The 50878-nt window shown below is 71.1% G+C and carries 46 protein-coding genes (1 of these 46 cut by a window edge); 24 read left to right on the top strand and 22 right to left on the bottom strand.

Features of this window, described 5'->3' with window-relative positions:
* Positions 1-294: 294 nt before the first annotated feature.
* The 3 genes from ABIC30_RS12795 to ABIC30_RS12785 all read right to left on the bottom strand — a co-directional run bounded on the left by ABIC30_RS12795 (position 295) and on the right by ABIC30_RS12785 (position 10813).
* Positions 295-1662 (bottom strand): aminotransferase class I/II-fold pyridoxal phosphate-dependent enzyme, encoded by a 1368-nt coding sequence (locus ABIC30_RS12795; protein WP_012317954.1) that lies wholly within the window; start codon positions 1660-1662, stop codon positions 295-297.
* On the bottom strand, positions 1659-9101 hold the full coding sequence (locus ABIC30_RS12790) for an SDR family NAD(P)-dependent oxidoreductase (RefSeq protein WP_354455302.1): 7443 nt from the start codon (positions 9099-9101) through the stop codon (positions 1659-1661). The genes ABIC30_RS12795 and ABIC30_RS12790 overlap by 4 nt, the downstream gene beginning before the upstream one ends.
* A gap of 368 nt (positions 9102-9469) precedes the next feature.
* Positions 9470-10813: a UDP-glucose dehydrogenase family protein gene (locus ABIC30_RS12785; RefSeq protein WP_354455300.1), complete on the bottom strand. Its 1344-nt coding sequence runs from the start codon at positions 10811-10813 to the stop codon at positions 9470-9472.
* 312 nt (positions 10814-11125) lie between these two features.
* Here ABIC30_RS12785 and argB point away from each other — a divergent pair, with 312 nt between their 5' ends.
* The 3 genes from argB (at position 11126) to rplS (ending at position 13595) form a co-directional block, all read left to right on the top strand.
* A complete protein-coding gene (argB, locus tag ABIC30_RS12780; protein WP_020095286.1) occupies positions 11126-12019 on the top strand; it encodes an acetylglutamate kinase in 894 nt (297 codons plus the stop codon).
* 202 nt (positions 12020-12221) lie between these two features.
* The gene (locus ABIC30_RS12775) at positions 12222-12971 is read left to right on the top strand and encodes a pyrimidine 5'-nucleotidase (RefSeq protein WP_020095287.1); all 750 of its coding nucleotides are present in this window, start codon (positions 12222-12224) and stop codon (positions 12969-12971) included.
* 222 nt (positions 12972-13193) lie between these two features.
* The gene (rplS, locus tag ABIC30_RS12770; protein WP_020095288.1) at positions 13194-13595 is read left to right on the top strand and encodes a 50S ribosomal protein L19; all 402 of its coding nucleotides are present in this window, start codon (positions 13194-13196) and stop codon (positions 13593-13595) included.
* A gap of 114 nt (positions 13596-13709) precedes the next feature.
* Here the strand turns inward: rplS and ABIC30_RS12765 are convergent, their stop codons facing one another.
* The 3 genes from ABIC30_RS12765 to ABIC30_RS12755 all read right to left on the bottom strand — a co-directional run bounded on the left by ABIC30_RS12765 (position 13710) and on the right by ABIC30_RS12755 (position 17373).
* The gene (locus ABIC30_RS12765; protein ID WP_020095289.1) at positions 13710-15296 is read right to left on the bottom strand and encodes a methyl-accepting chemotaxis protein; all 1587 of its coding nucleotides are present in this window, start codon (positions 15294-15296) and stop codon (positions 13710-13712) included.
* A gap of 482 nt (positions 15297-15778) precedes the next feature.
* Positions 15779-16162, bottom strand: a complete 384-nt coding sequence (locus ABIC30_RS12760) for a RidA family protein (protein WP_020095290.1) — start codon at positions 16160-16162, stop codon at positions 15779-15781.
* Positions 16159-17373: a lytic murein transglycosylase gene (locus ABIC30_RS12755; RefSeq protein WP_020095291.1), complete on the bottom strand. Its 1215-nt coding sequence runs from the start codon at positions 17371-17373 to the stop codon at positions 16159-16161. The genes ABIC30_RS12760 and ABIC30_RS12755 overlap by 4 nt, the downstream gene beginning before the upstream one ends.
* Positions 17374-17544: 171 nt before the next feature.
* On the opposite strand from ABIC30_RS12755, the gene ABIC30_RS12750 reads away from it, so the two are divergent.
* Positions 17545-17886: a carboxymuconolactone decarboxylase family protein gene (locus tag ABIC30_RS12750; protein ID WP_020095292.1), complete on the top strand. Its 342-nt coding sequence runs from the start codon at positions 17545-17547 to the stop codon at positions 17884-17886.
* A gap of 49 nt (positions 17887-17935) precedes the next feature.
* On the opposite strand, the gene ABIC30_RS12745 is transcribed toward ABIC30_RS12750, so the two are convergent.
* On the bottom strand, positions 17936-18589 hold the full coding sequence (locus ABIC30_RS12745) for a TetR/AcrR family transcriptional regulator (protein ID WP_020095293.1): 654 nt from the start codon (positions 18587-18589) through the stop codon (positions 17936-17938).
* Between the two features lie 94 nt (positions 18590-18683).
* Here ABIC30_RS12745 and ABIC30_RS12740 point away from each other — a divergent pair, with 94 nt between their 5' ends.
* Positions 18684-19355, top strand: coding sequence for an O-methyltransferase (locus ABIC30_RS12740; RefSeq protein ID WP_354455296.1), 672 nt, complete (start codon positions 18684-18686; stop codon positions 19353-19355).
* A 72-nt stretch (positions 19356-19427) separates the two neighbouring features.
* Here the strand turns inward: ABIC30_RS12740 and leuD are convergent, their stop codons facing one another.
* Together leuD and ABIC30_RS12730 are read right to left on the bottom strand one after the other, a co-directional pair.
* Entirely contained in the window at positions 19428-20030 is a 603-nt protein-coding gene (gene leuD, locus ABIC30_RS12735; RefSeq protein ID WP_020095295.1) for a 3-isopropylmalate dehydratase small subunit, read from the bottom strand.
* Between the two features lie 69 nt (positions 20031-20099).
* Positions 20100-20831 carry a HisA/HisF-related TIM barrel protein gene (locus ABIC30_RS12730; RefSeq protein ID WP_091928214.1) on the bottom strand — a complete coding sequence of 244 codons (732 nt, stop codon included), beginning with the start codon at positions 20829-20831 and terminating at the stop codon, positions 20100-20102.
* A gap of 9 nt (positions 20832-20840) precedes the next feature.
* Between ABIC30_RS12730 and ABIC30_RS12725 the strand changes: the two genes are divergently transcribed.
* The 4 genes from ABIC30_RS12725 to ABIC30_RS12710 are packed head-to-tail and all read left to right on the top strand — an operon-like array spanning position 20841 to position 23548.
* Positions 20841-21890 (top strand): hydantoinase/oxoprolinase family protein, encoded by a 1050-nt coding sequence (locus ABIC30_RS12725; RefSeq protein ID WP_354455293.1) that lies wholly within the window; start codon positions 20841-20843, stop codon positions 21888-21890.
* Positions 21887-22087 carry a hypothetical protein gene (locus tag ABIC30_RS12720; protein ID WP_012317969.1) on the top strand — a complete coding sequence of 67 codons (201 nt, stop codon included), beginning with the start codon at positions 21887-21889 and terminating at the stop codon, positions 22085-22087. The genes ABIC30_RS12725 and ABIC30_RS12720 overlap by 4 nt, the downstream gene beginning before the upstream one ends.
* A 23-nt stretch (positions 22088-22110) precedes the next feature.
* Entirely contained in the window at positions 22111-22893 is a 783-nt protein-coding gene (locus ABIC30_RS12715) for a hypothetical protein (RefSeq protein WP_100253238.1), read from the top strand.
* A gap of 34 nt (positions 22894-22927) precedes the next feature.
* Positions 22928-23548, top strand: a complete 621-nt coding sequence (locus ABIC30_RS12710) for a GNAT family N-acetyltransferase (protein WP_020095299.1) — start codon at positions 22928-22930, stop codon at positions 23546-23548.
* Between the two features lie 77 nt (positions 23549-23625).
* Here the strand turns inward: ABIC30_RS12710 and hpnH are convergent, their stop codons facing one another.
* Positions 23626-24789 (bottom strand): adenosyl-hopene transferase HpnH, encoded by a 1164-nt coding sequence (gene hpnH, locus ABIC30_RS12705; protein ID WP_020095300.1) that lies wholly within the window; start codon positions 24787-24789, stop codon positions 23626-23628.
* A gap of 620 nt (positions 24790-25409) precedes the next feature.
* Between hpnH and ABIC30_RS12700 the strand changes: the two genes are divergently transcribed.
* Positions 25410-28076, top strand: a complete 2667-nt coding sequence (locus ABIC30_RS12700) for an MMPL family transporter (RefSeq protein ID WP_354455310.1) — start codon at positions 25410-25412, stop codon at positions 28074-28076.
* 45 nt (positions 28077-28121) lie between these two features.
* Here ABIC30_RS12700 and ABIC30_RS12695 read toward each other — a convergent pair whose 3' ends face one another.
* The 6 genes from ABIC30_RS12695 to ABIC30_RS12670 form a co-directional block, all read right to left on the bottom strand.
* Positions 28122-28997, bottom strand: coding sequence for a bifunctional helix-turn-helix transcriptional regulator/GNAT family N-acetyltransferase (locus ABIC30_RS12695; protein ID WP_354455290.1), 876 nt, complete (start codon positions 28995-28997; stop codon positions 28122-28124).
* Positions 28998-29029: 32 nt separating this feature from the next.
* Complete coding sequence (gene hpnK / locus ABIC30_RS12690; protein ID WP_354455288.1) at positions 29030-29872, bottom strand: hopanoid biosynthesis-associated protein HpnK; 843 nt, start codon at positions 29870-29872, stop codon at positions 29030-29032.
* 121 nt (positions 29873-29993) lie between these two features.
* Entirely contained in the window at positions 29994-31427 is a 1434-nt protein-coding gene (hpnJ, locus tag ABIC30_RS12685) for a hopanoid biosynthesis associated radical SAM protein HpnJ (RefSeq protein WP_020095304.1), read from the bottom strand.
* 57 nt (positions 31428-31484) lie between these two features.
* Positions 31485-32693 carry a bacteriohopanetetrol glucosamine biosynthesis glycosyltransferase HpnI gene (gene hpnI, locus ABIC30_RS12680; protein ID WP_354455286.1) on the bottom strand — a complete coding sequence of 403 codons (1209 nt, stop codon included), beginning with the start codon at positions 32691-32693 and terminating at the stop codon, positions 31485-31487.
* 86 nt (positions 32694-32779) lie between these two features.
* Positions 32780-33403: an MlaC/ttg2D family ABC transporter substrate-binding protein gene (locus ABIC30_RS12675; protein WP_354455284.1), complete on the bottom strand. Its 624-nt coding sequence runs from the start codon at positions 33401-33403 to the stop codon at positions 32780-32782.
* Positions 33394-34506: a flippase-like domain-containing protein gene (locus ABIC30_RS12670; RefSeq protein ID WP_103986061.1), complete on the bottom strand. Its 1113-nt coding sequence runs from the start codon at positions 34504-34506 to the stop codon at positions 33394-33396. Before ABIC30_RS12670 ends, ABIC30_RS12675 begins: the two co-directional genes overlap by 10 nt.
* Before the next feature lie 210 nt (positions 34507-34716).
* Here ABIC30_RS12670 and ABIC30_RS12665 point away from each other — a divergent pair, with 210 nt between their 5' ends.
* Entirely contained in the window at positions 34717-35892 is a 1176-nt protein-coding gene (locus ABIC30_RS12665; RefSeq protein WP_020095308.1) for an amidinotransferase, read from the top strand.
* Positions 35893-35967: 75 nt separating this feature from the next.
* Here ABIC30_RS12665 and ABIC30_RS12660 read toward each other — a convergent pair whose 3' ends face one another.
* A complete protein-coding gene (locus ABIC30_RS12660) occupies positions 35968-36978 on the bottom strand; it encodes an alpha/beta fold hydrolase (RefSeq protein ID WP_354455282.1) in 1011 nt (336 codons plus the stop codon).
* Between the two features lie 181 nt (positions 36979-37159).
* Between ABIC30_RS12660 and ABIC30_RS12655 the strand changes: the two genes are divergently transcribed.
* Both ABIC30_RS12655 and kdsA read left to right on the top strand, forming a co-directional pair.
* The gene (locus ABIC30_RS12655; RefSeq protein WP_354455280.1) at positions 37160-37648 is read left to right on the top strand and encodes a hypothetical protein; all 489 of its coding nucleotides are present in this window, start codon (positions 37160-37162) and stop codon (positions 37646-37648) included.
* Positions 37649-37658: 10 nt separating this feature from the next.
* Positions 37659-38513, top strand: a complete 855-nt coding sequence (gene kdsA, locus ABIC30_RS12650; protein WP_331298558.1) for a 3-deoxy-8-phosphooctulonate synthase — start codon at positions 37659-37661, stop codon at positions 38511-38513.
* Between the two features lie 5 nt (positions 38514-38518).
* Here the strand turns inward: kdsA and ABIC30_RS12645 are convergent, their stop codons facing one another.
* Complete coding sequence (locus ABIC30_RS12645) at positions 38519-39193, bottom strand: class I SAM-dependent methyltransferase (RefSeq protein WP_354455277.1); 675 nt, start codon at positions 39191-39193, stop codon at positions 38519-38521.
* Between the two features lie 316 nt (positions 39194-39509).
* Here ABIC30_RS12645 and ABIC30_RS12640 point away from each other — a divergent pair, with 316 nt between their 5' ends.
* Positions 39510-39848 carry a hypothetical protein gene (locus ABIC30_RS12640; protein ID WP_012317985.1) on the top strand — a complete coding sequence of 113 codons (339 nt, stop codon included), beginning with the start codon at positions 39510-39512 and terminating at the stop codon, positions 39846-39848.
* Between the two features lie 64 nt (positions 39849-39912).
* Here ABIC30_RS12640 and queF read toward each other — a convergent pair whose 3' ends face one another.
* Positions 39913-40365, bottom strand: a complete 453-nt coding sequence (queF, locus tag ABIC30_RS12635) for a preQ(1) synthase (RefSeq protein WP_354455275.1) — start codon at positions 40363-40365, stop codon at positions 39913-39915.
* Positions 40366-40560: 195 nt separating this feature from the next.
* On the opposite strand from queF, the gene eno reads away from it, so the two are divergent.
* On the top strand, positions 40561-41850 hold the full coding sequence (eno, locus tag ABIC30_RS12630; RefSeq protein WP_012317987.1) for a phosphopyruvate hydratase: 1290 nt from the start codon (positions 40561-40563) through the stop codon (positions 41848-41850).
* The gene (locus tag ABIC30_RS12625; RefSeq protein ID WP_091683225.1) at positions 41847-42251 is read left to right on the top strand and encodes a DUF3574 domain-containing protein; all 405 of its coding nucleotides are present in this window, start codon (positions 41847-41849) and stop codon (positions 42249-42251) included. Before eno ends, ABIC30_RS12625 begins: the two co-directional genes overlap by 4 nt.
* A gap of 69 nt (positions 42252-42320) precedes the next feature.
* Here the strand turns inward: ABIC30_RS12625 and ABIC30_RS12620 are convergent, their stop codons facing one another.
* On the bottom strand, positions 42321-43523 hold the full coding sequence (locus ABIC30_RS12620) for an adenylate/guanylate cyclase domain-containing protein (protein ID WP_354455273.1): 1203 nt from the start codon (positions 43521-43523) through the stop codon (positions 42321-42323).
* 112 nt (positions 43524-43635) lie between these two features.
* Here ABIC30_RS12620 and ABIC30_RS12615 point away from each other — a divergent pair, with 112 nt between their 5' ends.
* From ABIC30_RS12615 to lpdA, 8 genes are all read left to right on the top strand, one after another.
* Positions 43636-43947 (top strand): FtsB family cell division protein, encoded by a 312-nt coding sequence (locus ABIC30_RS12615; protein ID WP_012317989.1) that lies wholly within the window; start codon positions 43636-43638, stop codon positions 43945-43947.
* A 171-nt stretch (positions 43948-44118) separates the two neighbouring features.
* Positions 44119-45204, top strand: a complete 1086-nt coding sequence (pdhA, locus tag ABIC30_RS12610) for a pyruvate dehydrogenase (acetyl-transferring) E1 component subunit alpha (RefSeq protein WP_020095317.1) — start codon at positions 44119-44121, stop codon at positions 45202-45204.
* A 55-nt stretch (positions 45205-45259) separates the two neighbouring features.
* A complete protein-coding gene (locus ABIC30_RS12605; RefSeq protein ID WP_020095318.1) occupies positions 45260-46702 on the top strand; it encodes a pyruvate dehydrogenase complex E1 component subunit beta in 1443 nt (480 codons plus the stop codon).
* 59 nt (positions 46703-46761) lie between these two features.
* Positions 46762-47049, top strand: coding sequence for a DUF5076 domain-containing protein (locus ABIC30_RS12600; protein ID WP_020095319.1), 288 nt, complete (start codon positions 46762-46764; stop codon positions 47047-47049).
* 15 nt (positions 47050-47064) lie between these two features.
* Entirely contained in the window at positions 47065-47253 is a 189-nt protein-coding gene (locus tag ABIC30_RS12595) for a hypothetical protein (protein WP_020095320.1), read from the top strand.
* A 4-nt stretch (positions 47254-47257) separates the two neighbouring features.
* Positions 47258-48682: a pyruvate dehydrogenase complex dihydrolipoamide acetyltransferase gene (locus tag ABIC30_RS12590; RefSeq protein WP_354455270.1), complete on the top strand. Its 1425-nt coding sequence runs from the start codon at positions 47258-47260 to the stop codon at positions 48680-48682.
* A 45-nt stretch (positions 48683-48727) separates the two neighbouring features.
* Positions 48728-48976 carry a hypothetical protein gene (locus ABIC30_RS12585; protein ID WP_244492059.1) on the top strand — a complete coding sequence of 83 codons (249 nt, stop codon included), beginning with the start codon at positions 48728-48730 and terminating at the stop codon, positions 48974-48976.
* Between the two features lie 55 nt (positions 48977-49031).
* Positions 49032-50471 carry a dihydrolipoyl dehydrogenase gene (gene lpdA, locus ABIC30_RS12580; protein ID WP_020095323.1) on the top strand — a complete coding sequence of 480 codons (1440 nt, stop codon included), beginning with the start codon at positions 49032-49034 and terminating at the stop codon, positions 50469-50471.
* 60 nt (positions 50472-50531) lie between these two features.
* On the opposite strand, the gene ABIC30_RS12575 is transcribed toward lpdA, so the two are convergent.
* Both ABIC30_RS12575 and ABIC30_RS12570 read right to left on the bottom strand, forming a co-directional pair.
* Entirely contained in the window at positions 50532-50735 is a 204-nt protein-coding gene (locus ABIC30_RS12575; RefSeq protein ID WP_091928197.1) for a hypothetical protein, read from the bottom strand.
* Positions 50736-50857: 122 nt separating this feature from the next.
* A protein-coding gene (locus tag ABIC30_RS12570; RefSeq protein ID WP_020095325.1) for a hypothetical protein crosses the window boundary here: on the bottom strand, positions 50858-50878 show its final stretch. 198 nt of this gene lie beyond the right edge of the window; only the last 21 of its 219 coding nucleotides appear in the window; its start codon lies beyond the right edge, outside the window — the gene reads right to left on this strand; its stop codon occupies positions 50858-50860.

Below are 50878 nucleotides of genomic sequence, written 5' to 3'. Positions count from 1 at the left end.
GCCCCCTTCACCGAGGTCCAGAAGGTCCTCACCGCCTTCAGCGGCGTCACGGGACCCGTCTCCTCGGCCGCATTGGCCTATTCCTACGCCAAGTAAGGCGGCGCACCGCGACGCGGGCACCCACCCCACCGCGCGACGGATGCCGGGTTCGCGTCGCGCCGATCCGGCCGATGCGCGCATCCGACCGAGACCGCGGAGACCGGTCGCCCGAATGCCGAAGGGGGCGCGGATGTGATCCGCGCCCCCTTCTTCGTAACGCTCTCGGGGACCCGGGGCTCCCGGCCCCGGCCGGGCTCAGACGCGCTTCGCCAGCAGTTGCTCGATCAGCGAGCCGCCCTTGTCGATGGCGGCGAGCTCCTCCGCCACCGCGTTCACGGTGTCGCGGATCTGGTCGGGGGTGTGCTCGGAGGTGAGGAAGAAGCGCAGGCGCGAGGCCCGCTCCGGCACGGCCGGGTGGATGATCGGCTGCACGTTGATGCCCCGGCGGAACAGCCGGTCCGACAGCGTCACCGCCTTCAGCGAGTCGCCGACGATGATCGGCACGACCGCGAGGCCGAGGCTGAAGCCGGTGTCGAGGCCGAGCTTCTTGGCGGTGGCCAGGAACAGGGTGCCGTTCTGGCGCAGGCGCTCGACCCGCTCCGGCTCGGCGTGCATCACGGCCAGCGCCGCCTCGGCGGCGGCCGCGAGCGGCGGCGACATGCCGACGCTGTACACGAAGCCGCCGGCGGTGTGCTTCAGGTACTCGATCAGCGCGATCGGGCCGCAGATGTAGCCGCCGCAGGTGGACAGCGTCTTCGACAGGGTGCCCATCCAGATGTCGACCTCGCGGGGGTCGACACCGCAATGCTCGAACAGGCCGGCGCCGGTGCGGCCGGTGACGCCGAGGCCGTGCGCCTCGTCGACCATCAGCCACGCGTCGTAGCGCTTCTTGAGGGCCACGAGCCCGGCGAGGTCCGGCGCGTCGCCGTCCATGCTGTAGAGGCCCTCGACCACGATCAGCGCCCGGCGATGCTCGTGGCGGGTCGACTGGAGCAGGGTCTCCAGGGCGTCGAGGTCGTTATGCGCGAAGGAGCGGCGCTGGGCGCCCGACAGCTGCGCGCCGGTGACGATGCTGTTGTGGGACAGCGCGTCGTGGAAGATCACGTCGCCGGCTTCCAGCAGGGCGCCGATGGTCGTGACGTTGGTGGCGTGGCCGCTCACCATCACGATGCAGCCCTCGGACTGGTAGTGCTTGGCCAGCGCCTGCTCGAGGCTGATGTGTCCGGGCCGCTCGCCCGCCACCACGCGGCTCGCCGACGCGGAGGTGCCGTAGGCCTCGATCGCCTCCCGGGCGGCGTTGCTCACCCGCGGATGACCGTTCAGGCCGAGGTAATCGTAGGACGAGAAGTTGGTGAAGCTCTTCTGGTCGATCCGCGTCGTGGCCCCGGCCTTGGCGTCGTGGACGCGGAAGAACGGGTTGCCCAGACCGATCAGGTCGGCCGCCTGGCGCTGGAGCTTCAGCTCGCGGTAGCCCGGCAGGTTCTCGAAGTTCTGCGCCGCCGACTTGCCGGCGGGAGAGGCCGTCTTGACGGGGGCCGGGCGCGGCGTCGCGCGCCCGAGCCGGTTGGTCACGAAGCCGGCGAGCGCCGCGCGCCCGCCGTCCGGCCGTGCCGTGTCGGTCATGAGTTGGTCTCTTTGATCTCGCTGGACGTCTGCTCGATGAGTTCCTTGAGAGGCGCGAGGATCTGCGCATCGACCTCACCGCCGACATGCTTCGAGACGAGGCTCATCGCGACGCCGGCCGTCTCGTCCATGGGCGCGGAAACCGCCTGAATTAAGGACTCCGACAGCTCGTTGACGGTCATGCCCGACGAAAGTCCGGCGGGCGGCGCGTCGAGGGCGAAGCGCTCCTGCAGGCTGGCGCCGAGCTCGACGCCCATCAGCGAGTCGAGGCCGATCTCCGAGAGCTGGCGCACGCGGCTGATGTCGTCCTTCGGCAGCCGCAGGATGCGGGCGATGTCCTCGACGATCGCGTCCGACACGGTCTTGCGGACCGCGTCGAGGTCGCCGCCCTTGAGCAGCGACGCGATGTTGATCGCCTGGACGCCGCCGGCCTCGGCCTGCTGGTCCGAGCCGAGTTCGGCGTAGCTCGGCGAGCGCATGGTGGCGAGACGCTCGCGCGCCTTGCCCCAGTGCATCGCCGCGATGGCGATGACCGCCTCGTCGGGGGACGTGCCCTGGCTGCCCAGCGCCTCGGCCATCAGGTCGAGGCAGCGGCGGGCCTCCATCGGCGTGACGCCGACGCGGCCGGCGAGGCCTTCCATGACCGCCTTGTTGCGGGCGAGCATGCCGACATCGCCGATGGCGCCCCAGGCCACGGCCAGCGCGGGCAGGCCGCGGCGGCGGCGCTGGCGCGCGAGTCCCTCCATGAAGCCGTTGGCGGCCACGTAGGACCCCTGGCCCGGGTTGCCGATGAAGGTCGTCGCCGAGGAGAACAGGACGAAGTAGTCGAGGCTCCGGTCGCGGGTGGCGGCGTCCAGGTGCTGGGCGCCGATCACCTTGGGGCCGATCACCGCGTCGAGCGCCGCGGCGTCGATGTTGGAGATCAGGCCGTCCTGGAGAACCGCCGCGGCGTGCAGCACGCCCGCGAGTTTCCTGCCGCCCTGCTCGATCCCGGCGATGAGCCGATCCACCGAGGCGCGGCTCGTGATGTCGACGGCCTTCGCCTCGACGGTCACGCCCCTCGCCGTGAGCTCTGCGACGATGGCCTTGGCCTCGTCGGTGGCCGCGCCCTTGCGGCCCGCGAGCACGAGGTGCTTGGCACCCCGGTCGATCAGCCAGCGCGCCGCCTCCAGGCCGAAGCCGCCGAGGCCGCCGGTCAGCAGGTGGACACCCTCGGCCGAGACCGTGAACGGCCGGGCCGTGTCCTTCATGATCGTGCCGGCCTTCGGCGGGCTGATCACGATCTTCCCGATATGGCCGGACTGCTGCATCAGCCGGAACGCGTCCGAGGTCTCGGCCGCCGTGAAGGGCTGATAGGGCAGGGGCTTGAGGCCGCCGTCGTTGAACAGGGCCATGACCTCGCGGAACATTCGCGCGCCGTCGTCGCCCTGGTGCTGGATCACCTGGTCGAGGTCGACGCCGAAGTAGCTGAGGTTCCGCCGGAACGGGCGCAGGCCGATATGGGTGTTGGCGACGTAGTCGCGCTTGCCCAGCTCGACGAAGCGGCCGAACGGCCGGAGGGCGTTGAGCGAGCGCTCCATCGCCTCGCCGAACAGGCTGTTCAGCACGATGTCGACGCCGTCGCCGGTGATCGCTCGGACCTCGTCCACGAAGGCCAGGGAGCGGGAATCGAGCACGTGCTCGGCGCCCAGCGCCTTCACGAGGGCCCGCTTCTCGCGGGAGCCGGCCGTGGCTATGACCCGCGCGCCCTTGAGCTTGGCGATCTGCAAGGCAGCGAGTCCGACGCCGCCCGCGCCGCCGTGGACCAGCACCCACTCGCCGCGCCGCATCCGGGCACAGGAGACGAGGCCGTAATAGGCGGTGAGGAAGGCCACGGGCACGGTGGCGGCCGCCATCGGGTCGAGGCCGTGCGGCATCGGCGCGACGACGAGGTCCGGCACAACGATGTGCGTGGCGAAGCCCGACTGGGCGAAGGCGACGACCGGATCGCCGACCTTGAAGCCCTTCACGCCCGGGCCGACGGCGGTGACGCGACCGGCACACTCGAGGCCGAGGCGGGGGCCGGCGAAGCCGTCCTCGAGGATCTCCTCGGGGAGCATCGAGAGCGCCCAGAGAACGTCGCGGAAGTTGAGGCCGGTGGCCTCGACCGCGATCTCCATCTCGCCCTTGCCGGGAGCGCGGCGCTCGGCCGGCCCCCAGACCATCTCGCTGAGGCCGCCGGTGTTGCTGCGCTCCAGGCGCGCGGCCTCGGCCGGGACGGCGTCGGCCGGATCCCGGTGCTGCGGCCGGCCGGCATGGAAGCGCACGACCTGGGTCCGCTCGTCGTCCAGCACGATCTCGGTCTCCGGGGTGCCGGAGAGGATGAGGTCGCGCAGGCGCTCGGAGGCGCGCTTCGACGACATCTCGGGGGAGAGGTCGATGCGGCGGACGTCGAGGTTCGGGGCTTCGTTGGCGAGCGTGCGGGAGAAGGCCCACACGCCGGCCTCGATGTTGGTGGTCTGGCCGCCGCGGTCGCGGGTCGCGCCAGGCGCCACGACCCAGAGCTTGGTCTGGCGGGATCCCAGATGCTCGGTGCAACGCTTCAGGCTGAGGCAGCGGTCGCGCAGCCGCTCGGACGCCTCGCCGCCGCGGGTGAAGGCGCCGGCCAGGAACACCACCGTGTCGGGGGTCTCCTTCTCCAGCTCCATCAGGGAGGTCTCGGAGTCGAGGATGATCGAGACGTGCACGCCGCCCGCGACCAGCAGGGTCGCCAGGGAGGAGGCGGTCTCGGCCGCGAACTCGTCGTCCGAGCCGATGATGAAGGCGAAGCTCTGCGCCGGGGCCGGGCCCGGACGCACCGGCGCCTCGGCCGTCAGCAGCAGGTCGTCGCCGTTGGCGGAGGCGGCCCGCTCGACCTCGACCTTGACCAGGCCGTGGGCGCTCAGGATGCGCTGCCAGCCCTCGATGTCCTCGAGCCGGCCCACGGGCAGGCCGCCCGCAGCCTCCTCGAACCAGCCGGCCGTCAGTCCGAACACGAGGTCGCGGAACAGAGAGGCGCCCGGCTCCACGGCCACCAGCAGGCCGCCGGTGGCGAGCGCCCCGGCGAGCTGGCCCGGAAGGGCCCGTTCGCCGCGATGCAGGCTGCCCGACGCCAGGATCAGGTCGAAGCTGCCGGGCGCGAGCTCCTCGGCGGTCTCGACCACGGCGGCGGCACGGCCGAGCGACAGGCGGGCGCGCTCGGCGAGCCGGCGGTCGGTCTCGAAGACGGTGAGCCGGGCCTCGGCGGCAGACGCGAAGGTCGCGGTCTGGGCCGAGAGCGGGCCGAAACCGACCTGCAGGACGCGGAGCGCCCGCTCCTTGGGGAGCTGCGCGCGGCTGCGCTCGATCAGGTCGGCGACCACGTCGGCGCCGTGGCGCGCGGTGGCCGAGCGCAGCACGAAGGCGTCGATCGCCCCCTGCGGCAGGGCCGGCGCGTCGGTGAGCGTGCCGGCGAGCAGCCGGTCGACCAGGGCGCCGACATCGGCGATCAGCACCAGCTCGGCCGAGAGGTCCGGATGGTCGCCGGCGATCCAGCGCATGATCTCGTCGGGCGCCGGCAGGGCGGAGCCGTCGCCCAGCGTCCAGTTCTGGCCCGCGCGCTCGGCGAGGCCGCTGCTCTCCAGGGCGTAGAGGGCGTTCAGCAGCCAGGGGCGCAGGGCCTCCGGCACACGGCTGTCAGTGACCGAGACGGTCTCCCCCTGCGCCAGCCCGGAGGCGAGGCGGTAGGCGAGCGAGGTCGCCCAGCCCTCCAGCAGGAGGTGGCCCGGCGACAGGGCGGCGTCGGACGGCCCCTTCGACTCGGCGGCGAGCGGGCGCAGACGCGCGGCCACGCTCGGGCGGCGCTCCATCGGGATCGCGGTCGGCTCGGTGGCGAGCTCCGGCACCTGCGAGATCGCGAAGGTCGAGAGGTCGCCGCCGTTCTTGGCGCGCAGGGCCTGGAACCGGCCCTCGCGGATCGTGGCGATGACCGCGCCCTCGGCGTCGAGGAGCGTGAAGTCGGCCAGGATCGAGCGCTCGTTGCAGCGGCGGGTGCGGATGATCGAGCGGGCGATCACCGCGCCGGGGCGCAGCATCCGGACCTCGCCGAAGCGCACCGGGATGTAGGCCTTGCCGCCGTTCTCGCCGAGCAGGTCGGCGAACAGCAGGATCAGCCCGTGGAAGCACGCGTCGAGCCGGTTCGGCACCAGGCCGTAGCGGGTGTCGGGCTCGGCCGGCAGCAGGTCGGAGACGATCGTGGCGTCGTCGAGCCGCGCGCTCATCGCCACCTGCTGGAAGCTCGGGCCGAAGCCGAGCCCGGAGGCGAGGGCCTTGGCGTAGAGCGCGTCGCCGGTGAGCACGTGGTCGCCCGCGGTCTCGAAGCTGAAGCCGTCGAGATCCGGTGTCTTCGGGGCCGAGAAGGTGCCCTCGACGATCTTGGCCTGGGCGTGCAGCTGCCAGGGGGTCTGGGTCAGGCGGGGCCGGCTCAGCACCTGGATGCCGTTGCCGGAGCCCGACAGGCGCACCGCGACCTCGCGCAGGGCGTCCTCGGCGAACACCATCGGCGCCACGATCTCGAAGTCGGCCAGCACGACCTCGTCGTCGCGCAGGGCCTCGCGAACGCAGGCCAGGGCCATCTCGACGAAGCCGGCGCCCGGCATGATCACCTGGCCGTCGACCTTGTGATCCTCCAGTTCCGGCACGGTCACCGGGTCGACGAAGCCGTTCCACTCCAGCCCGTCGAAGGTCGTGCGCGACCCGATCAGCGGGTGATAGGGGCGGGGGCTCATCGCGCCGACGCCCTCGGTGGTGTCGGCGAGGCGGAACGGGCGGCGCTGCCACGGGTAGGAGGGCAGGCGGACGTCGCCCTTCGGGGCGTCGCCGAACAGCAGCGTCTCGTCGACCTGCGCGCCCTGGACGAGGGCAGCGCTGACCGCCTTGGCGATCGGGTCGCCGCCGGAAGCCTTGCGGTGCATCACGCCGACCGTGGCGGTCTCGATGCCCAGCGGCTCGACCGCGTCGCCGACGTGCGACATCAGGGTCGCGCGCGGGCCGACCTCCACGAACACGCGGGCGCCGCGGCGGGTGGCGTCCTGCACGGCCTCGCAGAAGCGCACGGGCTCGCGGATGTTGCGCCACCAGTAGCCGGCGCCGAAATTCTCGCCGCCCAGCACCGAGCCGGTCACGGTCGAGACCATCGCGGTGGTGCCGGTCCGCGACTTGAGGCCCGCGAGGTCGCGCAGCAGCGGCTTCTCGGTCGGGTCCATCAGCCGTCCGTGGAAGGCGTAGGCGAGGTCGAGCTTGCGGCCGCGGCGGCGCTTGCGCGACAGGGCCTTGATGGCGGCGTCGATGTCGGCCACCGGCCCGGCGACCGTGACGGCCTTGGGGCTGTTGTAGGCGGCGATGTCGAGGGTCGGGTAATCCTTGAGGAAGGTCTCGACCTCCTCGGCCGGCATCAGCAGCACCGCCATGGTGCCCTGGCCGTGCGTCGTCTCCTGGTGGTGGCTGCGGTAGAAGATGACCCGGACCGCGTCCTCCAGGCTGAGGATCCCGGCGGCCTCGGCGGCCGCGATCTCGCCCACGGAGTGGCCGAGGACGTAGGACGGGATCAGGCCCTTCGCCTTGAGCGCGGCCGTCGAGGCGCTCTCGATGGCGAAGATCAGCGGCTGCGAGACGCTGGTCAGCGCGAGGCGCTCGTCGAGGTCGTCGGCGTAGAGCGCGTCCTTCAGCGACCAGTTCGAGTAGGCCCGGAACAGGGTGTCGATCCGGTCGAAGGTCGCGCGGAAGGTCGCGTTCTCCTCGTAGGCCTCGCGGCCCATCCCGGCCCACTGGCTGCCGTTGCCGGAATAGATGAACGCCACCTCGGCGACGCGGTCGACCGCGGTGCCGGTGAAGGCGTCCTGCGTGTCCTCGCCCTCGCCGACGGCGCGCAGCGCCGCGGCGACGTCGGTCTTGCCGTCGAGCGCGACGGCGAGGCGGGCGGGCATGCGCTCGCGGCGATGCGCCACCGCGGCCGCAACGGTCGCGACCTGCTCGGGGGCGGCCTCGAGGCGCTCGGCGTAGTCGAGGGCGAGCTCGTTCAGCGCCGCCCGGCTCTGGGCCGAGAGCAGCAGCACCTGGGCCTGGGGCTCCGCGGTCGCGGCGGCGGGCTTCGCCCAGGCGGGCGCGTCGGTGATGACGACGTGGGCGTTGGTGCCGCCGAAGCCGAAGGAGTTGACGCCGGCGAAGCGCTCGCGCGAGCCGCGGCCGATCTTCAGCGGCGCGCGCACGACGTCCAGGTTGAGCTCGCCGAAGGGGATCTCGGGATTGAGCTCGGCCGCGTGCAGCGACGGCGGGACGAGATCGTGCTCGAGCGCCAGCGTCGCCTTCATCAGGCCGGCGAGGCCGGAGACCGGCTCGGTGTGGCCGATATTGGTCTTGATCGAGCCGATCGGCAGCGGCGCCTGCCGGCCGCGGCCGAGCTTCGAGCCGATGGCCGAGGCCTCGATCGGGTCGCCCACCGGCGTGCCGGTGCCGTGCGCCTCCATGAAGGCGAGGTCGTCGAGGCGGATCTCGGCCTCGCGGTAGACCTTCTCCAGCAGGGCGCCCTGGGCGTAGCCCGAGGGGAGGGAGATGCCGGTGGTCCGGCCGTCGGAGTTGATGCCGGAGGCGGCGACGACCGCGCGCACGGTGGCGCCGTTGCGCCGCGCGGCCTCGGCCGACTGCAGCACGAACACCACGCCGCCCTCGGAGCGCACGTAGCCGTCCGCGTTCTTGGAGAACGCCTGGCACAGGCCGGTGCGCGAGAGCATCTGCGCGGTGGAGAAGCAGATGAAGTTGAACGGGCTCGCCAGCACGTTCACGCCGGCGACGACCGCGGTGTCCACGCGGCCGGACCGGATCGCCTGCACGGCGTTGTCGAAGGCGACGAGCGAGGACGAGCAGGCCGTGTCGACCGTGAAGCTCGGGCCCTTGAGGTCGAAGATGTAGGAGATGCGGTTCGAGATGATCGAGAGCGTGTTGCCGGTCGCCGCGTAGGCGTCGCCCGACGGCGCGTCGAGGATGCGCAGGTTGCCGTAATCGAGCGACGAAGCGCCGACGAACACGCCGATATTGCTGCCGGCGACGCTCGACGGGCGCAGGCCCGCGTCCTCGAGGGCTTCCCAGGTCAGCTCGAGCAGCATCCGCTGCTGCGGATCCATCTGCTCGGCCTCGCGGGGCGAGATGCCGAAGACCGACGGGTCGAACGACCAGACGTCGTCGATGACACCGGCTGCCCAGGTGTAGCTCTTGCCGCGCTCATGGGCGCGCGGATGGGCGAACCGCTCCAGGGAGAACCGGTCGGCCGGCACCTTGCTGACGGCGCAGCGCCCTTCGGACAGGAGTGACCAGAGCCCATCCACGCTGGGGGCCCCGGGCAGTCGGCATGCGCGTCCGACGATCGCAATGTCTGTACGTTGTGTCACGTTCGGTTCGCACACGCTCGTTATCGGAAGTCGGCTCGGCTCTCGACGAGTGAGTACCCTCTCACCCCTTACTGTGGCACCATTGCGGTGTCCAACCAGCCCTAACGCGAGGTCATCCCCGCGTGGCAAAATTGCCAGAGGCTGTGACATGTATTCATCAGAAGCTTATCCAATTCCTACGGTCAAAACGCCAAGTTTGAACCGCCGGACCGGCTGCCGAGACGCGGGCTCGATCACGAGAAAGCCACAGTTGCGCCTCCGCGGACGCCGCCCGTCTAGCGGCATCGATGCCGATTCCGGAAGAAATCTTCGCGATGTCGCGCAGGTCCCGCACAGAAATCCGGGCTCGAAGGCCGGCGCGGTGATGATCAAGACCCGATCCGGGCGACGCTCTCCTTGGTTCGTCCGACGCCGCAATAGGTGAAACCGTGGCGCGCGGCGCTCGCGGGGTCGTAGATGTTGCGCAGGTCGATCAGCACGGGAGCCGCCTCACCGGACGACATGGCCTGACGCAGTCGGTCGAGGTCGAGGGCCCGGAACGCGTTCCACTCGGTGACGATCACCACCGCGTCGGCGCCCTCGGCGCAGGCGTAGGCGTTCTCGGCGTAATCCACAGCCGGCATCAGGATCCGAGCCTGCTCCATGCCCTCGGGATCGTAGGCGCGGATTACAGCGCCGGCGTCCTGCAGACCCGCCACGATCGCCAGCGCGGGCGCGTCGCGCATGTCGTCGGTGTTCGGCTTGAAGGTCAGGCCCAGCAGCGCCACCGTCCGGCCGCGCACCGACCCGCCGCAGGCCTTGATCACCTTGCGCGCCATCGCGCGCTTGCGCTGGTCGTTGACCGCCACCACCGTCTCGACCAGCCGCAGCGGCGTGCCCGCATCCTGCGCGGTCTTGACCAGGGCCAGCGTATCCTTGGGGAAGCACGAGCCGCCGTAGCCCGGCCCGGCATGCAGGAACTTCGACCCGATCCGGTTGTCCAGGCCGATGCCGCGCGCCACCGCCTGCACGTCCGCGCCCACCGCCTCGCACAGGTCCGCCACTTCGTTGATGAACGTGATCTTCGCCGCGAGGAACGCGTTCGCCGCGTACTTGGTCAGCTCGGCCGTCCGGCGCGAGGTGACCATGATCGGCGACTGGTTGAGGTAGAGCGGCCGGTAGACCTCGCGCATCACAGCCTCGGCCCGGGCCTCCTCGGCGCCGACGACGATGCGGTCGGGGCGCTTGAAGTCGGCGATGGCCGCGCCCTCGCGCAGGAACTCGGGATTCGAGGCGACCGCGAACTGCGCCTCGGGGTTGGTCTCGCGGATGATGCGCTCGACCTCGTCGCCCGTGCCCACCGGAACGGTCGACTTGGTCACAACCACGGTGAAGCCGGACAGGGACCCGGCGATCTCCCGGGCGGCATCGAACACGTAGCTCAGGTCGGCGAAGCCGTCGCCGCGGCGGGAGGGCGTGCCCACCGCGATGAAGACCGCGTCCGCCTCGGCCACGGCGTCCCGCATGGTCGCGCGGAAGGCGAGCCGGCCCTGGCGGACGTTCTCGGCGACCAGGACGTCGAGGCCCGGCTCGTAGATCGGCATGCGGCCGGCGTTCAGGCTGGCGATCTTGTCGGGATCCCGGTCGATGCACACGACCGTGTGGCCGAAATCGGCCAGGCAGGCGCCGGAGACCAGGCCGACATATCCGGCCCCAATCATCGCAATCCGCATCGGGCCCTCCCGGCAGCTCGCCCTCGGCTTGCTGCGATGCAACATGATCCGGGCCGCGTGAGGATGCAACCCGGGCCAGCCTGGATCTGCTCCAGTTTGTCACGGGAATGCAACACCCGCGAAGGATGACTGTAGTTTGACAGCGGGTCCCGGAGCGCCCCGCATCGGCCGCCGATCCGCGCGGCGCGCCTCCGCGACGGCGCGCGGGGCGGCTTCGCAGCGCGGGCGGCTTCCTGTAGAAGCGCCCCCGCCCGACGGGGAGGCCCGGATCCGCCCCCGAGGACCCGACCCAAGGATCGGCGAAGGACCGCGATGACCGAATTGCCCAACGTGCACGTGCGTGCCGAGGTCCTGGCCCAGGCGCTGCCCCACATGCAGCGCTACGACCAGGAGATCGTCGTCATCAAGTACGGCGGCCACGCCATGGGCGACCGGGCCGCGGCCGAGGACTTCGCCGAGGACATCGTCCTGCTGGAGCAGTCCGGCCTGAAGCCGATCGTCGTGCACGGCGGCGGACCGCAGATCGGCAAGATGCTCGACCGGCTCGGCATCCAGTCCGAGTTCCGCGGCGGCCTGCGCGTCACCGACGAGGCCACCGTCGAGGTGGTCGAGATGGTCCTGGCCGGCCTGATCAACAAGCAGATCGTCGGCTGGATCTCGGCCGAGGGCGGCCGGGCGGTCGGCCTGTGCGGCAAGGACGGCAACATGGTCCGGGCCAAGCGGGCGATGAAGACCGTCGTCGATCCCGAGAGCCGCGTGGAGCAGACCGTCGATCTGGGCCTCGTCGGCGAGCCGGACCACGTCGAGCGCGGCGTCCTCGACGCGGTGCTCAAGGCCGAGCTGATCCCGGTCCTGGCGCCGGTCGCCTACGGGGCGGACGGGCAGACCTACAACGTGAACGCCGACACCTTCGCGGGGGCGATCGCCGGGGCGCTCCGGGCCAAGCGCCTGCTGCTGCTCACCGACGTGCCGGGCGTCCTCGACAAGGACAAGAAGCTGATCCCGGAACTCACCGTGGAGGATTGCCGGCGCCTGATCGCCGACGGCACCATCACGGGCGGGATGATCCCGAAGATCGAGACCTGCATGTACGCGATCGAGCGCGGCGTCGAGGCGGTCGTCATCCTCGACGGCAAGGTCAACCACGCCGTGCTGCTCGAGCTGTTCACCGATTACGGTGCCGGCACCCTGATCCGTCGCGGCTGAGATCCGGACCGCCCGCGCACCGTGCCGGATCCCGGCGCGGCGCGCGGGCGCAACCTCCGCGCGCCCAGCGCATTGTCGTACCCCGCCCGCCCCGGAGGGGCCGGCCCCAGCAAGGTCCGGGCAAGGTACCGGCAAGCACCGAACTTGCGAGCTTGACCGTTCCAGTCCAGATTCCGGGGCAACAGCAACCTGAGGGGTTCCGGTGCACCACCCCGACAAGGCCCAGTTCACCACGCCCGCGGCGCGCGGCTTCGCCGATGTCGACACCTGGGTGTTCGACCTCGACAACACGCTATACCCGAGCGACGCGGCGGTCTGGCCGAAGGTCGACGAGCGCATCACCCTGTACGTGATGCAGCTCTACGGGCTCGACGGGATCTCGGCCCGCGCCCTGCAGAAGTACTTCTACCACCGCTACGGCACGACGCTGTCGGCGCTGATGGTCGAGTCGCGGGTCGATCCCCACGACTTCCTCGATTTCGCGCACGACATCGACCATTCGTCGATCAAGCTCGACAAGAGCCTCGGCGACGCGATCGAGCGGCTGCCCGGGCGCAAGCTGATCCTGACCAACGGGTCGCGCCGGCACGCCGAGAACGTCGCCGCCAAGCTCGGCATCCTCGACCATTTCGAGGACGTGTTCGACATCGCCGCCGCCGACTTCGTGCCGAAGCCGGAGCGCACGACCTACGAGCGGTTCCTGGAGAAGCACGCCGTCGAACCGACCCGCGCGGCCCTGTTCGAGGACATCGCCCGCAACCTCGCGGTGCCGCACGACCTCGGCATGGCGACCGTGCTGGTGGTGCCGAAGGTCACCGATCCCTACCGCGAGGCCTTCGAGCAGGAGGCGGTGCGCGAGCCGCATATCGACCACATCACGGACGATCTCGCCGCCTTCCTCTCTGCCTGCGTGCTGCCCGAAGTACGACCCGCCTCCGGGGAGCGCCGCTGACGCGAGGCCGGGGCGCTTCACGGGCGGCGCGCATCGGGCCCTGATCCCAAGTCGACCGACGATCCGCCGCGCCGGCAGCAGCGCGGACGGATCGCGGCGGCAACCCAATCGACAAGCCGGCGCCGATCCTGTAGAGAGCCGCCCAACTCACAACAGGATCGCCGAAATCCTGGCGCCGATCGCCCATGAGGGGCGGAACGGCGCGACGGCCGGAGCTATGCCATGAACATCATCGAGCAGCTGGAGCGCGAGGAAGTCGCGCGCCTCGCCAAGACCATCCCGGATTTCGAGCCGGGCGATACGCTCATCGTCAACGTCCGCGTGAAGGAAGGCGAGCGCACCCGCGTCCAGGCCTACGAGGGCGTCTGCATCGCCCGCTCGGGCGGCGGCCTCAACGAGAGCTTCACGGTCCGCAAGATCTCCTACGGTGAGGGCGTGGAGCGCGTCTTCCCGGTCCATTCGCCGATGATCGACTCGATCAAGGTGGCCCGCCGCGGCAAGGTGCGCCGCGCCAAGCTGTACTACCTGCGCGACCGGCGCGGTAAGTCGGCCCGCATCGTCGAGCGCACCGACCGCTACAAGGCCAAGGACACTCCGGCCCCGGCGCCCGCCGCCGCCGAGTAAGCTGTCCGATTCGCTCCGCAGGCCGGAGCGATCGCCTAGTTTCAGACCGGTCCAGCTCAGCCGGGCCGGTTTTTTCGTGGCCGACAGGTCCGTCCAGTCGGCCGATAGCGCTCCTCAGGCAGCCCGGATCCCGTCAAGGAGCCAGTGGATCTCGGCGGAGAGCTGATCGGACCTGCGCGACAGGTCGATCGCGGCGCCGAGCACCTGCTCGGCCGCCTCGCCCGTCGCCTCGGCGCCCTGCGAGACCTCGGCGATGTTGCCGGTGACGGCCTCCGTGCCGGCCGCCGCGCGCGCGACGCTGCGCACGATCTCCTCGGTGGTCGCGCCCTGCTGCTCGATCGCGGCCGCGACGGACGCGGCGAGCGTGCTGACCTCGCCCACACTGCGGCCGATCCCGTTGATCGCCTCCACGGCCTGCCGGGTCGAGGCCTGGACCGCGCCGATCCGCGCGGCGATCTCCTCGGTCGCGGCCGCGGTCTGCTCGGCCAGCGCCTTGACCTCCCCCGCCACGATGGCGAAGCCCCGGCCCGACTCGCCGGCCCGCGCCGCCTCGATCGTGGCGTTGAGGGCGAGGAGGTTGGTCTGACGGGCGATGCCCGCGATCATGCTGGCGACGGCCCCGATCCGCTCGGCCCCGTCGGCGAGATCGCCCACGAGGGCGTCCGTGCGCCGCGCCTCGGTGGCCACCCGCGCGGTCTTGGCCGAGGATTGCGCCATCCGTCCGGAGATCTCCTGGATGGTGATCGCCATCTCCTCGGTGGCCGCGGCGACGCTCTGCACGCTCCCGGCGGTCTCCTGCGCGGCCCCGGCGACGCGCGTCGCTCGGGCACTCGTGCGCGACGCCGTCCGCGCCATCGCCTCGGCGGTCGCCTGCATCTCGGTGGCGGCCGCGGAGACGCCCGTCATCAGCGCCCCGGCCCGGGCCTCGAACGCCCGGGTGAGCGCGTCGAGGGTCTGCGCATGCCGGACCTTGGCCTCAGCTTCGCGCGCGACCGCCCGGTCCGTCTCGGCCTTGGCGACCAGCGCCTGCCGGAACACTTCGACGGTCCGGGCCATCTGACCGATCTCGTCCGTCCGCTCGAGTCCCGGTATCGGCTCCGCGCCGTCGCCCCGGGCGAGCGCCTGCATCCGGCGACCGAGGCGGTCGAGCGGGCGCGTGATGCCGCGCCCGATCAGGACGGAGCCGATCACCCCGAGCGCGCCGACCCCGAGCAGAAGGCCGGTCGCCGCGAGGGCGAGCGTCTGGAAGGCGGCCCTGATGTCGTCGGTGTAGGTCCCCGCCGCGATCATGATGTCCCAGGGCTCGAACCTGACGGCGAGCGTCGTCTTCGGAGACAGGCCTTCGTGCCCTGGCCGGGGGTAGAGATAGCTCAGCGTCGCCGTGTCGGAGGTCTTCAGCCGTCCGATCAGCGTTCCGGCCGCGCGAACGCCGTTGACCCGAGTCTCCAGCTGGTTGCTGCCGACGAGACGGCGGTCGGGGACCGCCAGGACCGTGCCGTCCATCGTGTAGATGGCGACGTAGTTGGTGCCGTTATCGAATCGCATGGCCATGGCGGTCTCGGCCAGCTCCGCCAGGGCCGCCTCACGGGACAGGGCGCCGCTCCTGACCCGGCTCTCGAGACTTTGCGCATAGGTGGTGAACAACTCCGTGACCGTGCGCAGGGACTGCAGCCGCCCCGACAGCATTTCCTGGTAATACATGCGCAGTCCGATGACACCGATGACCGATATAAGTAGACCTATCAAGGCAATCTGCGTCATCATCCTACGCGATAGATTTTTACTCAAAAATATCTTTATCATAATACGTTCCGCGAGATCGACAAACTCGTCGATGCTGCGGTGTGGCCTGATAAATCTGAGCCCGCATGTCAACGTAATCTCGCAGATCTGGATCGAGATCTGAAAGACACGCGGTTCAGGCGCGCAGGGCGGGCGAGGAAGCGGTCACCCGCGACGCGGTCTGCGCCGGCTGCAGGAGCGGGCCGTCAGTCGGCGAGCAGAACCTGAGATCGTGCCCGTGGCGCGGGGCCACGCCCGACCAGCCCGAATGACCGGGATCGAGTCGCTCCCTTGCACGCAGAGCTCGGGCACGATGGGGATGACGTCATCTGCGGATCGGAGTGGCGCCGCGGCCCGACGGAACGGCGCGGAGACGGCGCGATCGGGAGCGGGACAGGCGTCTAGCCGATCCGCGCGGTCACCTCGATCTCGACGCGCATCTCGGGGCGCAGGAGGCCCGCCACGACCACGATCGTGGCGGCGGGCCGGACGTCCGCCAGCACCCGCCCGCAGACGGCCAGCACGGCCTCGGCATCGTCCCGGTCGGTGACGTAGTAGGTGGCGCGCAGGACGCCGCCGAGGCCGGTTCCTGCCTCGGCGAGGACCGAACGGATCGTGCGCCAGCAGGCCTCGGCCTGCGCGGCGGCCCCGTCGGGCATCGTCATCGTGGCGTAGTCGTAGCCGGTCGTCCCGGACAGGTAGACGGTGTCGCCGTCGACCACCGCCCGGGAGTAGCCGTAATCCCGCTCGAACGGGGACCCCGACGTGATCAGCCGCCGGCTCATCCGCCGCGCAGGGCCTCCAGAACCTTGCCGCCGGCGCGGCCCGTGGGTGTCATGCCGAGCCGGCGCTCGACGTCCTTGATGGCGTCGCGCGTCTTCTGGCCGACCTTACCGTCCGGCTCGCCGACGTCGTAGCCGCGGGCGGCCAGCCGGGTCTGGAGGTCGCGGCGCTCGGCCCGCGACAGGGGCGGGTCGTCGGTCGGCCAGGCTGCCTGGACGCCGGGCCGGCCGCGCAGCCGGTCGGACAGGACCGCGATGGCGAGGCCGTAGGATTCGGCGGCGTTGTACGAGTAGATCGCGTCGAAGTTCCGGGTCACCAGGAAGGCCGGTCCGTCGATGCCGGCCGGCGCCAGGATCCCGGCCGGGCCCTCGCCCGAGAGCGGGCGCCCGTCCGCGCGGGTGACGCCGAGCGACGCCCAGTGGGCGACCGGCTTCTTGTTCTTGCGCCCGGCGGCGCCGACGTTGAAGCCGCGGGGCAGCTTCACCTCGTAGCCCCAGACCTGACCGTTCTGCCACTTGGCGACGCGCAGGAAGTTGGCGGTGGAGGCGACGGCGTCGGCCACGGAGTCGACCACGTCGCGCCGGCCGTCGCCGTCGCCGTCCACGGCGAGTCGCTGATAGGTCGTCGGCATGAACTGGGTCTGGCCGAAGGCGCCCGCCCAGGAGCCGGTCAGCCGCTCCGGCGCGATGTCGCCGCGCTCGATGATCCGCAGGGTGGCGATCAGCTCGCCGCGGAAGAAGTCCCGACGGCGGTTGTTCGAGCAGGCGAGCGTCGCCAGCGACTGCACCAGCGGCATCTTGCCGAGATTCTTGCCGAAATTCGACTCGACGCCCCAGACCGCCGCGATCGTGTAGCGGTCGACCCCGTAGCGCGACTCGGCCTGGGCGAGCGCCGCCGCGTTCTGGCGCATGGCCGCGCGCCCGTCCTCGACCCGCTCGTCGTCGACGAGCGCCGCCATGTAGTCCCAGATCGGCGTCTTGAACTCGGGCTGCGCCTGGGACAGCTCGATCACCTTGTCGTCGTAGCCGATGCCGCTCGTGGCGGCCCGGAAGGTCTGCGCCGAGACGCCCGCCGCCGCCGCCTGCGACTGGATGCCGGCGAGGCAGCTGTCGAAATCGGCCCGCGCCGGCAGGCTCGCCAGGGGCAGGACCGCGATGCCGGCGAGCAGCCCGAGCGCGCGCGCCGTCCTCGGTCCCGTCGGGTGCTTCGGCATGCTGACGATCCTCACGATGCGGAACGGAGTCTGGGCGCGGATTCAGGCGACATGTGGGTTAACGAACGGTGAGGAAACCCGCCTCGTCTTGACCCTGCGGCCTACCAACCGGTAGGTTGGCACCGTACTGGCGCATCGCCGGTCGGGTCAACGAACAGGGAGACGGGACGCATGATGAAGGACTGGAATCAGTACGGCGCCGAGCTCGTCAGCACGCTCGGGCGCATCGGTGCGGTGAGCCCGGACCTCCTCAAGGCCCACGACCAGCTCGCCGCGGCGGCCCCGACCGAGCGCAAGCTGGACGCGAAGACCCGCGAGTTGATCGCCCTCGCGGTCGCGGTCACGACCCGGTGCGACGGCTGCATCGCGGTGCATTCCGACGCCGCCCGCAAGGCCGGCGCGAGCAAGGAGGAGGTCGTGGAGGCGCTGGGCGTGGCGGTGGCACTGAACGCCGGCGCCGCCCTGGTCTACACCGCCCGCGCCTTCGAGGCGTTCACCGGCGAGTCCGGCTGAGCCGACCGGGATAGGGCCATGTCCGGTTCGCCGGGTCCGGGGCTCGTCTTCAGGACGGCGTGCCGGCCCGGTCTCGGCTGCCCAGGCGGTCCAGATAGGCGCAGAGCATGTCGGCCAGGGCGTCCGCGAAGGTCGCCATGGCCGCCTCGGTCCGGACCATCTCCGAGATGCGCTCGCCGACCTCGCCGAGCGTCATCGCGATGATCTCGCCCGCGACCGCCAGGTCCGTCTCGGGCGCCGCGGGAAGTGCCGCGCGCAGGAAGTCGCGGAACGCCTGCGAGCCGGCCAGCTGCGGCTCCGCGGCCTCGGGCGCGTCGCGATAGGCCGGGGCGGCCGCGTCGAGGGCCCGGCGCATCGCGGCCTCCGCGCATTCCGAGCGCACGAAGGCGTGGACGGCGGCGCGCAGGCGCTCGCCGGGCGCGCAAGTGGGATCCGTCAGGAGGCCGGCGAGGAGGGCGCTCGTGTCCCGCCACTCGTCGCTCTGGAGCTGGAACAGGATCGCCGCCTTGTTGGGGAAGTACTGGTAGAGCGAGCCGATGCTGACGCCGGCGCGCTCGGCGACCCGCGCCGTCGTGAAGCGCGCCGCGCCGACCTCCGCCAGAACCTGAGCGGCGGCCTCCAGAACGGCCGCGACGAGGTCGCTGGAGCGCGCCTGCCGGGGCTGCTTTCGCCTGGCGATTCCGAGACTTGGCCGGTCGGGCATGGGGCGGGGCTCGGAACGCGAATAGGCGCGGGCAGGGGGCGCCGGTACTCTGCGTCGTGTTCAGTTGAACGCGCAAGACGGAAAGCAACGCGCCATGTCACTCTCAGCATCCACACTCGCCGAACCGCGTATCGCGTCGCTGTTGGACAGTCTCTTCGCGCAGGCGGAGGCCTCCTCACCCTTGAGCGCCATCGGCGATCTCTCGGCGGACGAGCGGGCGCGCCTCATGGGCAGCCGCACCGGCTACCGGGACTTCTACAGCCGGCTCAAGGATATGCCCCTCGCGGTCTCTCGGGAGACCGGCCGGCTGCTCTACATGCTCGCGCGAACCCGCCGGGCGCGGACGATCGTCGAGTTCGGCACGTCCTTCGGTCTCTCGACCCTGCACCTCGCCGCGGCCCTGCGCGACAACGGCGGCGGCCGGCTGATCACCTGCGAGTTCGAGCCGTCCAAGGTGGTGCGGGCGCGGGCGAACCTGATGGAGGCCGGGCTGGCGGACCTCGTCGAGTTCCGCGAGGGCGACGCCCTCCAGACCCTCGGCCTCGACCTGCCCGACTCGGTCGACCTGCTGCTCCTCGACGGGGCGAAGGGGCTCTATCCGGAGGTTCTGAGCCTCGTGGAGAGTCGCCTCGGACCGGGGGCCCTGGTGGTCGCCGACAACGCGGAACACAGCCCGGACTACCTGCAGCGGGTGCGCGCGCCGAGCCGCGGCTACCTGTCGGTGCCGTTCGCCGAGGACGTGGAGCTGTCCATGCGGCTCGGGTGAGGCGGGCCCTGGCCTCGGACCGGCGGTCGCGTCAGCGCGGCGCGACCGCCGTCGGGACGCGGGTCCGGTCGCTCAGGCCCACTCGCGCTGGGCGAGCTTCTGCTCGTAGGCGTCGATGGAGGAGACGCGCTCCAGCGTCAGCCCGATCTCGTCCAGGCCGTTCAGCAGGTTGTGCTTGCGGCCCTCGTCGACGTCGAAATGCAGGGTGCCGCCGTCCGGTCCCCGGATCGTCTGCGCCGCCAGGTCGACCGTCAGGGTGGCGTTCGCGCCGCGCTCGGCGTCCTCGAAGAGCTTCTCCAGATCCTCGGGCGACACGACGATCGCCAGGATACCGTTCTTCGCGCAGTTGTTGAAGAAGATGTCGGCGAAGCTCGTGGAGATCACGCAGCGGATGCCGAAATCGGCCAGCGCCCAGGGCGCGTGCTCCCGGGACGAGCCGCAGCCGAAATTATCCCCGCACACCAGGATCTTGCTGTTCCGGTAGGCGGGCTGGTTGAGGATGAAGTCCGGATTCTCGGAGCCGTCCTCGCGGTAGCGCATCTCGGCGAACAGGCTCTTGCCGAGGCCGGTCCGCCGGATCGTCTTCAGGTACTTCGCCGGGATGATCCGGTCGGTATCGACGTTGATCGTCCGCAGGGGCGCCGCGACGCCCTCCAGGGTGGTGAACTTTTCCATCGTCTGACGGCTCGTGTCGGTGGTCTCTCTGTCGCGCGGTTTAGCAGCCGCGGGCCCGGGCCGGAAGCGTCAGGCGAGGTCGGGCGCCGTCGCCCGGGACAGGGTGCCGTCGTGGAGGGCCGAGGCGACCAGCGCCCCGGCGATCCCGGCCGCCCGGAGCGCCCGCAGGTCGTCCGGGCCGCGCACGCCGCCCGCCGCGTAGAGGCGGCGATCCGGCGCCCGCGCGCGCAGGGCTCCCAGGGCCGCGAGGTCCGGGCCGGCCCCGGCGCCGACCTGCGCCAGCGTCATGGCGATCACCTCCGGCGGCCAGAGCGCCGGATCGTCGTGGAGGGCCGCCGGGCCGAGCCGCTCCGCGCCGCGCGTGTCGAGGGAGAACACCGCCCGGTCGCCGAGCCGCGTCACGAGGTCGGCATCCGCCTGGCTCTCGCTGCCGATCACCGGTCGCCCGAGCCCGGCCTCCAGGAACGCCGCGACGCCCTCCGGCTCGGCGAAGCCGGCATCGACCCACAGGGCGATCCCCGGGCAGGCGCGGGCGATCGCCTCCAGGGCGCGGAGATCGGGCGCGGCGCGGTCGATGATCGCGTCGAGATCGGCGACGTAGAGGATCGCGGCGGGCCACGCGTCGACCAGCCCGCGGGCCACCGCGTCCGGCGCCGAGCCCTTTGCCAAGGGCGTCTCGATCGGGGCATAGGAGGAGCGCTCGCCCCGGCGCGCCCGCACCACGCGGCCGCCCCGGAGATCGAGCACCGGGATCACCGCGAAGCCGGGGCGCCCGATCCTGTGGTCCATCGAGGCGCTCATCGCGGTCCCATGCGCTCATCAAACCCAACGACCATCGGGTGGGACCTCGGCGGGGTCCACGTCAAGGTCGCCCTGGTCGAGGACGGCCGGGTCGCGGCCGCCGCCCAGGTGCCGTGCCCGCTCTGGCAGGGCCTGCCGGCCCTCGACCGGGCGCTGGAGGCCGCCCCCGACTGGGCCCGCGGCGCGGCCCTGCACGCCGTGACCATGACGGGCGAGCTGACCGACTGCTTCGCCGACCGGCGCGACGGCGTCGCGGCGCTCGCCGGATGGGCCGGGTCGCACCTCGCCGGGACTGTGCGCATCTACGCCGGCCGCTCCGGCCTCGTCGCCCCTGAGGCGGCCGCGTCCCTGTCGGCGGACGTGGCCTCGGCCAACTGGCACGCCACCGCGGCGCTCGCCGGCCGGCACCTCCCGGACGCGCTGCTGGTCGATATCGGCTCGACCACCGCCGACCTGATTCCCGTTGTGGGCGGGCAGGCGGCCGCGACCGGCTACAGCGACGCCGAGCGGCTGGAGACCGGCGAGCTCGTCTATACCGGCGCGGTGCGCACGCCGGTGATCGCTCTGTCCCACCACGCCCCCTTCGCGGGCCGCCGGACCCGGCTGATGACCGAGACCTTCGCCCACATGGCGGACGTCTACCGCATCCTCGGCCAGCTCCCCGAGGGCGCCGACCAGCAGCCGAGCGGCGACCGCAAGGGCAAGACGGTCGCCGAGAGCGAGACCCGGCTCGCCCGGATCGTCGGGCGGGACCGGGCGGAGGCGCCCGGAGCGGCCTGGACGGCGCTCGCCGCCCATTTCGCCGAGGCGCAGCTGCGCCTGCTGCACGACGCGGCGGCGGAGATCCTCAGCCGGCCTGACATCGGCGCGGACGCGCCCCTCGTCCTGTGCGGCGCCGGCGCCTTCGTGGGCGCCCGCCTCGCCGAGCGTCTCGGCCGGCCCTCGAGACCGCTCGTGACGCTGCTGGCGGACCGGATCGGCGGCGCGCGCGACGGCATCTCGACCTGTGGACCGGCGGTGGCGGTCGGCCTCATCGCCGCGGAGGAGGCACTCGCATGAGCGCAATCAAGATCCTGGCCCGGATCCTGACGGCCCGGGTCGGGCCGCATATCGAGCTGGCCGTCGAGACGGAGACCGGAGAGGTTCTGAAGGTGCTCGCCACCGAGGACCAGGTCGACCGGCTGGTCGACGAGCTCGAGGACATCCTCAACTCGCCCGCCGACCCGGAGGATGACGGGCCGCCCCAGGCGGCCTGAGGCCCCGGGACCCGCCGGTCGCCATGAGTCTGATCGCCGCCAAGATCGTCGTCACGCCGACCCTGATGTGGGCCGTGTCGGCGGCCGCGCGCCGGTGGGGCAGCCTCGTCGGCGGCCTGCTCTCGGGCCTCCCGCTGACCTCGGCGCCGATCTCGATCTACCTCGCCGCCGAGCAGGGCGAGCGCTTCGCCGCCGACGCGGCGATCGGCTCGGTGGAGGGGCTCGGCGCGGTCACCGTCAGCTACCTCGTCTACGCCGTCGCCGCGCCGCGGACGGGGGGCCTCGCGGCCGCGCTACTCGCCCTCGCGGGCTTCGTCCTCGGCGGCGCGCTGCTGCACGGGGTGATCCAGCCCGGCCTGTGGCTCGCCACGGCGATCGACCTGCCGGCGATGGTCCTGGTGGTCGCCCTGTGCCGGCCGGCCGCGGGGACCGAATCGCCGGCCCGCCGGGCGCGCCCGCCGCGCTGGGACATGCCGGCCCGGCTCGCGGCCGCCACCGTCCTGGTCCTGCTGGTCTCGGGGCTGGCGCCGCATCTCGGCTCCGGCCTGAGCGGCGTCCTGGCGCCGATCCCGATCATCTCCTGGCCGCTCATCGTCTTCGCCCGGGCGCAGGACGGCGTCGGCGCCGCCCTGGAGGTGGTGCGCGGCAGCGCCCAGGGCGCGTTCGGCGTGCTGGCCTTCTATGTCTGCGTGCACCTGCTCCTCGGTCGGATCGACCCGGTCGCGGCCTACGCCGCCGCGATCGCGGTGTCGGCGGCCTGCGTGCTGCCGTGGCTGGTCGCGCGGCGGCGCCCGCTTTCCGCCTGACCGGGCCGCGCCGAGGCGACCGCGGAGGGGATCGATGCTGCCGGAGACCGGAATCCCGACCCTCACACCGGGCTACGCGGCGGTGCCGCCCGGCCATCTCGCCACGATCGTCACCAGCCTGGAGATGCTGCGCCCGCCGCCCCCGCGGCCCGGACGGCCGTTCCCGCCCGGGCTCGCCCTCGAGCCCCTGGAACGCACCGACCCGGAGACCTACCGGAGCCTGTTCCGGGCGGTGGGCGCCGACTGGCTCTGGTTCTCGCGCCTCACCCTGGCCGACGAAGCGCTGGCGGCGATTTTGGCCGATCGGGATGTCGAGATTCTCGCGCTGCGGCGGGACGGGCGGAACGTCGGCATGCTGGAACTGGATTTCCGCCGGCCCGGCACCTGCGAGCTGGTCTTCCTCGGACTGACCGGGGACGCGGTCGGGACCGGGATCGGCCGCACGCTGATGAACGCGGCGATCGGCCGGGCCTGGGCGCGCCCGATCGCGCGGTTCTGGGTGCATACCTGCACGCTGGACCATCCCGGCGCGCTCGCCTTCTACCGGCGCTCCGGCTTCGTTCCTTTCGCGATCCACGTCGAGGTCGCGCCCGATCCGCGGCTCGACGGGACCCTGCCGCGCGACTGCGCCCCGCACGTGCCGCGGCTCGGCTGAGGCGCCGCGGGGTCTGGACACGAAGAGACCCGCGGCCTCGCGGCCGCGGGTCTCGTGTCGTCAGTCGCGCACGCCGGTCAGGCGGCGGTGCGCTTGCGGGCTTCCTGCTTCGTGTCGACGCCGGCCGCTTTGATCTCGGACAGCTTCTGCGCGACGTTGCGCGAGAACACGAACTCGGCCGGGCGCTGGTTCTCCAGGCTGACCTCGGGGGCCATCTCGCCCTCGGTCTTGATGCCGCGGATCGCGTGCACCAGCGGCTTCCAGGGCTTGCGGACCGAATCGACCACCGAGGAGGCCTCGTAGCCCGAGTGGACCATGCAGTCGGCGCACTTCTCGTAGTTGCCGGTGCCGTAGGCGTCCCAGTCGGTGGTCTCCATCAGCTCCTTGAAGGTCGCCGCGTAGCCCTCGCCGAGCAGGTAGCAGGGCTTCTGCCAGCCGAACACGGTGCGGGTCGGGTTGCCCCACGGGGTGCAGTGGTAGGTCTGGTTGCCGGCCAGGAAGTCGAGGAACAGGCCCGACTGCTGGAAGGTCCACTTCTCGCGGCCCTTCTCCTTGCCGTGCCGGAACACGCCGCGGAACAGGTCCTTCGTCGCCTTGCGGTTCAGGAAGTGCTTCTGGTCGGGGGCGCGCTCGTAGGCGTAGCCGGGGGAGACGGTGATGCCGTCGATGCCCATCCGGGTCACGCTGTCGAAGAAGTCGGCGATCTTCTCCGGCTGGGAATTGTTGAAGAAGGTGCAGTTGATGGTGACCCGGAAGCCCATCTCCTTGGCCTTCGCGATCGCCGCCACGGCCTTGTCGTAGACGCCGCGCTGGCACACCGACTGGTCGTGCATCTCCTTGTCGCCGTCCAGATGGATCGACCACGTGAAGTACGGGCTCGGCTTGTACTCCTTGATCTTCTTCTCGAGGAGCAGCGCGTTCGTGCAGACGATCGCGAACTTCTTCTGGGCGATGATGCCCTCGACGATCTGCGGCAGGTCCTTGTGGAGGAGCGGCTCGCCGCCGGCGATCACCACCACCGGGGCGCCGCACTCGCGCACCGATTCGAGCGCGTCGGCGACCGGGAGGCGCTTGTTCAGGATCTCGTCCGGGTAGTCGATCTTGCCGCAGCCGGCGCAGGCCAGGTTACAGCGAAACAGCGGCTCCATCATCATCACAAGCGGGTAACGCTTGCGGCCCGTGAGGTGCTGCTTCAGGATGTAGCCGCCGATCTTCGCGACGTACCGGAGGGGGATACCCAAGATTGCGGCTCCTTACTTCGTCGGCCCCGGGACATCGGGGTGCTTAACGCGAAAAAATCTCGAATTCCAGCCATCTAGCTTGGAACTAATCTGAAATGACCCCGTTTCAGCGGGGCGATGACATCTTATTCCGTGCCTGACGCAACGGCGCCACATGGACCGCGCTTGCGGAGCCCGTGGGCGGACGCGCCCGATCGTTGAGGACAGCACGTGCATTGCGTCGGCAATACGACCGGAATCCCACGATTCGGGTGGCCGCGCCAGAAACGCCGTGCGCTAGCGCACACGGGCGGGCGCGGGATGCGCGCCACGGCGGCCGCGTTGCAATCTGGCATCGCCCTCTTTACTGAGCCTCGTGGCCGCGATGCAAGTCCCGGCCCGCGGCGGGTGTCCCGACCGCGGACCGCATCGGGCGCAATCAGTCAGGTGCCGGGCGCGCGCGGCGCGCTCGGATCGGGCGGTGTGGCGTTCCTCGAACCCGATGCGCACCCGGCCGAATCGCGGAGCGTCGCGCGGCGGAGCCCTGAGCCCGCCCGTGTCGGTGGCCCGGGTTCGAACCGGACAGATGGCAGGAGCCGGTCGCGCACGGGGCGCGTCCGATGCGAACAGGCAGGGTGCTCGTGATCGAAAGTCTCGTCGCGTTCTCGGTGCGGTATCGGTGGATCGTGATCGCCTTCACGGCGTTCCTCACGGTCGCGAGCCTCGGAGTCGCGGCGCACCTGTTCCGAATCAACACCGACGTCGAGCGGCTGATCGACCCGAAGGAGCCGTGGCGGCAGGACGAGATCAATTTCGAGAAGGCGTTCCCGCAGCGCAGCAACACCATCGTCGCGGTCATCAACGGCGAGACGCCGGAGGAGACCGAGGAGGCGGCCGCCAACCTCGCCAAGGCGCTCACGGCGCACAAGAACCTGATCGAGACGGTCTACCGGCCCGACGGCGGCCCGTTCTTCAACAAGAACGGCCTGCTGCTGATGTCGCAGGCGGACCTCGACAAGACCCTGGAGGCGCTGACCCAGCAGCAGGGTCTGCTCGGGCCGCTCGCCGCCGACCCGTCGCTGCGGGGCATCATGCGGGTGCTGACGCTCGGCGCGCGCGGCGTGAAGAGCGGCGAGGCCAAGATCGAGGACCTCGAGAAGCCCATGGGGCAGATCGACGCCACCCTGCAGAAGGTGCTGGCGGGTCAGCGGGCGCGCCTGTCCTGGCAGGAACTCCTGTCGGGGGGTGAGACCAGCGTCACCGACAAGATGAAGTTCGTGGTGATCCAGCCGGTCCTCGACTTCAACGCCCTGGAGCCCGGCTACCAGGCGACCAAGCTGATCCGCAACGTCGCCAAGGATCTCGGGATCGACGCCCAGAACGGCCTGCGGATGCGCCTGACCGGCACGGTGGCGGTGGCGGACGAGGAGTTCGCGACGCTGTCGGAGGATGCCGGCCTCAACAACAGCATCATCGTCGGCGCGATCGTGCTGTTCCTGTGGCTGGCCCTGCGCTCGGGCAAGCTCGTCGGCGCGGTGATCATCACCACCTTCGCGGGCCTCGTGGTCACGGCCGCCCTGGGCCTCATCATGGTCAAGGAGCTGAACCCGATCTCGGTGGCCTTCGCGGCCCTGTTCGTCGGGCTCGGCATCGATTTCGGCATCCAGTTCTCGGTGCGCTACCGGGCCGACCGCTACGAGCAGCCGACCCTGGAGAGCGCGATCCGCGCCGCCGCCCGGGGCGTCGGCTGGTCGCTGACGCTCGCCGCGGTGTCGCTGGTGGCGGGCTTCTTCGCCTTCCTGCCCACGGCCTTCCGCGGCGTGTCGGAGCTGGGCCTGATCGCCGGCGTCGGCATGATCGTGGCCTTCCTGTTCTCGCTGATCCTGCTGCCGGCCCTGATCGCGGTGTTCAAGCCGGTGGGCGAGAAGGCCGCGGTCCAGACCGAGTGGCTCGTCGGCGTCGACCCCTGGATCATCCGGCACCGCAAGCCGATCCTGATCGGCGTCGGCCTCGTGACCCTGGCCGGCGCGCCGCTGCTCTGGCACCTGCCGTTCGACTCGAACCCGATGCACCTGCGCAGCGCCAAGACGCAGTCCATCGCGACCTACCTGGACCTGATCAAGAATCCCGAGACCAGCCCGAACTTCATCGACGTGCTGGCGCCCAGAGTCGCGGAGGTCCCGTCGCTGTCGAAGACGCTCCTGGCCCTGCCGGTCACCGCCTCGGTCAACAGCATCGACACCTTCGTGCCGCGGGATCAGGACAAGAAGCTGGCCCAGATCGCCGACACGGCCCAGCTGCTCGACCCGGTGCTCAATCCCGGCCGCCGGCCGCCGCCGCCGACCGACGCCGACAACGTGAAGGCGCTCAAGGACGCGGCCGCGGCGCTCAACGGCCTCTCGGCCGACGCCAAGGGCGACGCGAAGGGCGCCCAGGAGGCCAAGCAGCTCGCCGGCACCCTGGACAAGCTCGCCGCCGGACCGGTGCAGATGCGCGAGGCGGCCTCGGTGGCGCTCACCAAGGATCTGGTGCCGCTGCTCGCCCGCCTGCGCGACCTGCTGCATCCCGAGAAGATCACGCTGGACAACCTGCCGCCGCAGTTGAAGGCCGACTGGGTGGCGGCGGACGGACGGGCGCGCATCGAGGTTCACCCGAAGGGCGACTCGAACGACGACACCGTGCTCCGCCGGTTCTCGGACGAGGTCCTGAAGGTCGCCCCGCACGCGACCGGCGCGCCGGTGGCCACCACGCAGTCGAGCTACACGATCCTGGGCGCCTTCGTGCAGGCGGCAGTAACGGCCTTCGTGCTGATCTTCGTCATCCTGTCGGTCGCCCTGCGCAAGCCGTGGGACGTGGCGATGACCCTCGGCCCGCTGGTGATCGCGACGCTCTGGACGCTGATGGCGATGCGCATCGTCGGCATGCCGCTGAACTTCGCCAACATCATCGCCCTGCCGCTGATGCTCGCGGTCGGCGTGGCGTTCCACATCTACTACGTGATCGCGTGGCGGGCGGGCGTGACCGACATGCTCGCCTCCAGCCTCACCCGGGCGATCTTCTTCTCGGCGCTCACCACGGGCAGCGCCTTCGGGTCGCTGGTCCTGTCGAGCCATCCGGGCACGGCCAGCATGGGCAAGCTGCTGGCGCTGTCGCTGTTCTTCACCCTGGTGGCGGCGTTCTTCGTGGTTCCGGCGACCCTCGGCGAGCCGCCGGAGCAGCCCGACGAGGATCGTCCGGAAGCCGAGAAGGCGGCCGGCGCGGCCCTGCGCAAATCCGCCCCGCACCAGGATCCGGTGCCCGCCAAGTAGAAGCCGAGCAGCGCCGGCCGGTCGCGGCCGGCGCTTCGGAGGGCCTCAAAGGGCCTTCTGGAAGAAGTGGTCCGGATAGGGATCGTCGTTGAAGCGGTCGATCTCCTCCCAGCCCGACCGCCGGTAGAGCGCCAGGGCCTCGGGCAGGGCGCTGCTGGTGTCGAGCCGCAGCGTCCGGATCCCGAGGTCGCGGGCGGCGGCCTCGGCCTCCCGCATCAGCCGCTTGGCGAGGCCCAGCCCGCGCGCCGCGGGATCGACCCAGAGCCGCTTGATCTCCGCGACCGCGCCGCCGCCCCCCTTGAGCCCGACGCATCCGACCGGCAGCCCGTCGGCGCTCGCGAGCAGGAACACGCCGCGCGGCCGCACCATGGTGGCGGCCTCCGGGTCGCACGACAGGGCGACGTCGAACCCGCCGGCAAACCGGGTCGCGAGCTCGGCGTAGTAGGCGGCGAGGCAGGCGCGGGCGCCCGCGCCGGTCGGGTCGGCCTCCCGGATCGCGATGGCGTCGCGTCCGAGGGCCAGGGCGACCCGGTCCATGGCGTGCAACAGCGCGTCCACCTGCGGTGCGCGCTCCAGCAGGGCGACGGCGCGGGCATCCGACAGCGCCTCGTAGGCCGCGAACTCGCGCCGCCCGGCCTCGGTCAGGGAGGCGACCCGACGGCGGGCATCCGCGGGATGCGGCGCGGTCGCCACCAGCCCCTCCTCCTCCAGGCTCCGCAGGAGACGGCTCATCAGGCCGGAATCGAGACCTTGATAGGCGCGGATCTCGCCGATCTCCGCGCGGCCCGCGCCGATGGCGTTCAGGACCCGCGCCGCGCCCAGGGGACGGCCGCGACCGAGGAACGAGGAATCGAGCGCGCCGACCTCGGCGGTGACCGCGCGGGCGAAGCGGCGGACGCGGGCGATCTCGGCAGGCTCCATGTTATCTGACTAAAGTCAGATAACGACCTGGGTCAACCGAGGAAGTCGGAGAACCCACCGCGGACGGCACCCGACGCGTCGGCGGCCGACCGGGATGCGGGGGCGGTCAGGGCGTCGCGCTCGTCGGCGTAGCGGTAGCCCGGCGCCTCGCCGGGGAAGCCGCCGGCGGTGGCCGGATGGGTGTAGAGCTCGGTCAGGCCGTCCGGAAGTTCGGCCAGCAGGGCCGCGACACGGGCGGGCGTCATGGCGCCGGACCACGCGAGGCCGAGGGTGCGGTCGGGGATCAGCAGCCCGGCCTGCCGGGCGCGGACGGCGAGCAGCGCCGCCCAGGGCGCGATGTCGAGGGCGGCTCGCGGCCGCGCGCCGGGCTCGGCGCGGCGCAGGATCTCGCGCGGCTCCCGCGGCACCCGCAGGGCGCGCATCCCGAAGTCGCGGCCGACGCGCAGCACCGCCCCGGCGATCAGCGGGTGGACGTGGAAGTGCTTGTGGGCGTTGACGTGGTCCAGCGGCAGGCCGGTGGCCCGGTAGGCCTCGAACTGCGCCCGGATCTCGGCCGCGAGCTGGCGCCGGGCCGCCGGCCTGCGGGCGAAGTCGAGGCCGAGGCGGGCCATGTCGGCCCGCAACAGGCCGGCCTCGTCCGTCAGGTCGGGAAGCTGTTCCGCCGGCAGGGTCGGCCACGCCTCCACGAGGACGAGGTGCAGCCCGACCCGCAGGGACGGCATCCGCCGGGCCCGCGCCACGGCGTCGGCGGCGGCCGGCGCCGAGACCATCAGGCTCGCCGCCGTGAGGATCCCGTCGCGATGGGCCTGCTCGACGGCCTCGTTGACCTCGGGGCTCAGCCCGAAATCATCCGCGGTGACGACCAGACGCTTCACGGTAACCTCGTAACGGGTGTCGAGAGGGCTCGCCCTCTCGCGGGTCCAGGGCGGAGCCCTGGAAGAGGGGCGGGGCTCCGCCCCGCTCCCCGCCGGGGCCGCAGGCCCCGGACCCCTGACCTCAGGCCGCCTTGGCGGTGCCCTGACGCTCCTTGAGGAAGCGGTAGAACTCGACGCCCTCGCGAAGGCGGCGCTTCATCATGTCGGGCGAGCGCACCATCTCGCTGACGATCGAGGCGATCTTCGGCGCCCGGAAATAGAACTTCTTGTAGAACTCCTCGACCGAGGTGAAGATCTCGGTGTGCGAGAGGTGCGGGTAGTGCAGCGGCGCGACCTGCACGCCGTTCTCGTCGACGAGCTCAGCGTTCTCGATGTCGAGCCAGCCGTTCTCCACCGCCTGCTTGTACAGGAAGGTGCCCGGGTAGGGCGCCGCCAGCGAGACCTGGATCGTGTGCGGGTTGATCCGCTTGGCGAAGTTGATCGTCTCCTGGATCGTCTCCTTCGTCTCGCCCGGCAGGCCGAGGATGAAGGTGCCGTGGATGGCGATGCCCAGGTCGTGGCAATCCTTGGTGAACTTCTCGGCGACCTCGACCCGCATGCCCTTCTTGATGTTGTGCAGGATCTGCTGGTTGCCGGACTCGTAGCCGACCAGCAGCAGGCGCAGGCCGTTCTCCTTGAGCACCTTCAGGGTCTCGCGCGGCACGTTCGCCTTGGCGTTGCACGACCACGTGACGCCGAGCTTGCCGAGCTCGCGGGCGATCTCCTCCGCGCGCGGCAGGTTGTCGGTGAAGGTGTCGTCGTCGAAGAAGAACTCCTTGGTCTGCGGGAACTCCTTCAGGCAGTACTTGATCTCCTCGATCACGTGCGCGACCGAGCGGGTGCGGTAGGTGTGGCCGCCGACCGTCTGCGGCCAGAGGCAGAAGGTGCAGCGGCTCTTGCAGCCCCGGCCCGAGTAGAACGAGATGTAGGGGTGCTTCAGGTACCCGATGAAGTACTTCTCCATCTCCAGGTCGCGCTTGTAGACGCTGGTGACGAAGGGCAGCTGGTCCATGTCGGTCATGATCTCGCGGTCCTCGTTGTGGACCACGACACCGTTGGCGTCGCGATAGGACAGCCCCTTGATCTCCGACATCGGGACGCCGTCGGCGACCTCCTTGACGGTGAAGTCGAACTCGTTGCGGGCGCAGAAATCGACCACCGGGGCCTGGGCCATCGCGCCGGCGGCGTCGACCGCGACCTTGGCGCCGATCAGGCCGGCGATGAGCTTCGGGTTGGCGGCCTTGAGCGCCTCGATCGTCTTCACGTCGGACTTGAACGACGGCACCGAGGTGTGGAGCACGACGAGGTCGAAGTCGTTGGCCTGGGCCACGATCTCGGCGAGCTTGATGTTGTGCGGCGGCGCGTCGATCAGCTTCGAGTTCGGCACCAGGGCGGCCGGCTGGGCCAGCCAGGTCGGGTACCAGAACGACTTGATCTCACGCTTGGCCTGGTAACGGGAGCCGGCACCGCCGTCGAAACCGTCGAAGGTGGGGGCCTGGAGGAAGAGCGTGCGCATGGGGTTCAAGGCCTCAGGGCAATGCCGGGGGGAGGGCGGAGGACGAGGGAGCCGGGTTCAGCGGAGCGGCGCGCCGGCATCGCGGCCGAGTTCGGCGTCCGGGATCAGGGTGCCATCCGCAACCACGTGATAATCGTGACCTTTCCATGTCACCGCCCCCGACACGAAGGCCCAGGAGAAGTTCAGGAAGGAGAGGATGTCGCGGATCGGCAACAGTCCGTAGGGGTGCGGGGCGAGGCCGAAGGCCCGCTCCAGCTGCCGGCAGAGCAGCACGCGGCTCGCCAGCGCCGCGGCGGCGACCCAGAGGGCGCCGGTGCCGGCGCCGGGCAGGAGCGCGCCCAGCAGCGCGAGCGGGAAGGCGTGGGTGACGATCGAGCCGGCGTAGCCCGCCGGGTCGACGGTGCGGATCGTCCGGTTCCAGCGCAGCTCGTGCCGCCACAGGCCGGAGAGATCGGTGTCGACGCTGGTGTGGCCGATCGTGAAGCTCGGGATCACCACCCGGCCGCCGAGGCCGCGCAGGGCGGCGCCGATGGCGTAATCGTCCGCCAGATCGTTGCGGAAGGTGCGGAAGCCGCCGACCGCCTCCAGGCTCGCCCGGGTGAAGGCCACGGTGGAGCCGAAGCAGGGCTTCGCCAGCCCGAGGCTCAGCCCCATCACGACGTTGGGCAGGAAGTGGGTGTCGATCGCGAGCGTCGAGAGCTGGTCGTACAGGCCCCGGAAGGCCGGGACCCCGTGGTACAGGCAGGTGACGCCGGTGACGCCGTCCTGGGACAGCTCCGCGACGAGGCGCTCGAGGTAGTCGGCCCCCACCACCATGTCGCTGTCGGCCAGCACCACCACGTCGTGGGCGATGGCCTCGGCCATGTTGATCAGGTTCGAGACCTTGCGGTTCGATCCGTGCTGCCGGCCGTCGATCACGAGGTCGATGCGGGCCTCGGGATAGGCCTGCTGCAGGCGCTCGACCACGCCGATCGCGGGATCGGTGGGCTTCTGGACGCCGAACAGGACCTGGACCGGCCCGGCGTAGTCCTGGCGCAGCACGGTCTCGAGATTCGCGTAGAGATTGGGCTCGAGGCCGCAGAGCGGCTTCAGCACGGTCACGGAGGGCCGCGTCGCGCCGGCGGGCAGCACCGGCGGGCGGCGGCCCGCGTAGCGGCCCGCGCACATGGCGGCGGCCAGCCCGTAGACGCAGCCCGCCGCCGCCAGGATCAGGCAGAGCAGCGAGAGCCACGAGAGGCCGAGCAGCGCCAGGGAGGAGACATCCATCCGGTCGGATCCGTGCGATCGTCCGGCCGCCGAGGCGGCGATGGCCGCGAACGGCCGGTTCAGGTCGGCGCAGGCGCCGGCGCCGCTCAGGGCGTCGGCTTGGCCGCGAGCATGCCGTCGGCCCGCGCCCGGAGGAACTTCACGACGCCGTCGGCGCCCCCGGACTTCAGCGGCGCCGACAGGGCGTTCCGCTGCGCGGCGATCTCGCTGACGTCGCCGTTGAGCAGGACGTCCTGGATGCGGTTGTCGGCGTTGACGACGAAATCCACGGCGGAATCGTCGCCGTCCGCGGCGGTGACGCGGGTCGGCACCACGCGCTGGGTGCCCCGCTCCTCGACCTTCGGGGTCACGTCGAACTTGCCGCCGGCGGCGCGTGCCAGCCGGTTCGCGTAGGTGACGGTCAGGCTGCGCTTGAAGGCGTCGATGACCGCCGCCTGCTGCTCCGGAGTGAAGCTCGACCATTTCGAGCCCACCGCGACGCGGGTCATGGCGGGGAAATCGAACGCCTTGTCGAGCGCCGGGCCGACGGCCTCGACCCGGGCCGGCAGGGGGCCGGGCCCGTCCTTCAGCGCGGCCGAGAAGGCGGCGTAGAGGTCGCGCACGGTCTGAACGGCCGGATCGTCCGCGGCCCGTGACGGGGCCGGGACGAGCAGGGTCAGGGCCAGGGGTGCGGCGATGAGGGCGGCCGCGAGCCGGCGGGTCAGGCGCACTTCTTCAACTCCTCGCCGTCGCCGAGCCGCGCCCCCATGCGCGGCGGAGCGTAGCTGTAGAACGGGCCGAGGGTGGCGGGCTGCGCGACCCTCTTGGCCTTGCGCCCGGCCTCCGGCGCAGGCTCGCGCTCCTCTTCCTCCGGCGTCTCGGACCGGAGCCTGGACTCGATCCGGTGCCAGAGCAGGAGGCTCGGGAGCCCGACGCCGAGATCGGCGAAGCGCTTGACCAGCGACAGGGCGAGCGCCGCCTCGGCCGGGATATTGAACAGGCCGCACAGGGCGATCAGTCCGCCCTCCTGCGCGCCCAGGGCGCCGGGCACCGCGAAGGCCGCGCCGCGCACGGCCTGGGCGAGGCTCTCGATCATGAGCGCCTGCGCGAAGTCGATCGGGTAGCCCATGAACCGCAGGCAGACATAGACCTCGAGCGTGCCGATCACCCAGCCGGCGAGGTGGACCACGAGGGCCAACGCGAAGCGACCGTGGTTGCCGTAGAGCCGGCGCAGGCTGTCGTAGAGCTGGTCGATGGCGCCGAAGGCCCGCCACTCGCGCCCTGAGGCGAAGCGGCTGAGCAGCGCCTGGATCAGGCGGTGACCGGCCTTGCGCTGGATCAGGTAGAAGGCGCCGAGCGCCGGGACCGCCAGGGCCAGCCCGCCCTCGACCGTGTGGGCGATCGGTCCGTCGCCGGAGATCAGGACCAGCAGGGCGAGGCCGGCCACCGTGAACAGGAGCTGCGTCAGCGCCTGGGTCATCAGGTCGACGAACATGCTGGCGCCCGCGAGCGCGCCCGGAACGTTGCGCTTCGACAGGAGGCGGGCGCCGACGAAGTCACCGCCGACGGTGGCGACGGGCAGCAGCGTGTTGATGCCCTCGCGGACGAAGCGGAGCGAGATGCAGTCGGCGAGCTTGGTCGCGCCGGCGGGGAACACGACGTACCAGCCGAGCCCCGCCCAGGCGACGGCCACGAAGCGCGCGAGCACCACCAGGGCGGCGCCCCAGCCGGCGCTCACGACGGCGGCCGACACATCCTCCAGGCCGGAGGACATGAACAGGCCGACGACCGTGCACAGACCGGCGATCGAGGCCAAGGTCGTCAGGCGCTTCATTGTCGTCTTTCAAGCTCGCGTAAGGCTTGATGCGGGAAATCGGTCACGGTCGCGGCAGAAATAGGTCCATCGGCCCGGGAACGTTTCTGTCACGTTGCAGCACGGATTAGCGGTGTCTATCACCCGTTTGACACACCGAGGGCCAAAGCGGCGGCGGGGCTGAGAAGCCCGCGCAGAAGGCCGCGGCACGTCGCAGAAGGGGCACACGTCATGGAGCGCGAATCACCGATCACGGCCCTGGAGGCCGTGACCGACGACACGCATGCGGGCGGCTTTCCGGGCGGGACCGGACCGGGCGTGCCGGCTCCCCAGTCGCCGGTGATGGCCTGGAACGAGTGGGATCCGCTGGAGGAGGTCATCGTCGGCTCGCTCGACGGCGCCACGATCCCGACTCACCACCTGACGGTGATCTTCAACCTGCCGCGCGCCGCGCAGCCGTTCTACCGGCTGGCGAGCGGCTGGAAGTATCCGAAGTTCATGAAGAAGCTCGCCCAGGCCGAGCTCGACAACTTCATCACCATCCTGGCCGGCGAGGGCGTGAAGGTCCGCCGCCCCGACGCGGTGGATTTCTCGAAGAAGTTCAAGGCGCCGCGCTGGTCCTCCCGCGGCTTCTGCGTCGCCTGCCCGCGCGATCCGTACCTCGTGATCGGCGACGAGATCATCGAGAGCCCGATGTGCTGGCGCTCGCGCTACTTCGAGGGCGACGCCTACCGGTCGCTGTTCAAGGAGTACTTCCGCGCCGGCGCCCGCTGGACCTCCGCGCCGCGACCCCAGCTGACCGACGACCTCTACAACTACGATTACCGGGTGCCGAACCTGAAGGCCGGCGAGCCCATGCAGTTCACGGTCAACGAGTTCGAGCCGGTCTTCGACGCCGCCGACTTCGTCCGCTGCGGCCGCGACCTGTTCGTGACCCGCTCCAACGTGACGAACCTGATGGGCATCGAGTGGCTGCGCCGCCACCTCGGCCCGGGCTTCCGCATCCACGAGATCGAGAGCCGCTGCCCGCAGCCGATGCACATCGACTCGTCGTTCATGCCGCTCGCCCCCGGCAAGGTTCTGGTGAACCCGGACTACGTCGACGTCGAGAAGCTCCCGGCCGTGCTCAAGAAGTGGGACGTGCTGGTCGCTCCGCGCCCCGACCCGGTCGAGGGCTTCATGAGCAAGATCTCGATGTGCTCGCCCTGGACCTCGATCAACGTCCTGGCGATCACCGAGAAGAAGATCGTCGTCGACCAGAGCCAGCCGACGCTGATCAAGGCGCTGAAAGACTGGGGCTTCGACCCGATCCCGGCGCCGTTCCTCAGCTACGGCCCGTTCGGCGGCTCGTTCCACTGCGCGACCCTCGACGTCCGCCGCCGGGGCGTGCTGAAGTCCTACTTCTAGGATCAAGGCGCCGGGCACGCCGTCGTCCCGGGGCGCCGCGAGCGCCCCGGGACGACGGAGGACGGCGCGCGGTGCCTACCGCGCCGCGATCCCGGCGATCAGCGCCGCATTGAACCCCTCCGGATCCGACATCTGCGGCGCGTGGCCGAGATCCGGGAACTCGACGAGCCGCGCGCCCGGGATGGCCCTGGCGGCCGCCTTGCCGAGCTCGGGATAGTTGCCGAGGCTCGCCCGCACCTCCGGCGGCGCGAGGTCCTTGCCGATCGCCGTGTTGTCCTTCTGACCGATCAGGAGCAGCGTCGGCACCGCGATCTGCGGGAACCGGTAGACCACCGGCTGGGTGAGGATCATGTCGTAGAGCAGGGCCGAGTCCCAGGCGACCGCCTCCTTGCCGGGGCCGTTGTTGAGGCCCGCGAGCATCGTGACCCAGGGCTCGTAGCGGGGCTCCCAGGCGCCGGCGTAGTAGGTCGCCGTCTCGTAGGCCCGGATCGAGGCCGCCGTCACCTTCAGCTCGCGCTGGTACCACTGCTCCACCGAGGTCGGCGGCACGCCCTTGGCGGCCCAGTCCTCCAGGCCGATCGGGTTGACCAGCACGAGCTGCGCCACCGCCTTGGGGTAGAGCAGGGCGTAGTGGGCCGCCAGCATGCCGCCCGTCGAGTGGCCGACCAGGATCGGCCGCTCGATCCCGAGCTTGTCCAGGAGCGCGCGGGTGTTCTCGGCGAGCTGCCGGAAGGTGAACTGGTAGGCCGCCGGCTTGCTCGACTTGCAGAAGCCGATCTGGTCCGGCGCGATGACCCGGTACCCGGCGGCGCTGAGCGCCCGGATCTGGCTCTCCCAGGTGGCGGCGCAGAAGTTCTTGCCGTGCAGCAGAACGGCGGTCCGGCCGTTCGGCGTCGCCGGCCGGACGTCGAGATAGGCCATCTGCAGCGGCTGGTGCTGCGACGTGAACGGGAACCGCTCCACCGGGAACGGGTAGGCGAAGCCCTCGAGTTCGGGCCCGTAGGTTGGCTGCTGCGGCGGCTCCGCGGAAGCGGGTCCCGGCGGAAGCAGGGCCAGCAGGACGGAGGCGAGGAGGGTTCGAAGCATGGCCGCGTCGGAGCCTGATCTGCGAGCGGCGTGCGGCGCCGCGCCGCTCGCTCAGATCGGTCATCCGGCTGTTCCTGTCCACGTCCCGCGGAGCGGCGCGGCTTCGCGCCCGCCGCAGGGCGCGCTATCTCCCGGGCGCGCTATATGCCGGGCGCGACCGTCTCCCGCCGCGGATGTCCCGATGCTGCGCCTCACCACCCTGACCGCCCTCGCCGGCGCGCTCCTCCTCGGGCCGGCCCCGGCCCGGGCGGCGGATGCCTGCGACGTCCTCGCCGCGCGGGTGATCCGCACCACCGGCGCCTCCCTGGCCGGCCGGGCCGGCCCCGTCGCGGTGTTCCGTGCGCAGGATGCCGAGCGGCTGAGCCTCGATTGTCGCGCCCCCGCTCGGATCACCGTGGCCTCCCGCGAGCGCGAGCCGGCGCCGGCCTATTTCGTCCTGATCGGCCGCGCCGCGCATGCGCTCGCCGGGGCGGACGCCGCCGCGGTCGAGGTGCTGGCGCTCAACCTCCACCAGGCCAGCCTGCTGGCCGATGCCCCGCGCCGGGGTGGCGCCGGCCGGATCCTGATGCTGTGCGAGACCGGCCCGCGCGCGGACGCCCTCCGAGACGACCGCACGGTCTGTCGGGTCGCGCCCCGGCCCGGGCTTTCGCGGATCCGCCGCGCGGGCTAGACCGGCCGGCATGTCGAAGATCGAGACACCCGGCCCCGTCGTCCAAGTCGGCGACGCGCGCTTCGCCAACCACCTGCCGCTGACGCTGATCGCCGGCCCGTGCCAGCTCGAGGGGCGCCAGCACGCCCTGGAGATCGCCGCCGCCCTCAAGGAGATGGCCGCGGGTCTGGGCGTCGGCCTCGTGTTCAAGACCTCCTTCGACAAGGCCAACCGCACCTCGGGCAGCGCCGCCCGGGGCATCGGCCTCGACGGGGCGCTCCCGGTCTTCGCCGAGATCCGCGAGACCCTCGGGCTGCCGGTGCTGACCGACGTGCACGCCGCCGAGCAGTGCGCCCCCGCCGCCGAGGCGGTGGACGTGCTCCAGATCCCCGCCTTCCTGTGCCGCCAGACCGACCTGCTGCTGGCCGCCGCCGCCACCGGCCGGGCGGTCAACATCAAGAAGGGCCAGTTCCTGGCGCCCTGGGACATGAAGCACGTCGCCGCCAAGGTGACGGAGGCGGGCAATCCCAACGTCATCGTCACCGAGCGCGGCGCCTCGTTCGGCTACAACACGCTGGTGTCGGACATGCGCAGCCTGCCGATCATGGCGCAGGTCACGCAGGGCGCGCCGGTGGTGTTCGACGCCACCCACTCGGTGCAGCAGCCCGGCGGGCAGGGGGCGAGTTCCGGCGGACAGCGGGAATTTGTCGCCGTCCTCGCTCGCGCCGCCGTGGCGGTGGGCGTGGCGGGCGTGTTCATCGAGACCCATCCCGACCCCGACCGGGCGCCCTCCGACGGCCCCAACATGGTGGCGCTGAGGGACATGCCGGCCCTGCTCGAGGAACTCCTCGCCTTCGACCGCCTCGCCAAGAACCGGGCCGCCTGATCGGCTCAGGCGGCCGCCGGCTCCAGGACGTGGATCCGCAGCGGCTGGACGAGGCCGAACTGCCCGTCGGCCTCGCGCGCGGCGGCCTTGAGGAAGGCCTCCTCGACCACGGAGCGCCGGTCCCGGATGGTCGCCTCGCGGGCCGGGTCCACGGCGCTGACGCGGGCGAGGAAGGCGTCGAGGGAGTCGAAGCGCTCCCGCCGCGCGATCGTCGCGTCGCGGCGGCACGCGTAGGCGCCGCGGGCGAGGGCGGCCGCGATGGCGTCCTGGGCGGCGGCGCGGATCGCGGTCTCGTCCTCGATCGGCCGCAGGGCGTCGAAGAAGCTGCCCTCCGCCAGGGGCTCCACCACGACGAGCAGCCCGCCCGGGGCCAGGACGCGGGCCGCCTCGGCGAGGGCCGCCGCCGGGTCCGGGACGTGGTGGAGGGAATTCAGCATCACGGCGCCGTCGAAGCTGGCGTCCGGGAAGGGCAGGGCCTCGCCGGTCGCGGCCTCGAAGCGCGCCTCCGGCACGGCGGCCCGCGCCCGGGCGAGCGCCGCGGCGCCGGGATCGATCCCGGTGACACGCGCGCCCGCGTCGACCAGCCGCCGCGCGAGCGTCCCGGCGCCGCACCCGATATCGACGACCCGCTTGCCGGCCAGCGGCGCGAGGCTCTCGCGGATCAGGGTCAGGGCATCCATCGTCGGTCCTCCCGGCAGATCCGTAGCACGCCCGACCCGCGGCGGGGCGGATTTCCATCTCCGGGACCGGTCGTCCGCCGCGCCGGCCCGCCGCGGCGTTTCAGGTGCTCCCGAAGACTCGCCGCAAGAGTTCGAGCGGTTCCGGAAGAGCCGCACCCAAGCTTGACCGCACTCATCGAAGCGGCGGCCACGCTGAACAACGGTTCATAATCCCGACTGGGTGCGGATCCGCACGCAAGTCCGGCGTGAAATCTGGAACTGTCCGGATGCGGCCACGTTATTGGGCATGTTCGATCAGGGATCGAGAAGGAACACTATGCGCAAGATCGGTATCATCGCCACTGCCGCCGCCATGGCTCTCGGCAGTGTTGCCGTCACCACGAGCGCCGAGGCGCGGCCTTACGGCTACCACGGCGGCTACGGCGGCTACGGTCACGGCTACTACCGCGGCCGTCGCGGCATCGGCACCGGCGCCGCCATCGGCCTCGGCATCGCCGGCCTCGCGGCCGGTGCGATCGCCGCGGGCGCGGCCCGCGACAGCTACTACGGCGGCGGCTACGGCTACGCCCCGTCCTACGGCTACGGCTACGCCCCGGTCTACGGCGGCTACGGCTACGCAGCTCCGGGCTACGGCTACTACGGCTACGGCTACTGAGATCGGAGATCCGGGAGGATCGGGGGCGACCGGCGCGAGCCGGTCGCCCTTTTCGTTGGTTCGGTCAGCGTCCGCGGTAGGGCGGCACGCCCGGGTCCGGCAGCCACGCGTTCTTCGGCAAGTCGCCCGTCTGCCAGAAGACGTCGATCGGGATTCCGCCGCGGGGATACCAGAACCCGCCGATTCGCAGGTAGCGCGGTTCAAGCAGGTCGCGGAGCCGCTTGCCGATCGCCACCGTGCAATCCTCGTGGAATGCTCCGTGGTTGCGGAACGCCCCCAGGTAGAGCTTCAGTGACTTCGACTCCACCAGCCAGTCACCGGGCACGTAGTCGATCACCAAGATCGCGAAATCCGGCTGCCCGGTGACCGGGCAGATCGAGGTGAATTCCGGCGCGGTGAACCGGGCGACGTAGTCGGTGTCCGCGTGCGGGTTCGGGACCCGGTCGAGCCGCGCCTCCTCGGGCGAGGTGGGAAGGGGCGTCGGCTGGCCGAGCTGGAGATCGTCGGGAGAGGTCATGGCCGGCCATATAGAGCCTGCCGGCGCCGCGCGCATCCGCCTGATCCGCGACGCTTTCCCGGCAGGACCCGGCTGTGCGCCGTCCGTCCCGGCGCTTGCCGCCGGCCGCGGCTTGACGGATAAGCCGCCGCGATGCGCCGCACCCTCCGATTGGGGCGCGGCCGCCGACCCGCGGCCCCCGCGAGAGGACGTTCCATGACCGCGATCACCAATATCAGCGCCCGCGAGATCCTCGACAGCCGCGGCAACCCCACGGTCGAGGTCGACGTCATCCTGGAGGACGGCTCCTTCGGCCGCGCCGCGGTGCCGTCGGGAGCCTCCACGGGCGCCCACGAGGCGGTGGAGCTGCGCGACGGCGACAAGAATCGCTTCCTCGGCAAGGGCGTGCTGAAGGCGGTCGAGGCGGCCCAGACCGAGATCCTCGACGCGATCGGCGGCATGGAGGCCGAGGACCAGGTCGCGGTCGACGAGGCGATGATCGAGCTCGACGGCACGCCCAACAAGGCCCGCCTCGGCGCCAACGCGATCCTCGGCGTGTCGCTGGCGGTGGCCAAGGCCGCGGCCGAGGCCTCGGGCCTGCCGCTCTACCGCTACGTCGGCGGCGTGCAGGGCCGGGTCCTGCCGGTGCCGATGATGAACATCATCAACGGCGGCGCGCACGCCGACAACCCGATCGACTTCCAGGAATTCATGATCATGCCGGTGGGCGCCGATTCGCTCGCCGAGGCCGTGCGCATGGGCTCCGAGGTGTTCCACACCCTCAAGGGCAAGCTGAAGAAGGCCGGTCACAACACCAACGTCGGCGACGAGGGCGGTTTCGCCCCGAACCTGCCGTCCGCCGAGGCCGCCCTCGATTTCGTGATGGACGCGATCAGCGCCGCCGGCTTCAAGCCGGGCCAGGACATGGCGCTGGCCCTCGACTGCGCCGCCACCGAGTTCTTCAAGGACGGCGCCTACGCGTACGAGGGCGAGGGCAAGACCCGCACCATCGAGGCGCAGGTCGACTACCTCGCGCAGCTCGTCGCCACCTACCCGATCGTCTCGATCGAGGACGGCATGTCGGAGGATGACTGGGCCGGCTGGAAGCTCCTCACCGACAAGATCGGCGACCGCTGCCAGCTCGTGGGCGACGACCTGTTCGTCACCAACGTCGAGCGCCTGTCCCGCGGCATCGCCGAGGGGACGGCCAACTCGATCCTGATCAAGGTCAACCAGATCGGCTCGCTCACCGAGACCCTGGCGGCGGTCGATATGGCCCAGCGCGCCGGCTACACCGCGGTGATGTCGCACCGCTCGGGCGAGACCGAGGACTCGACCATCGCGGATCTCGCGGTCGCGACCAATTGCGGGCAGATCAAGACCGGCTCGCTCGCCCGCTCGGACAGACTGGCCAAGTACAACCAGCTGATCCGCATCGAGGAGGGCCTGGGCCCGCAGGCACTCTACGCCGGCCCGTCGGCGCTCAAGCAGCTCGCCCGCCGCTGATCGGTAAGATCCTGCTGGCCGGCCTGCTCGGTGTCGGGGCGGCCGGCCCGGCCCGCGCGGACCCGCTCTGCGACGGTGCCCGCCCAACGCTCAGCGCGCAGCTGCTGTTCGGCCTGTCGCGGCCGGACGGCGGCCGCGTCTCGGGGGCGGCCTTCGACCGGTTCCTGGCCGAGTGGATCACCCCGCGGTTCCCGGACGGGCTGACCGTGTTCGCCGGCCGGGGCCAGTGGCGCGGGCCGGACGGACGCATCGTCCGCGAGGCCGCCCGCATCGTCCTGATCGTCACCGAACCGACGCCCGAGGCGGTCGCGGCCCTGCGTGAGATCCGGGAGGCCTACCGGCGCCGCTTCGTGCAGGGCGCGGTCGGGCTGGTGCTCCAGCGGAGCTGCGCGCTGTTCTGACGACGTCGGCGCGGCGCCTCCCACTTTGTTCCGGGGCGCCGCAGGCGAGTCCGGAAGACGGCGCTCGCCTCAGGTCATCGCCGCACCGGACGACTCCCCCGGCACGGTCCAGACCCGCATCGGCCGCGACAGGCCCCGCAACTCGATCGTCCCGACCGGCTCCAGCCGCCGGGCGCACCGCTCGGCGAAGGAGTCCGAAACGAGGAGGTCGTGGCCGAGGGCGGCGCACTGGCTCTCGATCCGGCTCGCCTCGTTGACCGCCCGTCCGATGATCGTGAAGTCGAGGCGCCGCTCGGTCCCGACATTGCCGTACATCACCGTCCCGAAATGCACGACGCCCTCGGCCGGCAGCTCCGGCAGCCCCTCGGCGCGGCGGCGGGCGTTGAGCGCCGCGTTGGCGGCGAGGCCCTCGATCGCGGCGTCGAGCGCCGCACCGCAGACCGGGCAGGGGAGGGTGTCGGCGTCCGGGACCGGGAAGATCGCCAGGAAGCCGTCGCCGAGGAACTTCAGGATCTCGCCGCCGTGCCGCGCCACCGGGTCGCCGAGGGCGTCGAAATGCTCGTTGAGCCACGTGACCATGTCGGCCGGATCCACCCGGTCGGCCAGGGCCGTGAAGCCGCGCAGGTCGGTCAGCAGGATCGCCGCCGGCACGGCCCGCCCCTCGCCCCTCCGGATCTGCCCGTCGAGGATGCGCTCGGCGGTCGACCGGCCGAGATAGGTGGCCGAGACTTCCCGGAACGTGTGGGCGAGGCCCATCTTGGCCATTGCCAGCGTCAGGAACGGCAGGACGCCGGCGATCGCCGCGAGGTCCGCCTCGGTGAAGCCGGCGGCGGCGCGGGTGCAGAACGAGACCGCGATGCCGCGCAGCGCGGTGCCGGGGGCGAATTCGGCGATGTGCAGCACGTAGTCGACGCCGCCCTGCGCCCCGAGGGCCTTCAGGACCGGAAAGTCCACCGCCAGCCCGGGCGCGTCGAGGCGCCAGCGGCCGAAGGTCTCGCCCGTCTCCACGAGGGCGTAGACGGGGCTCAGGAGCCAGTCGCTCTCCTCGTCGGCGCCGTGGGCGTTGGCGACGAAGGACATGCCCTCGCCCGCGTGCCAGTTGAGGCTGACGCCGCGCAGCGTCGGGTCCAGGGCCGGCGCCATGACGCTGACCCGCCAGACGGGGAGGCCGGCCTCGACCAGCGACTCGCAGAAGCCCGAGAGCAGGGTGTCGTGGTCGTCGGTCGCCGTGGCGTGCGCGGCGATCCAGCGTCCCAGATGCGTCAGGTCCATGCCTCAGGCTCGCCCCTGTTCGTCCCGGCCGCGGTCCGGCCCTGTCGCGGTCCTGCCCCGACCGCGTCGCGGTCGAAAAGAACCGTTAACCTTTCCGCGCGAGGGTCGCGCCATGGTCGTGCGCCGCCGAGTCAGAATGGTCGTGTTGCCGCTGGGTCTCTGGACCCTGTCGGCGCTCGTGGTCGGCTATTTCGTGTGGCAGGCCGAGAGTGGCAACCGTGGCCTTGAGGCCAAGAAGGCCCTGAAGATCCGCGCCTACGGTCTCAGCCAGGAACTCGCCGCCGTGAAGGCCGAGCGCGCCGTCTGGGAGCACCGGGTGAATCTGCTGAAGAGCGACCAGATCGACCGCGACCTCCTAGAGGAGCGCGCCCGGATCGTCCTGGGCCGGGTCCACGCCAACGACGTGGTCATCATCACGCCCTGACAGGTCCGCGGAGGTCCCGCGATCGTCCCGCGGAAGTCCAGGGGATCGTTTTCCCTAGTCCCGAAAGTCCTCTGACAAGAGCGGCTTCCTGTCAGAGCGGCAGCCCTCGCTTTCCAATCGTCGCTGTCCTACACCCCCACGAAGTCGCGTGGAATCACGGGGAGAGCGCCGATGGACGCCGCCAAGGAGCCTGCCAAAGAGCCCGCCAAGGACGCGTCGTCCGCGCCGGTGCAGGCCGCGAGCCCTCAGGCCGCCGAGGCGCATCGCCCCGCGCCGAACATGCCCCAGTTCACGCGGGACGAGGATCTCCACGCCTATCACGAGATGCTGCTGATCCGGCGCTTCGAGGAGAAGGCCGGCCAGCTCTACGGCATGGGCCTGATCGGCGGCTTCTGCCACCTCTACATCGGCCAGGAGGCCGTGGTGATCGGCATGCAGATGGCCTCGGTCGAGGGCGACCAGGTCATCACCGGCTACCGCGACCACGGCCACATGCTCGCCTGCGGCATGGACCCGAAGGGCGTCATGGCCGAGCTGACCGGCCGCCGCGGCGGCTACAGCCGCGGCAAGGGCGGCTCGATGCACATGTTCAGCCGCGAGAAGCAGTTCTTCGGCGGCCACGGCATCGTCGGCGCGCAGGTCTCGCTCGGCACCGGCCTCGCCTTCGCCGACCATTACCGGGAGAACGGCAAGGTCAGCCTGACCTACATGGGCGACGGCGCCGCCAACCAGGGTCAGGTCTACGAGAGCTTCAACATGGCGGCCCTCTGGAAGCTGCCGGTCGTCTACGTGATCGAGAACAACCGGTACGCCATGGGCACCTCGGTGGCCCGGGCCTCGGCGCAGACGGACTTCTCGAAGCGCGGCCTCTCCTTCGGCATCCCGGGCGAGCAGGTTGACGGCATGGACGTGCGCACGGTGCGCGAGGCCGCGACCCGGGCGATCGAGCACGCCCGGACCGGCCAGGGCCCCTACATCCTGGAGATGCAGACCTACCGCTACCGCGGCCACTCCATGTCCGATCCGGCCAAGTACCGGACCAAGGACGAGGTCTCGAAGATGCGCGACGAGCACGACCCGATCGAGATGGTGCGCAAGCGCCTGCTCGAGCTGCACGCCGTGCCCGAGGCCGAGCTCAAGGCCACCGACGCCAAGGTCCGCGAGGTCGTCAACGCCTCGGCCGAGTTCGCCACGAACGACCCCGAGCCGGATCCGTCCGAGCTCTGGACCGACATCCTGCTCGAAGCGCACGCCTGAGCGCGCACGACAAAGCTGGCCGCCCCCTAACGAAAAGACGACCGCAGAGCTGAGCATGGCGACCGACATCCTGATGCCCGCCCTCTCGCCCACCATGGAGGAGGGCAAGCTCGCCAAGTGGCTGAAGAAGGAGGGCGACCCGATCAAGTCCGGCGACGTGCTGGCCGAGATCGAGACCGACAAGGCCACCATGGAGGTGGAGGCCATCGACGAGGGCATCCTCGCCAAGATCCTGATCGCCGAGGGCACCGAGGGCGTCGCGGTCAACACGCCGATCGCCGTCATCGCCGGCGAGGGCGAGGATCCGGCGAGCGTCCAGTCGGGCGGCGGCGCCAAGCCCAACGGCGCGGGCGGCCATCCGGCCCCGGCGCCCGACATGCAGGCCGAGGGCATGGCCGACAGGCCGGCCCCCGCGGCCAAGACCGGCGACGACGCCCCGAAGGCGCCGGCCGCGCCGGCCGTCATCACCAACAAGGCCCAAGAGCCGGTGATGGAGGAGTTCCCGGCCGACACGCCGATGGTCACCCAGACCGTCCGCGAGGCCCTGCGGGACGCCATGGCGGAGGAGATGCGCCGCGACGGCGACGTCTTCGTCATGGGCGAGGAGGTCGCCGAGTACCAGGGCGCCTACAAGGTCACCCAGAACCTGCTGCAGGAGTTCGGGCCGAAGCGCGTCGTCGACACCCCGATCACCGAGCACGGCTTCGCGGGCATCGGCGTGGGCGCGGCGCTCGCCGGCCTGAAGCCGATCGTCGAGTTCATGACCTTCAACTTCGCCATGCAGGCGATCGACCACATCATCAACTCGGCGGCCAAGACCCTCTACATGTCCGGCGGCCAGCTCGGCTGCCCGATCGTGTTCCGCGGCCCCAACGGCGCGGCCGCCCGCGTCGCCGCCCAGCACAGCCACGACTATTCCGCGTGGTACTCCAACGTGCCGGGCCTGAAGGTGATCGCACCCTACACGGCCTCCGACGCCAAGGGCCTGCTCAAGGCCGCGATCCGCGACCCGAACCCGGTGATCTTCCTCGAGAACGAGATCCTGTACGGGCAGTCCTTCCCGGTGCCGAAGCTCGACGACTTCGTGCTTCCGATCGGCAAGGCGAAGATCCACCGCACCGGCAGCGACGTGACCATCGTGTCCTTCGCGATCGGCATGACCTACGCCCTCAAGGCCGCGCAGGCGCTGGCCGAGCAGGGCATCGAGGCCGAGGTGATCGACCTGCGCACGATCCGCCCGATGGACAGCGCGACGGTGGTGGAATCGGTCAAGAAGACCGGCCGCTGCATCACCGTGGAGGAGGGCTTCCCGCAATCCGGCATCGGCGCCGAGATCGTGGCCCGCCTGATGGTCGACGCCTTCGACTTCCTGGACGCGCCGGTCCTGCGCATCACCGGCAAGGACGTGCCGATGCCCTACGCGGCCAACCTCGAGAAGCTGGCGCTGCCGACGGTGGCGGAGGTCGTCGAGGCCGCCAAGAGCGTCTGCTACAAGTGACGGGCGCGCGGGCGACGCCGTCGCCCGCCCCGGCCAGATCGAGGAACAGCCGGCGCGCCATGAGCCAGGATCCCAGCACCGACTTCGCCGAACTCGCCATCCCGCCCGACGCCCTGGAGCAGGGCGGCATCGAGGTGCTGCGCGCGGCCGTGGTCGACGGCGCGGTGAGCGTCGCCCTGCGCCGCTCCTTCGACGATCCGGCGACCTGGGGCCGGCTGCTGGCCGACCTCGCCCGTCAGGCCGCCCGCGCCTACGCGCTGGAGACCGACATGTCGGAGGACGAGGCGGTCGAGCGCATCCGCGCCGGTTGGGAGGCCGAGGGGCTCGACCCCGGCGGTCTCAACTGACGATGGCGGCCGATCATGGCTGAGGCGGCCGTCCGGCAGGCGACCTACGCGGATCTGGAGGCGGTCCTCGCGCATCGCGTCGCCGCGAAGGTCGACGGGGCGCCGGACCCGCGTCCGCGGCCGCCTTACGACGCCGTTCCTTTCCCCCTCGACGACCTCTTCCCCTTCGACGATCCGGCCGCCCCGGCCTTGCCCGAGACCTGATGCCATGCCGATCAACGTGCTGATGCCCGCGCTCTCCCCGACCATGGAGAAGGGCAACCTCGCCAAGTGGCTGAAGAAGGAGGGCGACCCGATCAAGTCCGGCGACGTGCTGGCCGAGATCGAGACCGACAAGGCCACCATGGAAGTGGAGGCCATCGACGAGGGCGTGCTCGCCAAGATCCTCGTGCCCGAGGGCACGGCGGACGTGCCGGTCAACGATTTGATCGCCATCATCGCCGCCGAGGGCGAGGACCCGTCGAGCGTGCAGGCCGGCGGCGCGCCGAAGGCCGCTTCGAACGGCGAGGCCGAGTCCAAGCCCGAGCCGAAGGCCGACGCCTCTGCGGCCGGCCAGAACACCACGCCCGGCGGCGGCCACATGTCGTACGAGCGGGTGAACGCCGCACCGGAGGGCGCACAGCCGAGCGGCGCTCCGCAGGGTGGCGCGCAGGCCGGCCCGGGCGGCCGCGTCTTCGCCTCGCCGCTGGCCCGGCGGATCGCCAAGCAGGAGGGTGTCGACCTCGGCGCCGTCCAGGGCAGCGGGCCGCACGGCCGCATCATCGCCCGCGACGTCCAGGCCGCGAAGGCCTCCGGCGCCACCAAGGCACCCGCCGCCGCGCAGGCCGCCGCCGAGGCGCCGAAGGCGGCTCCGGCCCCGAAGGCCGCCACCTCGGGCGGCGCGCCGGCCGGGCTCACGACCGATCAGGTCAAGGGCTTCTTCGCCAAGGATGCCTACGAGGAGGTGCCCCTCGACGGCATGCGCAAGACCATCGCCAAGCGCCTCACTGAGGCGATGCAGGTCGCCCCGCACTTCTACCTGACGGTGGATTGCGAGCTCGACGCGCTGATGAAGCTGCGCGAGACGCTCAACGGCTCGGCCGGCAAGGACAAGGACGGGAAACCCGCCTTCAAGCTCTCGGTGAACGACTTCGTCATCAAGGCGATGGGCCTCGCGCTGACCCGCGTGCCGGCCGCCAACGCGGTCTGGGCCGAGGACCGGATCCTGCGCTTCAGGCACGCCGAGGTCGGCGTCGCGGTGGCGATCGACGGCGGCCTGTTCACCCCGGTGATCCGCCGGGCGGACGAGAAGACGCTCTCGACCATCTCCAACGAGATGAAGGATTTCGCGGCCCGCGCCCGCGCCAAGAAGCTGAAGCCCGAGGAGTACCAGGGTGGCGTCACCTCGGTGTCGAACCTCGGCATGTTCGGCATCAAGCACTTCACCGCGGTGATCAACCCGCCGCAATCGAGCATCCTGGCGGTGGGCGCGGGCGAGAAGCGCGTGGTCGTGAAGGACGGGGCGCCGGCCGTGGTCCAGGTCATGACCTGCACCCTGTCGTGCGACCACCGGGTGCTCGACGGGGCGCTGGGCGCGGAGCTGGTCTCGGCCTTCAAGGGACTGATCGAGAACCCGATGGGCATGCTGGTGTGAGGCGCGACTCTGCTATGATCGCCTGAGCGATCAACGGAGAGTCGCGTGTCGGAAGTCACCGATCTGGTTCTGCCAGTCCTACAACGGATGCAGAGCGACATCGCCGAGGTGAAGCGCGATGTCGCAGCGATCAAGACGACCCTGACGGGTCACACCGAAAAACTTGAGGAGTTGGAGATTTACATCGCCTACGAAACCGGCCTCGGCACACAGGCGAAGGCGGATCTCCAATCGATCAAGAAGACGATCAAGGCCATGGAGCAGCGGCTGAGCGCGCTGGAGACCTCGTCCTGATCACCGCGTCAACTACGGTGCAGTCGCGCGCGCCACAGCGGAGAGCTGAGACACGATGTCCGACACCTACGACGTCCTCATCATCGGCGCCGGGCCCGGCGGCTACGTCACGGCGATCCGCGCGGCGCAACTCGGCTTCAAGACCGCCGTGGTCGACCGCGAGCACCTGGGCGGCATCTGCCTGAACTGGGGCTGCATCCCCACCAAGGCGCTGCTCCGCTCGGCCGAGATTTTTCATTATTTCCAGCATCCTGGCGATTACGGCCTGACCGCGGAGAAGGTCGGGTTCGACACCGCCGCGATCGTGAAGCGCTCCCGCGGCGTCTCGGCCCGCCTCAACGGCGGCGTCGGCATGCTGCTCAAGAAGAACAAGGTCGACGTGATCTGGGGCGAGGCCTCGGTCGACAGCGCCGCGCAGGGCAACCAGCCCGGCAAGGTCACCGTGAAGGAGACCAAGCGCGCCGAGGCGCCGAAGGGCGCCAAGGGCGCCGGCACCTACCAGGCCAAGCACATCATCGTGGCGACCGGCGCGCGTCCGCGCGCGATCCCGGGGATCGAGCCCGACAAGAAGCTGATCTGGACCTACTACGAGGCCATGGTCCCCGAGGCGATGCCCAAGAGCCTGCTGGTGATGGGCTCGGGCGCCATCGGCATCGAGTTCGCCTCGTTCTACCGCACCATGGGCGCCGAGGTGACCGTGGTGGAGCTGCTGCCGCAGATCCTGCCCGTGGAGGATGCCGAGATCGCCGGCCTCGCCCGCAAGCGCTTCGAGAAGCAGGGCATCAAGATCCTCACCGGCGCCAAGGTGACCAAGGTCGAGAAGGGCGCCGATTCTGTCACGGCCACCATCGAGGGCGGCGACGGCAAGACCCAGCAGATCACCGCGGAGAAGCTGATCTCGGCGGTGGGCGTCGTCGGGAACATCGAGAATATCGGGCTGGAGAAGCTCGGGGTGAAGATCGACCGCGGGATCGTGGTGACGGACGGGCTCGGCCGCACCAACGTGCCCGGCCTCTACGCGATCGGCGACGTCGCCGGGCCGCCGATGCTCGCCCACAAGGCCGAGCACGAGGGCGTCATCTGCATCGAGACCATCAAGGGCCTGCACACCCACCCGATGGACAAGGCCAAGATCCCGGGCTGCACTTACTGCCAGCCGCAGATCGCCAGCGTCGGGCTCACCGAGGCGAAGGCCAAGGAGCAGGGCTTCTCGGTGAAGGTCGGCCGGTTCCCCTTCGCGGGCAACGGCAAGGCGATCGCGCTCGGCGAGCCGGACGGCCTGATCAAGACCGTGTTCGACGCCAAGACCGGCCAGCTGCTCGGCGCCCACATGGTCGGGGCCGAGGTGACCGAGCTGATCCAGGGCTACGTGGTGGCGATGAACCTCGAGAGCACCGAGGAGGAGCTGATGCACACGGTGTTCCCGCACCCGACGCTCAGCGAGATGATGCACGAGAGCGTGCTCGACGCCTACGGCAAGGTGATCCACACCTGATCGGAGGCCGACGCGGCGCGCGAGTCGGACAGGGATCCGAGCCGCGCCGCCACCGGCCGGTCAGTGCGGACCGGTCCGCGCCGCGAGCGTCAGGCTCACGGCCTGGAACAGCAGGATCACCAGAACCGTCGCCACGCTGCCGCCGATCGGGATCATCAGCAGGGCGACGAGCGGATCGAGCCCCCGGACGAGCAGGAGCGTGACGCAGCTGCCGATCACGGAGGCGATGGTCATCCGAAAGATGCAGCATTCGGACGGTTGCATGCGCCCTCCCAACAGGCCCCCGGCGGGAGTGTGAGGACCCGCACCGCAATATGCAACCGGAGATAGTGCCTAGCTGAGAATCAATCCCAGATCGCGATTTCGGCGTCTTACGCGACAGCGCCTCAGGAGCACCCGCGATCCAC

The organism is Methylobacterium sp. 1030, assembly GCF_040544715.1.
Classification (GTDB): Bacteria; Pseudomonadota; Alphaproteobacteria; order Rhizobiales; family Beijerinckiaceae; genus Methylobacterium.
This window is presented reverse-complemented; position numbering and strand designations above follow the sequence as displayed.

Bases quoted from the DNA above. Each gene is read 5' to 3' on its own strand.
- ABIC30_RS12615 (WP_012317989.1), top strand. From the start codon at position 43,636: ATGGTCGTGCGCCGCCGAGTCAGAATGGTCGTGTTGCCGCTGGGTCTC.
- ABIC30_RS12755 (WP_020095291.1), bottom strand. From the start codon at position 17,373: ATGCCGAAGCACCCGACGGGACCGAGGACGGCGCGCGCGCTCGGGCTG.
- ABIC30_RS12745 (WP_020095293.1), bottom strand. From the start codon at position 18,589: ATGCCCGACCGGCCAAGTCTCGGAATCGCCAGGCGAAAGCAGCCCCGG.
- rplS (WP_020095288.1), top strand. From the start codon at position 13,194: ATGAACATCATCGAGCAGCTGGAGCGCGAGGAAGTCGCGCGCCTCGCC.
- ABIC30_RS12605 (WP_020095318.1), top strand. From the start codon at position 45,260: ATGGCGACCGACATCCTGATGCCCGCCCTCTCGCCCACCATGGAGGAG.
- pdhA (WP_020095317.1), top strand. From the start codon at position 44,119: ATGGACGCCGCCAAGGAGCCTGCCAAAGAGCCCGCCAAGGACGCGTCG.
- ABIC30_RS12740 (WP_354455296.1), top strand. From the start codon at position 18,684: ATGTCACTCTCAGCATCCACACTCGCCGAACCGCGTATCGCGTCGCTG.
- ABIC30_RS12710 (WP_020095299.1), top strand. From the start codon at position 22,928: ATGCTGCCGGAGACCGGAATCCCGACCCTCACACCGGGCTACGCGGCG.
- ABIC30_RS12695 (WP_354455290.1), bottom strand. From the start codon at position 28,997: ATGGAGCCTGCCGAGATCGCCCGCGTCCGCCGCTTCGCCCGCGCGGTC.
- ABIC30_RS12750 (WP_020095292.1), top strand. From the start codon at position 17,545: ATGATGAAGGACTGGAATCAGTACGGCGCCGAGCTCGTCAGCACGCTC.
- ABIC30_RS12620 (WP_354455273.1), bottom strand. From the start codon at position 43,523: ATGGACCTGACGCATCTGGGACGCTGGATCGCCGCGCACGCCACGGCG.
- ABIC30_RS12785 (WP_354455300.1), bottom strand. From the start codon at position 10,813: ATGCGGATTGCGATGATTGGGGCCGGATATGTCGGCCTGGTCTCCGGC.
- ABIC30_RS12765 (WP_020095289.1), bottom strand. From the start codon at position 15,296: ATGTATTACCAGGAAATGCTGTCGGGGCGGCTGCAGTCCCTGCGCACG.
- ABIC30_RS12730 (WP_091928214.1), bottom strand. From the start codon at position 20,831: ATGAGCGCCTCGATGGACCACAGGATCGGGCGCCCCGGCTTCGCGGTG.
- argB (WP_020095286.1), top strand. From the start codon at position 11,126: ATGACCGAATTGCCCAACGTGCACGTGCGTGCCGAGGTCCTGGCCCAG.
- hpnI (WP_354455286.1), bottom strand. From the start codon at position 32,693: ATGGATGTCTCCTCCCTGGCGCTGCTCGGCCTCTCGTGGCTCTCGCTG.
- ABIC30_RS12665 (WP_020095308.1), top strand. From the start codon at position 34,717: ATGGAGCGCGAATCACCGATCACGGCCCTGGAGGCCGTGACCGACGAC.
- ABIC30_RS12795 (WP_012317954.1), bottom strand. From the start codon at position 1,662: ATGACCGACACGGCACGGCCGGACGGCGGGCGCGCGGCGCTCGCCGGC.
- ABIC30_RS12645 (WP_354455277.1), bottom strand. From the start codon at position 39,193: ATGGATGCCCTGACCCTGATCCGCGAGAGCCTCGCGCCGCTGGCCGGC.
- leuD (WP_020095295.1), bottom strand. From the start codon at position 20,030: ATGGAAAAGTTCACCACCCTGGAGGGCGTCGCGGCGCCCCTGCGGACG.
- queF (WP_354455275.1), bottom strand. From the start codon at position 40,365: ATGACCTCTCCCGACGATCTCCAGCTCGGCCAGCCGACGCCCCTTCCC.
- kdsA (WP_331298558.1), top strand. From the start codon at position 37,659: ATGTCGAAGATCGAGACACCCGGCCCCGTCGTCCAAGTCGGCGACGCG.
- ABIC30_RS12575 (WP_091928197.1), bottom strand. From the start codon at position 50,735: ATGCAACCGTCCGAATGCTGCATCTTTCGGATGACCATCGCCTCCGTG.
- ABIC30_RS12720 (WP_012317969.1), top strand. From the start codon at position 21,887: ATGAGCGCAATCAAGATCCTGGCCCGGATCCTGACGGCCCGGGTCGGG.
- ABIC30_RS12760 (WP_020095290.1), bottom strand. From the start codon at position 16,162: ATGAGCCGGCGGCTGATCACGTCGGGGTCCCCGTTCGAGCGGGATTAC.
- ABIC30_RS12725 (WP_354455293.1), top strand. From the start codon at position 20,841: ATGCGCTCATCAAACCCAACGACCATCGGGTGGGACCTCGGCGGGGTC.
- ABIC30_RS12660 (WP_354455282.1), bottom strand. From the start codon at position 36,978: ATGCTTCGAACCCTCCTCGCCTCCGTCCTGCTGGCCCTGCTTCCGCCG.
- eno (WP_012317987.1), top strand. From the start codon at position 40,561: ATGACCGCGATCACCAATATCAGCGCCCGCGAGATCCTCGACAGCCGC.
- ABIC30_RS12715 (WP_100253238.1), top strand. From the start codon at position 22,111: ATGAGTCTGATCGCCGCCAAGATCGTCGTCACGCCGACCCTGATGTGG.
- lpdA (WP_020095323.1), top strand. From the start codon at position 49,032: ATGTCCGACACCTACGACGTCCTCATCATCGGCGCCGGGCCCGGCGGC.
- hpnJ (WP_020095304.1), bottom strand. From the start codon at position 31,427: ATGCGCACGCTCTTCCTCCAGGCCCCCACCTTCGACGGTTTCGACGGC.
- ABIC30_RS12600 (WP_020095319.1), top strand. From the start codon at position 46,762: ATGAGCCAGGATCCCAGCACCGACTTCGCCGAACTCGCCATCCCGCCC.
- ABIC30_RS12670 (WP_103986061.1), bottom strand. From the start codon at position 34,506: ATGAAGCGCCTGACGACCTTGGCCTCGATCGCCGGTCTGTGCACGGTC.
- ABIC30_RS12595 (WP_020095320.1), top strand. From the start codon at position 47,065: ATGGCTGAGGCGGCCGTCCGGCAGGCGACCTACGCGGATCTGGAGGCG.
- ABIC30_RS12590 (WP_354455270.1), top strand. From the start codon at position 47,258: ATGCCGATCAACGTGCTGATGCCCGCGCTCTCCCCGACCATGGAGAAG.
- ABIC30_RS12640 (WP_012317985.1), top strand. From the start codon at position 39,510: ATGCGCAAGATCGGTATCATCGCCACTGCCGCCGCCATGGCTCTCGGC.
- ABIC30_RS12655 (WP_354455280.1), top strand. From the start codon at position 37,160: ATGCTGCGCCTCACCACCCTGACCGCCCTCGCCGGCGCGCTCCTCCTC.